Origin of the sequence: Pseudomonas sp. PA1(2017), assembly GCF_001945375.1 — a bacterium.
Classification (GTDB): Bacteria; Pseudomonadota; Gammaproteobacteria; order Pseudomonadales; family Pseudomonadaceae; genus Aquipseudomonas.
In genome coordinates, this window is the sequence record NZ_MSXU01000001.1 from 342,274 (window position 1) to 398,906 (window position 56,633).

General features: G+C 65.1%; 47 protein-coding genes, 1 other RNA gene and 2 pseudogenes (2 of these 50 only partly in view). 25 read left to right on the forward strand and 25 right to left on the reverse strand.

Annotated features, from left to right (window positions below; all coding sequences use genetic code 11):
* From BVH01_RS01550 to BVH01_RS01565, 4 genes are all read right to left on the reverse strand, one after another.
* On the reverse strand, window positions 1-275 hold the 5' portion of the coding sequence (locus BVH01_RS01550; protein WP_075928650.1) for a 5-formyltetrahydrofolate cyclo-ligase. The gene continues 322 nt to the left of window position 1, outside the view; the window shows 275 of its 597 coding nt (coding positions 1-275); its start codon is at window positions 273-275; its stop codon lies beyond the left edge, outside the window.
* 103 nt (window positions 276-378) lie between these two features.
* Window positions 379-558, reverse strand: a non-coding RNA gene (gene ssrS, locus BVH01_RS01555) — 6S RNA.
* Between the two features lie 33 nt (window positions 559-591).
* Window positions 592-903 carry a cell division protein ZapA gene (locus tag BVH01_RS01560; RefSeq protein WP_075928651.1) on the reverse strand — a complete coding sequence of 104 codons (312 nt, stop codon included), beginning with the start codon at window positions 901-903 and terminating at the stop codon, window positions 592-594.
* Window positions 900-1,109: a TIGR02449 family protein gene (locus tag BVH01_RS01565; protein WP_013789617.1), complete on the reverse strand. Its 210-nt coding sequence runs from the start codon at window positions 1,107-1,109 to the stop codon at window positions 900-902. The genes BVH01_RS01560 and BVH01_RS01565 overlap by 4 nt, the downstream gene beginning before the upstream one ends.
* A gap of 144 nt (window positions 1,110-1,253) precedes the next feature.
* Here BVH01_RS01565 and BVH01_RS01570 point away from each other — a divergent pair, with 144 nt between their 5' ends.
* The 9 genes from BVH01_RS01570 (at window position 1,254) to gcvH (ending at window position 10,668) form a co-directional block, all read left to right on the forward strand.
* Window positions 1,254-1,808: a YecA family protein gene (locus BVH01_RS01570; RefSeq protein ID WP_075928652.1), complete on the forward strand. Its 555-nt coding sequence runs from the start codon at window positions 1,254-1,256 to the stop codon at window positions 1,806-1,808.
* Window positions 1,809-1,842: 34 nt separating this feature from the next.
* On the forward strand, window positions 1,843-3,177 hold the full coding sequence (gene pepP, locus BVH01_RS01575; RefSeq protein ID WP_075928653.1) for a Xaa-Pro aminopeptidase: 1,335 nt from the start codon (window positions 1,843-1,845) through the stop codon (window positions 3,175-3,177).
* Between the two features lie 4 nt (window positions 3,178-3,181).
* Entirely contained in the window at window positions 3,182-4,372 is a 1,191-nt protein-coding gene (ubiH, locus tag BVH01_RS01580) for a 2-octaprenyl-6-methoxyphenyl hydroxylase (RefSeq protein WP_075928654.1), read from the forward strand.
* Window positions 4,369-4,851, forward strand: a complete 483-nt coding sequence (locus BVH01_RS01585; RefSeq protein ID WP_075928655.1) for a DUF4442 domain-containing protein — start codon at window positions 4,369-4,371, stop codon at window positions 4,849-4,851. Before ubiH ends, BVH01_RS01585 begins: the two co-directional genes overlap by 4 nt.
* 13 nt (window positions 4,852-4,864) lie before the next feature.
* Window positions 4,865-6,082, forward strand: coding sequence for a 2-octaprenyl-3-methyl-6-methoxy-1,4-benzoquinol hydroxylase (locus BVH01_RS01590; protein ID WP_075929112.1), 1,218 nt, complete (start codon window positions 4,865-4,867; stop codon window positions 6,080-6,082).
* Window positions 6,083-6,176: 94 nt separating this feature from the next.
* A complete protein-coding gene (locus BVH01_RS01595) occupies window positions 6,177-7,178 on the forward strand; it encodes an extracellular solute-binding protein (protein ID WP_075928656.1) in 1,002 nt (333 codons plus the stop codon).
* A 169-nt stretch (window positions 7,179-7,347) separates the two neighbouring features.
* Complete coding sequence (locus BVH01_RS01600; protein WP_371915581.1) at window positions 7,348-8,901, forward strand: ABC transporter permease; 1,554 nt, start codon at window positions 7,348-7,350, stop codon at window positions 8,899-8,901.
* Window positions 8,902-9,108: 207 nt separating this feature from the next.
* Window positions 9,109-10,203, forward strand: a complete 1,095-nt coding sequence (gene gcvT / locus BVH01_RS01605) for a glycine cleavage system aminomethyltransferase GcvT (RefSeq protein ID WP_075928658.1) — start codon at window positions 9,109-9,111, stop codon at window positions 10,201-10,203.
* An 81-nt stretch (window positions 10,204-10,284) separates the two neighbouring features.
* Complete coding sequence (gene gcvH / locus BVH01_RS01610) at window positions 10,285-10,668, forward strand: glycine cleavage system protein GcvH (RefSeq protein ID WP_075928659.1); 384 nt, start codon at window positions 10,285-10,287, stop codon at window positions 10,666-10,668.
* A gap of 216 nt (window positions 10,669-10,884) precedes the next feature.
* Here the strand turns inward: gcvH and BVH01_RS01615 are convergent, their stop codons facing one another.
* The 6 genes and pseudogenes from BVH01_RS01615 to BVH01_RS01635 form a co-directional block, all read right to left on the reverse strand.
* Complete coding sequence (locus BVH01_RS01615) at window positions 10,885-11,187, reverse strand: DUF2388 domain-containing protein (protein WP_075928660.1); 303 nt, start codon at window positions 11,185-11,187, stop codon at window positions 10,885-10,887.
* Window positions 11,188-11,273: 86 nt separating this feature from the next.
* Window positions 11,274-12,137 carry a methyl-accepting chemotaxis protein gene (locus tag BVH01_RS25105; RefSeq protein WP_371915319.1) on the reverse strand — a complete coding sequence of 288 codons (864 nt, stop codon included), beginning with the start codon at window positions 12,135-12,137 and terminating at the stop codon, window positions 11,274-11,276.
* Window positions 12,129-12,881 (reverse strand): annotated as a pseudogene (locus BVH01_RS25110) (HAMP domain-containing protein); the annotation flags it as partial. The gene BVH01_RS25105 and the pseudogene BVH01_RS25110, both read right to left, overlap by 9 nt.
* A 51-nt stretch (window positions 12,882-12,932) precedes the next feature.
* Window positions 12,933-14,717 (reverse strand): GspE/PulE family protein, encoded by a 1,785-nt coding sequence (locus tag BVH01_RS01625; protein ID WP_075928662.1) that lies wholly within the window; start codon window positions 14,715-14,717, stop codon window positions 12,933-12,935.
* A 100-nt stretch (window positions 14,718-14,817) separates the two neighbouring features.
* Window positions 14,818-15,549: a DUF502 domain-containing protein gene (locus BVH01_RS01630; RefSeq protein ID WP_075928663.1), complete on the reverse strand. Its 732-nt coding sequence runs from the start codon at window positions 15,547-15,549 to the stop codon at window positions 14,818-14,820.
* 55 nt (window positions 15,550-15,604) lie between these two features.
* A complete protein-coding gene (locus BVH01_RS01635) occupies window positions 15,605-16,975 on the reverse strand; it encodes an inorganic triphosphatase (protein ID WP_075928664.1) in 1,371 nt (456 codons plus the stop codon).
* 299 nt (window positions 16,976-17,274) lie between these two features.
* On the opposite strand from BVH01_RS01635, the gene BVH01_RS01640 reads away from it, so the two are divergent.
* From BVH01_RS01640 to BVH01_RS01660, 5 genes are all read left to right on the forward strand, one after another.
* Window positions 17,275-17,955, forward strand: a complete 681-nt coding sequence (locus BVH01_RS01640) for a TIGR00153 family protein (protein WP_075928665.1) — start codon at window positions 17,275-17,277, stop codon at window positions 17,953-17,955.
* Between the two features lie 38 nt (window positions 17,956-17,993).
* Complete coding sequence (locus BVH01_RS01645; RefSeq protein WP_075928666.1) at window positions 17,994-19,259, forward strand: inorganic phosphate transporter; 1,266 nt, start codon at window positions 17,994-17,996, stop codon at window positions 19,257-19,259.
* A gap of 226 nt (window positions 19,260-19,485) precedes the next feature.
* Window positions 19,486-20,634 (forward strand): acetylornithine deacetylase, encoded by a 1,149-nt coding sequence (gene argE, locus BVH01_RS01650; RefSeq protein WP_075928667.1) that lies wholly within the window; start codon window positions 19,486-19,488, stop codon window positions 20,632-20,634.
* A gap of 118 nt (window positions 20,635-20,752) precedes the next feature.
* A complete protein-coding gene (gene argA, locus BVH01_RS01655; RefSeq protein ID WP_075928668.1) occupies window positions 20,753-22,051 on the forward strand; it encodes an amino-acid N-acetyltransferase in 1,299 nt (432 codons plus the stop codon).
* A gap of 165 nt (window positions 22,052-22,216) precedes the next feature.
* Window positions 22,217-23,452 (forward strand): M20/M25/M40 family metallo-hydrolase, encoded by a 1,236-nt coding sequence (locus BVH01_RS01660; RefSeq protein ID WP_075928669.1) that lies wholly within the window; start codon window positions 22,217-22,219, stop codon window positions 23,450-23,452.
* Window positions 23,453-23,651: 199 nt separating this feature from the next.
* On the opposite strand, the gene trmA is transcribed toward BVH01_RS01660, so the two are convergent.
* Together trmA and BVH01_RS01670 are read right to left on the reverse strand one after the other, a co-directional pair.
* On the reverse strand, window positions 23,652-24,746 hold the full coding sequence (gene trmA / locus BVH01_RS01665; RefSeq protein ID WP_075928670.1) for a tRNA (uridine(54)-C5)-methyltransferase TrmA: 1,095 nt from the start codon (window positions 24,744-24,746) through the stop codon (window positions 23,652-23,654).
* Window positions 24,747-24,981: 235 nt separating this feature from the next.
* Window positions 24,982-26,271, reverse strand: a complete 1,290-nt coding sequence (locus BVH01_RS01670) for an NCS2 family permease (RefSeq protein WP_075928671.1) — start codon at window positions 26,269-26,271, stop codon at window positions 24,982-24,984.
* Between the two features lie 258 nt (window positions 26,272-26,529).
* Between BVH01_RS01670 and BVH01_RS01675 the strand changes: the two genes are divergently transcribed.
* Genes BVH01_RS01675 through BVH01_RS01685 form a run of 3 tightly spaced genes read left to right on the forward strand, consistent with a single transcriptional unit; the run spans window position 26,530 to window position 31,456 of the window.
* Window positions 26,530-28,221 carry a molecular chaperone HscC gene (locus BVH01_RS01675; RefSeq protein ID WP_075928672.1) on the forward strand — a complete coding sequence of 564 codons (1,692 nt, stop codon included), beginning with the start codon at window positions 26,530-26,532 and terminating at the stop codon, window positions 28,219-28,221.
* A gap of 5 nt (window positions 28,222-28,226) precedes the next feature.
* On the forward strand, window positions 28,227-29,750 hold the full coding sequence (locus BVH01_RS24780; protein WP_177344591.1) for a J domain-containing protein: 1,524 nt from the start codon (window positions 28,227-28,229) through the stop codon (window positions 29,748-29,750).
* Entirely contained in the window at window positions 29,747-31,456 is a 1,710-nt protein-coding gene (locus BVH01_RS01685) for a J domain-containing protein (RefSeq protein WP_139317758.1), read from the forward strand. The genes BVH01_RS24780 and BVH01_RS01685 overlap by 4 nt, the downstream gene beginning before the upstream one ends.
* A gap of 65 nt (window positions 31,457-31,521) precedes the next feature.
* Here the strand turns inward: BVH01_RS01685 and BVH01_RS01690 are convergent, their stop codons facing one another.
* The 6 genes from BVH01_RS01690 to BVH01_RS01715 form a co-directional block, all read right to left on the reverse strand.
* Window positions 31,522-32,763, reverse strand: coding sequence for an MFS transporter (locus BVH01_RS01690; RefSeq protein WP_075928675.1), 1,242 nt, complete (start codon window positions 32,761-32,763; stop codon window positions 31,522-31,524).
* A gap of 360 nt (window positions 32,764-33,123) precedes the next feature.
* Complete coding sequence (locus BVH01_RS01695; protein ID WP_073262661.1) at window positions 33,124-33,417, reverse strand: hypothetical protein; 294 nt, start codon at window positions 33,415-33,417, stop codon at window positions 33,124-33,126.
* 110 nt (window positions 33,418-33,527) lie between these two features.
* Window positions 33,528-35,657, reverse strand: a complete 2,130-nt coding sequence (locus BVH01_RS01700) for an ATP-binding protein (RefSeq protein ID WP_083659404.1) — start codon at window positions 35,655-35,657, stop codon at window positions 33,528-33,530.
* A gap of 68 nt (window positions 35,658-35,725) precedes the next feature.
* The gene (locus tag BVH01_RS01705; RefSeq protein ID WP_075928676.1) at window positions 35,726-38,116 is read right to left on the reverse strand and encodes a hybrid sensor histidine kinase/response regulator; all 2,391 of its coding nucleotides are present in this window, start codon (window positions 38,114-38,116) and stop codon (window positions 35,726-35,728) included.
* 61 nt (window positions 38,117-38,177) lie between these two features.
* The gene (locus BVH01_RS01710) at window positions 38,178-38,660 is read right to left on the reverse strand and encodes a response regulator (RefSeq protein ID WP_075928677.1); all 483 of its coding nucleotides are present in this window, start codon (window positions 38,658-38,660) and stop codon (window positions 38,178-38,180) included.
* 16 nt (window positions 38,661-38,676) lie between these two features.
* A complete protein-coding gene (locus tag BVH01_RS01715; protein ID WP_075929114.1) occupies window positions 38,677-40,935 on the reverse strand; it encodes an ATP-binding protein in 2,259 nt (752 codons plus the stop codon).
* A gap of 293 nt (window positions 40,936-41,228) precedes the next feature.
* Between BVH01_RS01715 and BVH01_RS01720 the strand changes: the two genes are divergently transcribed.
* A complete protein-coding gene (locus BVH01_RS01720) occupies window positions 41,229-42,164 on the forward strand; it encodes an SdiA-regulated domain-containing protein (RefSeq protein ID WP_075928678.1) in 936 nt (311 codons plus the stop codon).
* 253 nt (window positions 42,165-42,417) lie between these two features.
* Here BVH01_RS01720 and BVH01_RS01725 read toward each other — a convergent pair whose 3' ends face one another.
* The 5 genes from BVH01_RS01725 to BVH01_RS01745 all read right to left on the reverse strand — a co-directional run bounded on the left by BVH01_RS01725 (window position 42,418) and on the right by BVH01_RS01745 (window position 45,628).
* A complete protein-coding gene (locus BVH01_RS01725; protein ID WP_075928679.1) occupies window positions 42,418-42,981 on the reverse strand; it encodes a DUF4136 domain-containing protein in 564 nt (187 codons plus the stop codon).
* A 32-nt stretch (window positions 42,982-43,013) separates the two neighbouring features.
* Window positions 43,014-43,631 carry a DUF4136 domain-containing protein gene (locus tag BVH01_RS01730; protein WP_075928680.1) on the reverse strand — a complete coding sequence of 206 codons (618 nt, stop codon included), beginning with the start codon at window positions 43,629-43,631 and terminating at the stop codon, window positions 43,014-43,016.
* Between the two features lie 25 nt (window positions 43,632-43,656).
* A complete protein-coding gene (locus tag BVH01_RS01735; RefSeq protein ID WP_075928681.1) occupies window positions 43,657-44,406 on the reverse strand; it encodes a methyltransferase domain-containing protein in 750 nt (249 codons plus the stop codon).
* Window positions 44,406-44,708: a MazG-like family protein gene (locus BVH01_RS01740; protein WP_075928682.1), complete on the reverse strand. Its 303-nt coding sequence runs from the start codon at window positions 44,706-44,708 to the stop codon at window positions 44,406-44,408. The genes BVH01_RS01735 and BVH01_RS01740 overlap by 1 nt, the downstream gene beginning before the upstream one ends.
* 68 nt (window positions 44,709-44,776) lie before the next feature.
* Window positions 44,777-45,628 carry a MaoC family dehydratase gene (locus BVH01_RS01745; RefSeq protein ID WP_075928683.1) on the reverse strand — a complete coding sequence of 284 codons (852 nt, stop codon included), beginning with the start codon at window positions 45,626-45,628 and terminating at the stop codon, window positions 44,777-44,779.
* Between the two features lie 277 nt (window positions 45,629-45,905).
* Between BVH01_RS01745 and BVH01_RS01750 the strand changes: the two are divergent.
* Window positions 45,906-46,235: pseudogene (locus BVH01_RS01750) on the forward strand (helix-turn-helix transcriptional regulator); the annotation flags it as partial.
* Here BVH01_RS01750 and BVH01_RS01755 read toward each other — a convergent pair.
* Window positions 46,236-47,588: a 3-oxoacyl-ACP reductase gene (locus BVH01_RS01755; RefSeq protein WP_075928684.1), complete on the reverse strand. Its 1,353-nt coding sequence runs from the start codon at window positions 47,586-47,588 to the stop codon at window positions 46,236-46,238. It lies immediately after the preceding pseudogene.
* Between the two features lie 148 nt (window positions 47,589-47,736).
* On the opposite strand from BVH01_RS01755, the gene BVH01_RS01760 reads away from it, so the two are divergent.
* A complete protein-coding gene (locus BVH01_RS01760) occupies window positions 47,737-49,014 on the forward strand; it encodes an acetyl-CoA C-acetyltransferase (protein WP_075928685.1) in 1,278 nt (425 codons plus the stop codon).
* A 94-nt stretch (window positions 49,015-49,108) separates the two neighbouring features.
* Here the strand turns inward: BVH01_RS01760 and ada are convergent, their stop codons facing one another.
* Window positions 49,109-50,149 carry a bifunctional DNA-binding transcriptional regulator/O6-methylguanine-DNA methyltransferase Ada gene (gene ada, locus BVH01_RS01765; RefSeq protein ID WP_075928686.1) on the reverse strand — a complete coding sequence of 347 codons (1,041 nt, stop codon included), beginning with the start codon at window positions 50,147-50,149 and terminating at the stop codon, window positions 49,109-49,111.
* Window positions 50,150-50,321: 172 nt separating this feature from the next.
* On the opposite strand from ada, the gene BVH01_RS01770 reads away from it, so the two are divergent.
* From BVH01_RS01770 to BVH01_RS01795, 5 genes are all read left to right on the forward strand, one after another.
* A complete protein-coding gene (locus BVH01_RS01770; RefSeq protein ID WP_075928687.1) occupies window positions 50,322-51,209 on the forward strand; it encodes a PA4780 family RIO1-like protein kinase in 888 nt (295 codons plus the stop codon).
* 904 nt (window positions 51,210-52,113) lie between these two features.
* On the forward strand, window positions 52,114-54,672 hold the full coding sequence (nirB, locus tag BVH01_RS01780; RefSeq protein ID WP_075928689.1) for a nitrite reductase large subunit NirB: 2,559 nt from the start codon (window positions 52,114-52,116) through the stop codon (window positions 54,670-54,672).
* A complete protein-coding gene (nirD, locus tag BVH01_RS01785; protein WP_027908788.1) occupies window positions 54,672-55,052 on the forward strand; it encodes a nitrite reductase small subunit NirD in 381 nt (126 codons plus the stop codon). The genes nirB and nirD overlap by 1 nt, the downstream gene beginning before the upstream one ends.
* Window positions 55,053-55,110: 58 nt before the next feature.
* A complete protein-coding gene (locus BVH01_RS01790) occupies window positions 55,111-55,923 on the forward strand; it encodes a formate/nitrite transporter family protein (RefSeq protein ID WP_075928690.1) in 813 nt (270 codons plus the stop codon).
* A gap of 1 nt (window position 55,924) precedes the next feature.
* Window positions 55,925-56,633 carry the 5' portion of a bifunctional protein-serine/threonine kinase/phosphatase gene (locus BVH01_RS01795; RefSeq protein ID WP_075928691.1) on the forward strand. 1,043 nt of this gene lie beyond the right edge of the window, so 709 of the gene's 1,752 nt are visible here — the first part of the coding sequence; its start codon is at window positions 55,925-55,927; the stop codon falls past the right edge of the window.

Sequence of the window (56,633 nt, forward strand, 5' to 3'; positions counted from 1 at the left end):
AACACCATGCTGGTGCGTGGCCAGGATTTCAGCACCGGCAGGAACACCTGCTTACCGCGCGTATGGGCGGCTCTGATCAGCAGGTGCGGGTCGATTTCCCCGTCATTGGCCAGGTACAGGGCGACGCTGTGCGCGCGGCGAAAGATCGGATGCTGGGCCAACTGGCGATACAGCGCCGCCGCCGCCTTGCGTTGCGCAGCCCTGGGCAGCTCGCGCCGCGTCTTGCGCAGCGTGCGGCGCAGCTGGGCGCGGGTCAGGTTGCTGGCTTCGATCATGGGCCGATCCCCTTGTTGTTCCAACTACGCCGTGCATCCATGGGCGCTCGCCACCAACAAAAAGCCCGCTGCTGGCCTGGGCCAGCAGCGGGCTGCAAATTTGTGACTCCCCAGCATGCCGCTGTCGGTTTAGCCCTTGAACCCGAAAGTTCAAGGTGGAGGTTGCAGGAAACCTTAAGGCTTTCCGTCAAGCGGACATGCACACCGGCCTCAACTGACAACCCCCGGGGTTGTGCGTATCGGCTCAGGGACATCAACCAACTGGCGCACACTCCAGGGAGCTGCGGCCAGTATAACGCAAAAGGACGACCGTTGGTCAGGCGCCACGGCCATCGGTTTCGTCGAGTGCGTTGTCGACCCGGCCGAGCAGGTCGCGCACGTGGTCGCGGGTGACGGTGGCCTGCTTGTCGAGGTTCTGCTGCTTGTGCAGCAGATCATGAGTGATGTTCAGGGCTGCCATCACCGCGACGCGGTCGGCGCCGATGACTTTGCCGCCGCTGCGGATCTCCCGCATCTTGCCGTCCAGGTAGCGGGCGGCGCTTTGCAGGTTGCTACGCTCATCGGCGGGGCAGGCGATGCAATATTCTTTGTCCAGAATCTGAACGGTGACGGTATTAGATTGGGTCATGAGTCCTGCTCCAGGGCTTTGAGGCGCGAAATCATCGATTCGACCTTGTGCCGAGCCATTTCGTTCTTTTCGATCAGATGAGCGCGTTCTTCGCGCCATGCCTGCTCGCTTTCCAGCAAGAGACGGTTTTGTGCCTTGAGTCGCTCGACGCGCTGGATCAGCAGTTCCAGCTTTGCCGTCAGGGCGTGTAGATCGGCGTCTTCCATTGGCTCTCGCTTTGGCAGGGTGTGCGCAGTGTATAGATCCAGCGGCTCGCCGGTGCAAACCGGCCGATGGTTTTGGCGCGTGCGCCAGTGCTAGGATAGAAAGCCTCCATTCTAGTGATTGCGCCCCTTGGCGCCTAGTGATCGATGCCGACTTCCAGTTCTCCCTACGCTGCATTCGCTGCCCTGCTCGCCAGTGGTGGTTCCTCCGTTTCACCTGCCGAATTGCACGGCCTGCTGCTGGGTCGCAGTTGCGCTGGCGCGGGCTTCGAGGCTGGCCCCTGGCTGGTCGACGCCACTGAACAGCTCGGTGTCGAGCCGCCGGAAAACGTACGCCAGGCGTTGATTGGCCTGCAGGAAATGGTGCGCGGCGAGCTGACCGGTGACGACGTCACCGTGGTTCTGCTGCTGCCCTCCGACGAAGCCCCCCTGGCCGAGCGTGCTGCGGCGCTGGGCCAGTGGTGTCAGGGCTTTCTCGGTGGCTTCGGGCTGACAGTCGGCGACGCTGCGTTGAGCGCCGAGGCCATGGAAGTGCTGCAGGATTTGTCCGCCATCGCCCAGGTGCAGAATGCGCTGGACGAGTCCGAGGACGGCGAGAACGATTACATGGAAGTCATGGAGTACCTGCGCGTCGCGCCGCTGCTACTGTTCAGCGAGTGCGCCAAGCCGGCTGCCCAGGCGCCCAAGCCTTCGCTGCACTGATCGCGCCCTTCACCGACCGGAATCGAGCCTGCCCATGACCAGCATCTCCAAAGCGGAATACGCCCGCCGTCGCAAGGCGCTGATGGCGCAGATGGAACCGAACAGCATTGCCATCCTGCCGGCGGCGCCGGTGTTCATTCGCAACCGCGACGTCGAGCACATCTACCGCCAGGACAGCGATTTCCAGTACCTGTCCGGCTTTCCCGAGCCCGAGGCGGTGATCGCCCTGATTCCCGGCCGTGAGCATGGCGAGTACGTGCTGTTCTGCCGGGAGCGCGATCCCGACCGCGAGTTGTGGGACGGTTTGCGCGCCGGTCAGGAAGGGGCGATCAGCCGCTATGGCGCGGACGATGCCTTTCCCATCGGTGATATCGACGACATCCTGCCAGGCCTGATCGAGGGCCGTGAGCGCGTCTATTACGCGGTGGGCACCAACCCGGAGTTCGACCGGCACCTGATGGAGTGGGTCAACGTGATCCGCTCCAAGGCGCGCCAGGGCGCGTCGCCGCCCAAGGAATTCGTCGCCCTAAACCACTTCCTGCACGACCTGCGCCTGTACAAGTCGGCCGGCGAGGTGAAGGTGATGCGCGAAGCGGCGCAGATTTCCGCCCGCGCCCATATCAAGGCCATGCAGGCCAGCCGTGCCGGGCTCTACGAATATCACCTGGAAGCGGAGCTCGATTACGAATTCCGCAAGGGCGGTTCGAAGATGCCGGCCTACGGCTCCATCGTCGCGGCGGGCAAGAATGCCTGCATCCTGCACTACCGCGAGAACGACGCGCTGCTCAAGGACGGCGATCTGGTGCTGATCGACGCCGGCTGCGAGATCGACTGCTACGCCAGCGATATCACCCGCACCTTTCCGGTCAGCGGTACGTTCACGCCCGAGCAGAAGGCCATCTACGAGATCGTGCTGGCCGCCAATATGGAAGCCTTCAGGTTCATCGCTCCCGGCCGCCATTGGAACGAGGCCCACGAGGCCACGGTGCGGGTCATCACCAAAGGCTTGGTCGATCTCGGTTTGCTGGACGGCGACGTCGACGAGTTGATCGCGGCCGAGGCCTACAAGCCGTTCTACATGCACCGCGCCGGCCACTGGCTGGGCATGGACGTGCACGATGTCGGCGAATACAAGGTCGGCGGCGAATGGCGCGTGCTCGAAGTCGGCATGGCGATGACCGTCGAGCCGGGCATCTACATCGCCGTGGACAACCAGAACGTCGCCAAGAAATGGCGCGGCATCGGTGTGCGCATCGAGGATGACGTGGTGGTGACCAAGAGCGGTTGCGAGATCCTCACCAACGACGTGCCCAAGGCCGTCGACGAGATCGAAGCACTGATGGCCGCCGCCCGTGCGCAGGTAGCCTGAGGCCATGTTGCGAGTCGACGTGGCGATCATCGGTGGCGGCCTGGTTGGCGCCAGCCTGGCGCTGGCGCTGCAGGGCGAGGCGCGCAAGCGCGGCTGGCGTATCGCGCTGATCGAACCGTTCGCCCCAGGCGACGGCTACCAGCCCAGTTACGATGCCCGCTCCACGGCGCTGTCCTACGGCTCGCGACTGATCTACGAAGGCCTCGGCCTGTGGCCGGCGGTTGCCGAACAGGGCACCGCCATCGAGCGCATTCACGTCTCCGACCGCGGGCGTTTCGCGGCAGCCCGGCTCAGCGCCGATCAGGAAAACGTGCCGGCCCTGGGCTACGTGGTGGAAAACGCCTGGCTCGGCCACTGCCTGTGGCAGGCACTGGACGCCGAAGTGATCCAATGGCGCTGCCCGGCCCAGGTCGAGCGCATGGAGCCCACCGCCGAAGGCTATCGCCTGACCCTGGACGACGAAACCCTGATCGACTGCTCGCTGGCCATCCTCGCCGATGGCGGGCGTTCGTCGTTGCGTGAGCAATTGGGGATCGCCGTCAATCAGCGACCGTACGATCAGACTGCCTTGATCGCCAACATCACGCCATCACAGGCCCATGGCGGCGAGGCCTTCGAGCGTTTCACCGAATCCGGCCCGCTGGCGCTGTTGCCGCTTTCCGATAATCGCTGTGCGCTGGTGTGGACGCACCCGAGCCGCGAGGTCGAACGGCTGCTCAAGCTAGATGAGCGCGCCTTTCTCGCCGAGCTGCAGCAGGCCTTCGGTTACCGCCTCGGTGCCCTGCGCCAGGTTGGCGCACGGGTGCCGTACCCGCTGGTGCTGATCGAAGCCGCCGAGCAGGTGCGCGCCAACCTGGTGGTGCTCGGCAATGCGGCCCACAGCCTGCACCCGATCGCCGGGCAAGGTTTCAACCTGTCGCTGCGTGACGTGCGTGCGCTGGCCGATACGCTGCTGGCGAGCGCGGCACCGCTGGGTGATCTGACCACCCTGCAACGCTACGCCGCCACCCAGGCCGGTGACCAGGCGCGCACAGTGGCGTTTTCCGATCAGGTCACCCGGCTGTTCAGCACCGACCAGCCGCTGCTCGCCGCCGGCCGCAATCTGGGCCTGCTCGGGCTGGAGTTGCTGCCGCCGGCCAAGCGCTGGTTCGCGCGTCAGGCCATGGGCATGGGTACTCGCGGTAACCCGCAATGAATGCCCGCCGGCTGGCGCGCAAGGCCCGTGTGCTGCGCTGGATCATGAACGCCTACCCGCCTTACCTGGGCGCCGGTGTGTGGATCCGCCGTATCGCTCCGGATTTCCGTCAGGTCGAGGTTAAAATGCGTTTGGGCTGGTACAACCGCAATTACGTGGGTACCCAGTTCGGCGGCAGCCTGTATTCGATGACCGATCCCTTCTACATGCTGATGCTGATGGAGAACCTGGGCCGCGATTACGTGGTCTGGGACAAGGCCGCCAGCATCGATTTCATTGCGCCGGGCCGCGGGCCGGTGTTCGCCTCGTTCGCCATCGACCAGGCCTTCATCGACGAGGTGCGCGAGCGCACCGCCGATGGCGACAAGTACCTGCCCGAATTGCCGGTCGAGGTGCGCGATGGCAGCGGCACCCTGGTGGCGCGGGTCAACAAGACGCTTTACGTGCGGCTCAAGCCGCGCGTGCGACAGGCAGCCTGAGGATATGAACGAGATGCGTGCAGACCTGATCATCGTGGGCGCCGGCATGGTCGGCAGCGCCCTGGCACTGGCCTTGCGCGGGCATGGCCTGGAATGCCTGGTGCTCGATGGCGGCCCGATGCGGGTCGAACCGTTCGACGCCAGCGCAGGCTACGAGCCGCGGGTCAGCGCCTTGTCGATGGCCAGCCAGCGCATTCTCGAACGTCTCGGCGCCTGGCCTGGCGTGCTGGCGCGGCGCAGTTGCCCCTATCGCGACATGCATGTCTGGGACGGCAGCGGCACCGGCCATATCCATTTCAGCGCCGGCAGCGTGCATGCCATGACCCTTGGCCATATCGTCGAGAACCGCGTGGTCCAGGACGCCCTGCTCGAGCGCCTGCATGACAGCGACGTGGGGCTGTTGGCCGGTGCGCGCCTGGAGCGCCTGCGCCACTCTGGTGATGACTGGCTGCTGACCCTGGCCGACGGACGCGAGCTGCGTACGCCGCTGATTATCGCGGCGGATGGCGCTAATTCCGCAGTGCGCCGCCTGGCCGGCTGCGAAACCCGCGAATGGGATTACCTGCACCACGCCATCGTCACCAGCGTGCGTTGTGCCGAGGCTCATCAGGCCACGGCCTGGCAGCGCTTCACCGACGAAGGTCCGCTGGCCTTCCTGCCGCTGGGCGAGCGCGACGGCGAGCACTGGTGCTCGATCGTCTGGTCGACTACGCCGGATCAGGCCACCGGGCTGATGGCACTGGACGACGACGCGTTTTCTACAGAGCTGGGGCAGGCGTTCGAGTACCGCCTCGGCCAGGTGCTGCAGGTGGATCGCCGCCTGTGCATTCCGCTGCGCCAGCGGCACGCCAAGCGTTACGTCGAACCGGGGCTGGCACTGATCGGCGACGCCGCCCACACCATCCACCCGCTGGCTGGGCAGGGCGTCAACCTCGGCTTCCTCGACGCCGCGGTGCTCGCCGAAGTGCTGGCGCAGGCCGCGGCACGCGGCGAACGGCTGGCCGATGAGCGCGTGCTGAGTCGTTACGAGCGCCGGCGCATGCCGCACAACCTGGCGATGATGGCGGCGATGGAAGGCTTCCAGCGCCTGTTCCAGAGCGACTCCCTGGCGCTGCGCCTGGCGCGCAACGCCGGCCTGGATCTGGTCGACGGCCTGGAGGACGCCAAGGCGCTGTTCGTGCGCCAGGCCCTTGGCCTGAGCGGCGACCTGCCGGAGCTGGCGAAGGCCTGATGGCGCTGTAATATCTGGCAACGAGCTCCCGGTGTGCGGTGCAGATGCGAGTCACTATCATCCTCGCTCTCTCATCTTCCACAAGGTCTCTGTCATGTCGGTACGTCGTGCGCTTCTCGCCGTTTTCACCCTCAGTACGCTGGCCAGCGCGGTGCAGGCCGCCGATGAAGTCGTGGTCTATTCCTCGCGTATCGACGAGCTGATCAAGCCGGTGTTCGACGCCTATACCGCCAAGAGCGGCGTCGCGGTGAAGTTCATCACCGACAAGGAAGCGCCGCTGATGGAGCGCATCAAGGCAGAGGGCGAGAACACCCCGGCAGATCTGCTGATCACCGTCGACGCCGGCAACCTCTGGCAGGCCGAGCAGATGGGCATTCTGCAGCCGATGAAGTCCAGCGTCGTCGACGCCAACATTCCTGCTCAGTACCGCGCCGCCAGCGGTGCCTGGACCGGCCTGTCGCTGCGCGCGCGTACCATCGTCTACTCGCCGGAACGGGTGAAGGACGGCGAGCTGACCACCTACGAAGCGCTGGCCGACAAGAACTGGGAGGGCCGCCTGTGCCTGCGCACCAGCAAGAAGGTCTACAACCAGTCGCTCACCGCCACCCTGATCGAGACTCACGGTGAAGCCAAGACCGAGGAGATCATCAAAGGCTGGGTCAACAACCTGGCGACCGACGTGTTCCCGGACGACAACTCGGTCATCAACGCCGTGGCCGCCGGCCAGTGCGACGTGGGCATCGTCAACACCTACTATTTCGGCCGCCTGCACGAGCAGAAGCCCGACCTGAAAGCCAAGCTGTTCTGGCCGAACCAGAAAGACCGCGGCGTGCACGTCAACCTGTCCGGTGTCGGCCTGACCAAGCATGCGCCGAACCCCGAGGCGGCGCAGAAGCTGGTCGAGTGGATGACCAGTGCCGAAGCGCAGAACATCTTCGCCGACGCCAACAAGGAGTTCCCGGCCAACCCGAAGGTGAAGCCTTCAGCGGAAGTCGCCTCCTGGGGTGAGTTCAAGGCAGACAGCATCGCCGTGGAAGTGGCCGGCAAGCGTCAGGCCGAGGCCATTCGCCTGATGGATCGCGCTGGCTGGAACTGATCACTGACCGCGGCGCCCGAGCGAGCCGCTAGCGGCCAGTCAGGCGCTTGCAAGCGACGCCCCGGCATTGTCCGGGGCGTCGTGCTTTACGCGTTTTGGAGTTTGCGTGGCCTATTCGACCCAGCGTCGCTGGTACCCCATCGCCTTTGCCGTCGCCCTGTTGGTGCTTATGCCGCTGCTGGTGTTGCTGGCAAGCTGGCACGAGGTGGATCGGCAGATCTGGTCGCACCTGTGGCAGACCCAGCTGCCGCGGCTGATCGGCAACACGGTGACGCTGGTGCTCGGCGTCGGGCTAGGCGTGACGCTGCTCGGCGTGAGCCTGGCCTGGCTGACCAGCCTCTGCGAGTTTCCCGGCCGGCGCTGGCTGGACTGGGCGCTGATGTTGCCGTTCGCCATTCCTGCCTACGTGTTGGCCTTCGTGTTCGTCGGCCTGCTGGACTTCTCCGGCCCGGTGCAAACGGCGCTGCGTGAATGGCTGGGCAGCGGCATACGGTTTCCCCGGGTACGCTCGACGGCCGGCGTGATCATCGTGCTGGTGCTGGTTTTCTACCCCTATGTCTACCTGCTGGCGCGTAACGCCTTCCTGGCTCAGGGCAAGGGCCTGATGGAGGCGTCGCGTACCCTGGGCCATTCGCCCTGGCTGGCGTTCTGGCGGGTGGCGCTGCCGGTGGCGCGGCCAGCTATCGGCGCCGGGCTGGCCTTGGCATTGATGGAGACCCTGGCCGATTTCGGCGCCGTTTCGGTATTCAACTTCGATACCTTCACCACCGCTATTTACAAGACCTGGTATGGCTTTTACAGCCTGGGCAGCGCGGCGCAACTGGCCTGCCTGCTGCTGTTCGCGGTGATGCTGGTGCTCCATGGCGAGCGCCGCACCCGTAGTGCCGTAAGGCCTGCGGTCGAGCGGCCGCGAAGCGGCGCGCTGTATCGGCTGACCGGCCTGCGCGCGCTGGCGGCCAGTGGCTGGTGCCTGCTGGTATTCGCCTGCGCTTTCGTGATCCCGATGCTGCAGCTCCTGGTGTGGTTCTGGCAGCGGGGGCGTTTCGATCTCGATGAGCGTTATCTGGCGCTGATCCTCCACACCTTGTACCTGGGTGCAATGGCGGCGTTGATCACCGTTTCGGCCGCACTGTTGCTGGCCTTCGCACGGCGCCAGGCACCGACCCGCCTGATGGGGGCCACCGTTGGCCTGGCCAACCTCGGCTACGCACTGCCGGGTTCGATGCTGGCGGTGGCGATCATGCTGGCCTTCAGCAGCCTGGACAACGGCGTGGTCATTCCCCTGTCGATATGGCTTGGTGGCGCCGGCAAGGCGCTGTTGCTGGGCAGCCTGGGCGCGTTGCTGCTCGCCTACCTGATCCGCTTTCTGGCGGTGGCCTTCGGGCCGTTGGAAACCAGCCTGGCGCGCATTCGCCCGTCACTGGCCCAGGCGTCGCGCAGCCTGGGTGTCGGCGGCTTGCCGTTGTTCATGCGTATTTATCTGCCGTTGCTGATGCCTGGTGTGCTGTCGGCGGCCCTGCTGGTGTTCGTCGATGTGCTCAAGGAAATGCCGGCCACGCTGCTGATGCGCCCGTTCGGCTGGGACACCCTGGCCGTGCGCATCTTCGAGATGACCAGCGAAGGTGAATGGGCGCGCGCCGCATTGCCCGCGCTGACCCTGGTGCTGGTCGGGCTGCTGCCGGTGATCCTGCTGATTCGCCGCTCGGCACAGCGAATCGGATAGACGGTTGCCAGGCGAGCGCAAGGCCGCGCGTCGACGTTTATCGGGCCATTTGTAACACCGTCTGCCAATGTCCAAGATGACCCGCCCCGACCATGCGGCTACAATGCGCGCCATTCGCTGCGGCCCGCCATGCAGCCATGTCCAAATTCATCTGGAATGGCCCACTTCACGCGCGCCCCAGCTTCGCAACGCCCGGAAGGAGATCCCATGGGACAGCGCACACCTCTTTACGACCTGCACCTGGCGCTCGGCGCCAAGATGGTCGACTTCGGCGGCTGGGACATGCCGCTGCACTACGGCTCCCAGGTCGAGGAGCATCACCAGGTACGCCGCGATTGCGGGGTCTTCGACGTTTCCCACATGACCGTGGTCGACGTACAGGGCAGCGATGCCCAGCGCTACCTGCAACGCCTGCTGGCCAACGATGTGAGTCGTCTGCAAACCGCGGGCAAGGCCTTGTACAGCGCCATGCTCAACGAACAGGGCGGGGTGATCGACGACCTGATCGTCTACCGGCTCGATATGGCAGAGGCGCCGGCCTATCGCCTGGTGGTCAATGCGGCCACGCGCGACAAGGATCTGGCCTGGATGCGTGCGCAGAGCAGCGACTTTGCCGTCGAATTGCGCGAGCGCAGCGACTTCGCCATGTTCGCTGTGCAGGGGCCCAAGGCCCGTGCCCGCACAGCCGAGCTGGTCAGTCAGGCCCGCGCCAGCCTGATCCACGAGCTCAAGCCGTTCCAGGGCCTGCCCGATGGCGACTGGTTCATCGCCCGCACCGGCTACACCGGCGAGGACGGCCTGGAGATCATGTTGCCGGCCGGCGAAGCCGTGGCGTTCTTCAACGACCTGGTCGGCGCTGGTATTTCTCCCATCGGCCTGGGCGCACGCGATACGCTGCGCCTGGAGGCTGGCCTGAATCTATACGGCCAGGACATGGACGAGCAGTCCTCGCCGCTGGCTTGCAACCTGGCCTGGACGGTGGCCTGGGAGCCCGCCGAGCGCGTGTTCATCGGCCGTGAAGCACTGCAGCGTCAGCATGCTGAGGGCACGCATTCACGCCTGGTCGGCGTGGTGCTGGAGGAGCGCGGCGTGCTGCGCGCCCATCAGGTGGTACGCGTCGACGGCGTTGGCGAAGGCGAGATCACCAGCGGCAGCTTCTCGCCGACCCTGGGCAAGTCCATCGCCCTGGCCCGGGTGCCGGCGAAAACCGGTGACCGCGCCGAGGTGGAGATTCGCGGCAAGTGGTACCCGCTGCGCGTGGTGCAGCCCAGCTTCGTACGCCATGGCAAAGTGCTGATCTGAAAGACTCTTACACGGCCCCTACGCACCTGCTAAATTCCCCGGACGGCGCGGTCGCCGTCCTGTCAGATGAGGAACGACAACATGAGCTCTATCCCCGCCGATCTGCGTTACGCCACCAGCCACGAATGGGCCCGCCTGGAAGCCGATGGCAGCGTGACCGTGGGCATCTCCGATCATGCTCAGCAAGCGCTGGGTGATGTGGTGTTCATCGAGCTGCCGGAAATCGGCAAGGTGCTCGACGCGGGCCAGGAAGCGGGTGTGGTCGAGTCGGTGAAGGCCGCTTCCGACATCTACGCGCCGGTTGGCGGTGAAGTGATCGCCATCAACGAGGCCCTGGCCGACAGCCCGGAAAGCGTCAACAACGACCCATACGGCAGCTGGTTCTTCAAGCTCCAGCCCAGCGATGCGTCGCAGCTGCAAAAGCTGCTGGACAGCGCAGGCTACGAGGCGAGCATCGACGGCTGAGCCGTAATGATGCATGAAAAAGCCGGCCCCTGGCAGGCCGTGTGAAAACTACTGCGCTCGGTCATGCGGCGTTAAAAACCGGCTAAAAATGCTCATTTACAGCTCGTAAAATGCGCTTTCTCGCCGTTTTTTGCCTTGCCTGACCTTCGCTCGCTACATTTTCACACGGCCTGCAGGGCCGGCTTTTTCGTCACTGCGGGGCAGTGAAGCGCTCGATCACTGCTCGGCAGTGAGAATCGCGGTGGCCAGCTCCATGTCGCTGGCTTGCAGATCCGGGTTGTCGGTGCGGATCTTCTGCAGCGCCGCTTCCAGGTACGGGCCGCGGATTTCGCCGTTGCTGGCGATGTAGCTGCTGGCATCGTCCTGGGCTGGGACGATCATCTTGTTGTCCTTGAACGTCAGGTAGGTCGACGCGGTGGTCGCACCCGACGACAGCACGTCACGCAGGTTGACGGCATGGGCTTGGGTGGCGGCGGCCAGAAACAGGCCGGCGATCAACAGCGAACTAGAACGGCGCATGGCAATGACTCCTTGTGGGTTTCCTCTGCTTGAGAGTCGGGCCACGCGCTACTGGTTCCACCGTCTTACAGAGCTGTCGCCGGGCACTAGAGCTCGAAGCGCCGGACCGAGGCCTGCATGGCCTGGGCGGAGTTGTCCATCTGCACCAGCATGTGCGCCAGGTCCTGCATGGCCCTGTTGTTGCGCTGGGCCACCTCGCTGATCATTTCCACCCGCTCAGCGACTTCGTTGCTGGCCTTGGATTGCTCGGTGATGGTGTGGGCGATCTCGTCGACCATCTGCGCCGAGCGCTGCACACCCTGGCGAATCTCGGTGATCGAGGCATTGGCCTGCTGGGCCATGCCGACGCCGTCGCTCACCCGGCTGACCCCGGCATCCATGCTTTTCACCGCCTGGGCGGTGGATTCGCGAATGCGCTGAATCATGCCGGTGATTTCCTGGGTGGATTGCGCGGTACGCGCCGCCAGCCCGCGGACCTCGTCGGCCACGACGGCGAAGCCGCGGCCGGCCTCCCCAGCGCGCGCGGCCTCGATGGCGGCGTTGAGCGCCAGCAGGTTGGTCTGCTCGGCGATACCGCGAATCACCTGAATGATCGAGTCGATTTCCTCGGATGACTGGCCCAGCACGGTGACCGTCTGCGAGGACCGATTGACCGCATCGGCGATGTGGTTCATGCCATCGACCACGCCGACGATCACCTGCCCGCCAGTGGTGGTCAGCTGTTCGGACTGCTCGGAAATGTCACGGGCGCTGCGCGTGTGTTCGGCGATCTGAGCGATGTTGCCGATCATCTGCTCCATGGCCGCCGCCATGCTGGTGGCGCCTTCGGCCTGCTCGCTGGCGCCACGCGCCACCTCGCCGGAGGTCTGGCTCAGGTGCTGGGAGGCGCGACGCAGCTCCTCGCTTTCGGTACGGATGGTCTCGATCATCTGCCGCAGGCTGGCCTGCATGTCGGCGAGGCTCTGTTGCAACTGGCCGGCTTCGTCACGGCTGTCGACACTGATTGGCGAGCGCAGGTTGCCCTGAGCCATGCTGCGCGCGGCGTTGATGATCTTCGCCAGGGGCCGCAGCACCGAGTTCAGCAGTTGCCGGGTGATCGCCAGGATCAGCACGCAGGCCAGGCCCAGGCTGCCCCATTGCCACCAGGACGCCTGCTGCACCGTGGCCTCGGTTTGCGCGCGGGTCTGGGCGACGGCGGCCTCGATCTGCTCGCTGATCGCTTCGTTGCGCACTTCCAGTTCGCCGAAGCTGCGCGAGAAGTCGGCCATCAGCGCGCGCGCCGCCACCGGGTCGGCAAGGGCCTGTTCGACGATACGGGTCGCTGCCTGGATATAGGCCTCCAGCACCGGGCCAACGCCATCGATGGCCTGACGAATGTCCGTGGCCAGCGGCAATGCCGCGTTCTGCGCCATGGCCTGGCGGAAGCGCTCGCTGTGCTCCTTGAGATCGTCGCGTACCTGAGCGGCGGCGGTGGCGTCACCAGGGGCGGTGAGAAAGGCGCCGAGTACGTCGGCGCGCAGAGCGTCGTGCATCATGTCGCCATCCATGTGGTGGCGCAGGGCGTTGGCGTTGATCTCATTGGCGGCCAGGGCGTCGCCCAGCTGCGCCTGGCCCCAGAGGCCGATGCCTCCGACCAGAAGCGTGGCAACGATACTGACGGCCCCACAGGCGAGCATCTTCTGGCGGATATTCATGGCGCCGCTCCTGGCATTTGCGAGCTGCTCCCGAGCCCGCGTTCGCGCAGATTAGCGCTGCTCGCTTTGCGGTGTCACGCGCAATACTTCTTCGATCGTGGTCTGCCCGGCAGCGATTTTTTGCGCACCAGAAAGGCGCAGGCTGCGCATGCCATCCTTGAAGGCCTGGCGGCGTAGCGGCGTGAGGTCGGTATCGGCGCTGATCAGCGGTTTCAGGCTGTCGTTCAGCAACATGATCTCGTACACCCCGGCGCGGCCCCGGTAGCCGGTTTCCCGGCATTCGGCACAGCCCACGGCGCGGTGCGCGCCGCTCGGCAGCGGGGCGTTCCAGGGGCGGGTGAGCTCTTGCCAGTCCGCTTCGTCGAACTCCACCGGTGCCTTGCAGTGCGGGCACAGGGTGCGCACCAGGCGCTGGGCCATGACGCCCAGCAAGGTCGCCTTGAGCAGGTAATGCGGCACGCCCAGTTCGAGCAGGCGGGTGATGGCGCTCGGGGCGTCGTTGGTGTGCAGGGTGGAAAGCACCAGGTGACCGGTCAGCGCCGCCTGGATGGCCATTTCGGCGGTTTCCAGGTCGCGGATTTCGCCGACCATGATGATGTCCGGGTCCTGGCGCATCAGGGCGCGCACGCCACTGGCGAAGGTCAGGTCGATGTTGTGCTGCACCTGCATCTGGTTGAAGGCGCCCTCGATCATCTCGATGGGGTCTTCGATGGTGCACACGTTCACTTCCTCGGTGGCCAACTGCTTGAGGGTGGTGTACAGCGTGGTGGTCTTGCCCGAGCCGGTGGGGCCGGTGACCAGAATGATGCCGTTGGGTTGGCGGGTCATGCTTTCCCAGCGCTTGAGATCGTCAGGGCTGAAGCCCAGCTGATCGAAGCCGCGCAACAGCACATCGGGGTCGAAGATACGCATCACCATCTTCTCGCCAAAGGCGGTGGGCAGGGTCGAAAGGCGCAGCTCCACCTCGTTGCCGGCTGGCGTCTTGGTCTTCACCCGACCGTCCTGGGGTTTGCGCTTTTCGGCGACGTTCATGCGGCCCAGGGTCTTCAGGCGGCTGACGATGGCCATGGTGACCTGGGCAGGGAACTGGTAAACGGTGTGCAGCACGCCATCGATGCGAAAACGTACGCTGCCCTGTTCACGGCGCGGCTCGATGTGGATGTCACTGGCGCGCTGCTGGAAGGCGTACTGGAACAGCCAGTCGACGATGTTCACAACGTGGGCGTCGTTGGCGTCCGGTTCCTGGTCCTGGGCGCCGAGGTTGAGCAGTTGCTCGAAGTTGCCGACGTTGCTGATCTTGGCATCGGTGTTGGTGGCGCCGCTGACCGAGCGGGCCAGGCGGTAGAACTCAACGGTGAAGCGCTGGATGTCCGCCGGGTTGGCCACCACGCGCTTGATCGGGCGTTTGAGCACGTGGGTGAGGTTGGCTTCCCAGCCGTGCATGAACGGCTGGGCGCTGGCGATGGTCACCGCCTCGGCGCTGACCGCCACGGCGAGGATCTTGTGGCGCTGGGCGAAGGCGTAGGACATCAGCGGGGTGACCGCCGCGGCGTCGATCTTCAGCGGGTCGATGCGCAGGTAGGGCTGGCCGGCCAGCTGTGCCAGCCACTGGGTCAGGCTTTCCAGATCCAGAATGCGGCCAGGTCGTGCCAGATCCTCCAGCTGCTGGGCGGCCAGGAACTCCAGCGGGTGCAGGTCGTTGTTGGTGCCGCTGCGGCGGATCGCCAAACACTGCTCGGCGCTTTCCTGGGCGATGCGGCCCTGGCCGACCAGCTCACGCAGCAGCTCGTTGAGGTCCAACTGGCGGTCGGCGGCGGCAGGCGAGAGGCTGGACATGCGGGCTCCTGGTTACGGCTGTCGGGTTGGCATCCTGTAGAGGTCGTCAGCATGCCTGATTGCGCCGTCGCCGACTAAGCGCCGGTTCATGGTTCGCGGATCAGGGCTGCGCCTTGGGCGGCCCTTCGCCTGTGGGTGGCAGCGGTTCCGGTGCTGCCGGCAACTCCGCTTCGCGGCCATCTTCCAGGCTCTGCGGCGGCAGGGCGGGTGGCGGTGTCAGTCCCATGGACACATAGATACTGGTCAGCGCATCGACGCCCATGTTGGCCGGCTTCACCCATTCCGCCGGCACGTAGAGCAGGCCGCCACCGACCGGGATCGGTGCGGTAGGCACCAGGATCGCGAGGTGCGGGCGGCCTTCCAGTTCCACGGTTTCCGAGGTCGGCTGCAAGGCCAGCACCGCCACGCCATCGCCGCCGCCAAAGAAGCACCATACCGGGCGCATGCTGGTGATGTCGGTGTTCTTCTTGTCGAGCAGGCCGACGAAACGGTCGGCCAAATTGTAGAAGTTGCCGATCAGCGGCGTGCGCCGCAGGGTCACGTCGATCAGCCAGCCGAGTGGGCGGCGCAGGCCCAGCTTCACCGCCAGGCCCAGGGGGTAGAGGCTGATCAGCAACAACAGAGTGCCGAGCACATAGGCCAGGTACGGATTGCTGGCGAACGGCGTGCCGAGCGCGGCGAACAGCCGGCCGATGGCCGTGGATGGGCCGATCAGGTTGTTGAGCAGGCTGACCAGCCACGCCAGTACCACCATGGTCAGGGCCAGCGGCAGCAGTGCCAGCAAGCCGGTCAGCCAGGTGGCGGCGATGGATTTCAGGCTGAGTTTGAACATCGATGGGCGTCCTGTCGTCGAGCGGGGCAGGTGGGCGAGCCACCTGCCGGGGTCATCAGCCGTGCTTGAGCAGCGCTTTCCAGGGCTTGAGGCTCATGATGATCTGCGCCTGGGTCATGCGCGCCTCCAGTTCCTCTTGACTGATCGGGTGCTTGGCCAGTTCAGCCAGTTTGTTGAGTTCGCCGAACAGGCGGTCGGTCTCGGCGATGTCGAGCGTGCCGCGGGCCAGGTGCAGCCAGAGCAGCAGGCGCTCGATGCGCGGCAGCTGTTCGGCGAGATCCTCGGGCTGCTGCTGGTAGCGTTTGAGTTGCAGGTCGCGGCCTTCTTCGGTGAAGAAGGTCGGCAGCCAGCTTTGCAGCGCGGCCGCACCCTGGCGGTCGCCGCGCTTGTTGCGGGCGCTGGTCCAGGCGCGGGTCAGCAGCCAGCGCGAGGTATTTAGCGAGAACAACCCCCAGCGGGTCTGCTGCAGTTCGGCGGCGAACTGGGCAGGCGCCTCCTGGCGCGCGGCTTCATCCTGCTGGCCGGCCTGCACCCGTGGGCGCCAGTCTTCGAGCAGAACGTCGAGCACCTGGCGCAGTTCGCTGGTACTGGCCCGCGGTGCGGCCTGGCCGAGGCTGCCGAACAGGGCGCGCAGCTCCACCAGGCAGTTCAGCCAGTCGACCAGCAGGCGCCAGTGGCCGTTGTGGCGGTATTGTTCGGCCAGGCGCTGGCTGCTGCCGAGCAGGAACCAGCCGATGGCGGCCACGGCGTCATCCAGGCTCTGTTCGGCCTCGAGTTGTGGCGTGGGCAGTTGCAGGCTGTAGCTGGCTTCGTCGAACAGCCGGTAACCGCGCTCGGCCTTGCTGATGTCGCAGGGCATCAGCGGTAGGTCGGCGGCCAACTCGGCGGCCAGCTCCAGCAGCGCCTCGGGTTCGCCCTGGCGCAGCTCCAGTTCCAGCTCGCAGATTTCTTCCTGCTGCTTGCCGGCGATCACCTTGCCCAGGTCCAGCGCCGCCTCGATGACCACCCGTGCCTTGCCGCGGCCCCAGGCGATCTCGGTGCGCTGGCGCACGAAGTCGGTGGTGAAGATCGGCTTGAGCTGCTTCTTGTCGAGCTCGGCCAGAGCAGCCGGCCAGCAGCTGTCATCGAGCTTCTTGAGGTCCAGTTTGGCCTTGCTCAGGTACCAGTCCCACTCGTTGCGCTCGGACAGCCCGGCCACGCTCTGGCCACGGCTCTTGAGGGTCTGGATGATCTGCTCGCCATCCTTGCGCAGGCGCAGGGCAACGCGGGCGGCGGCGAGGTCGCGGGCGTCGGTGTCGAAATACTGGTTGAACAGCTCGCTCGTCTCCCAGCCGGCCTTGCTACGCTTCTTCAGCAGGGGATGGGTTTGCAGGGCGGCCAGGGTTTCGCGGCTGGCGCGCAGTTTGATTTCGGTTTCTTTATTCATTGCGAGGGCTCGGTGAAGCGGCGACGGCGGCGGGGGTTGCACGGTGCGAGGCGTTGCTTCGCACGTTAGGCCGTACAGGGTAGAGGAAAAGCGCGGCGGATGCAGGTCGGCGAGTGTCGCGAACGCTTGCGTGTAAGATGATTGAAATATTCATGTCGCTATTTTCCTCGAAGTTAATCGTATTTTCGTGGGAAATGAGTGACGAAATACAACTTTATGACCAATAGATGACACGCGCTGGCTTGGCCCGGATGTCATCCGTATACTTGCCGCCTCTTTGACAGACAGGGGTCACCCCCATGCCAAGCAATCCGTTCATCAGCAGCCTGTTCGGCCGCTCACCGATCGGGCCGATGCAGCAGCATATCGCCAAGGCTCACGAATGCGCCGCCAATCTGGTGCCATTCTTCGAGGCGGTGATGGCCGAAGACTGGGCGCGTGTCGAGCAGGTTCAACAGGCCATGGTGCGCCTGGAGAACGAGGCCGACAAGCTCAAGAAGAACGTGCGTATGCACCTGCCCAAGAGCCTGTTCCTGCCGGTGCCACGTTCCGATCTGCTTGAACTGCTGAGCACCCAGGACAAGGTCGCCAACCGGGCCAAGGATATCGCCGGGTTGATGCTGGGCCGTTCCATGACCATCCCTACCGACCTACAGCCGCTGATGCTGGCTTACGTGCAGCGGTGCGTGGACGCCAGTGCCCAGGCACTCAAGGCGATGAAGGAGCTGGATTCGCTGCTCGAGGCCGGTTTCGCCGGTCGTGAGGCCACCCTGGTCGAGCGTATGGTCGAAGAGCTCGAGGAAATCGAGCGCGAAACCGACCGCCAGCAGATCGAGGTGCGCCGCACCTTGTTCAAACTGGAAAAGGATCTTCCCGCAGTCGATGTGATGTTCCTCTATCGGATCATCGACTGGGTCGGAGACATTGCCGATCGCGCCGAGCGCGTGGGCAACCGACTGGAACAACTGCTGGCGCGCTGAGCCGCCAGCATCCTTTCTGGGTTTACAGGTAATTCTCTATGTCTCTTGTCGCGGACTACGGTTTCGTACTCCTCGTGATGGCCTGCTGCTTTGGTTTGTTCATGGCGTGGGGCGTTGGTGCCAACGATGTTTCCAATGCCATGGGCACTTCGGTCGGTGCCAAGGCGCTGACCATCAAGCAGGCGATCCTGATCGCCATGGTCTTCGAATTCTGCGGTGCCTATCTGGCCGGTGGCCAGGTTACCGAAACCATCAAGAACGGCATCGTCGATGCCTCGGTGATTCCCGCCGACATGTTCGTGCTGGGCATGATGGCCTCGTTGCTGTCGGCCGGTACCTGGCTGCTGATCGCCTCGATCCGCGGCTGGCCGGTGTCGACCACGCACTCGATCGTCGGTGCGATCATCGGCTTCGCGTCGGTCAGCGTGTCGGTCGATGCGGTGAACTGGGGCGGCCTGGTGCCGATCGTCTCGAGCTGGGTGGTGACCCCGTTCATTTCCGGTCTGCTGGCCTTCGGTCTGTTCATGAGCGTGCAATGGCTGATCTTCGACACCGAGGACCCATTTCGTAACGCCAAGCGCTGGGTGCCGGTTTACATGTTCCTGACCGGCTTCATGCTGGCGCTGATGACCTTCACCAAGGGCCTCAAGCACGTCGGCCTGAACTTCACCACTGGCCAGAGCATCATGCTGTCGGCCGGTGTCGGCCTGCTGGTCGCTGGCCTGGGCATCCTGCTGCTGCGCCGCATCAAGCTGGACGAGGAAGCCGACAAGGACTTCCACTTCGCCAGTGTCGAGAAAGTCTTCGCCGTACTGATGATCTTCACTGCCTGTTCCATGGCCTTCGCCCACGGCGCCAGTGACGTCTCCAACGCCGTTGGCCCGCTGGCCGCGGTGGTCGGGGTGATCGAAGCCGGTGGCGACATGACCATCGGCGGGCAGTCCTCGGTGCCCGGCTGGGTGCTGCTGATGGGCGCCGTGGGTATCGTCATCGGCCTGGCCACCTACGGCTGGAAAGTGATCGCCACCATTGGCAAGAAAATCACCGAGCTGACCCCGAGTCGCGGTTTCGCCGCCGAGCTGGCCACTGCAGCCACCGTGGTCGCCGCTTCTGGCATCGGCCTGCCGATCTCCACCACCCATACGCTGGTCGGTGCGGTACTGGGCATCGGCATGGCGCGGGGCATCGGCGCGCTCAACCTGGCGGTGGTCGGGCGGATCTTCACCTCCTGGGTGGTGACCCTGCCAATTGGCGCAGCGCTGGCGATCATTTATCTCGAAATCTTCATGCTGATCTTTCTGTGACCGTCTGACGGTCTGCTGCGCGGCCGTCGATGAGCAGAGGCCTTTGGTAGGAGGGGCCGGGGCGGCGATCCGCTTTAGCCCCGAGCTTTTTGTAACCCGATGAAAAGCTCGTGGCTAAAGCCGCTCCTACCCGATTGTCGGCCCTGAAAAACAGCGATTCTCTATTGGCGGTTCTCGCGGGCAACGCTTCACTCTATGATGAGGCGACCGACCCGAGAGAGCCGCCATGTCATTTCTCCCCCTCAAGGATCGCTTCGCGGCGCTGATCGCCGTGCCATCGGTCAGTTGCACCCAGCCCGCCCTGGATCAATCCAACCAGCCGGTCATCGACCTCCTGGCCAACTGGCTGGGCGAGCTGGGTTTCGCCTGTGAAAAACAGCAGGTCGAGCCGGGCAAGTTCAACCTGATCGCCACCTACGGCAGCGGCCCTGGCGGCCTGGTGCTGGCTGGACACAGCGACACCGTGCCGTTCGACGAGGCCCTGTGGCAGAGCGACCCGCTCAAACTCACCGACACCGGTGATCGCTGGGTCGGCCTCGGTGTGTGCGACATGAAGGGGTTCTTCGCGCTGATCATCGAGGCGGTGCAGACGCTGCTCGACCAGCCGTTCAAGCAACCGCTGATCATCCTCGCCACCTGCGACGAGGAAAGCTCGATGTCCGGCGCCCGGGCGCTGGCCGAGGCCGGGCGGCCGTTGGGGCGCGCCGCGGTGATCGGCGAGCCCACCGGGCTGAAGCCGATTCGCCTGCACAAGGGCGTGATGATGGAGCGTATCGACATCCTCGGGCAAAGCGGCCACTCCTCCAATCCGGCCCTGGGCCGCAGCGCTCTGGATGCCATGCACGAGGTGATGGGCGAGCTGATGCAACTGCGCCGTCAGTGGCAGCAGGAGTACCGCAACCCGCAGTTCAGCGTGCCGCAGCCGACCCTCAATTTCGGTTGCATCCATGGCGGCGATAACCCCAACCGCATCTGTGGCCAATGTTCCCTGGAGTTCGACCTGCGCCCGTTGCCGGGCATGCAGCCCGAAGCGCTGCGTGCAGCGATTCGCCAGAAGCTGCAGCCGCTGGCCGAGCGCCACGAAGTGAGCATCGACTTCGCGCCGCTGTTTCCCGCCGTGCCGCCCTACGAACAGCCCGCCGACGCCGAACTGGTGCGCCTGGCCGAACGGCTGACCGGGCATACCGCCCAGGCGGTGGCCTTCGGCACCGAAGCGCCGTATTTGCAGCAGCTGGGCTGCGAAACCCTGGTGCTCGGCCCTGGTGACATCGACTGCGCTCACCAGCCGGGCGAGTACCTGGACACCGACCGCCTGATCCCCACGGTGCAGCTGCTGCGTCAACTGATTCAGCATTACTGCCTGAGCCCGCGCTGACATGAGGAGCATTTCGCTGATGCCATTGCGACGACGATAACGCACCGCCTCTGCCTGCGAGGCCAGCTGCCTTGCACCCATCGTTGCTTCTTTCGTTCTCCCAAGGGTTTCGCTGCACATGTACGACTACGTCAACTGGCTTCGCCACGCATCGCCTTACATCAACGCCCACCGGGATTGCACCTTCGTGGTCATGCTGCCGGGCGAGGGCGTGGCCCATCCGAATTTCGGCAATATCGTCCACGACCTGGTGCTCCTGCACAGCCTCGGCGTGCGCCTGGTGCTGGTACACGGCTCGCGCCCGCAGATCGAGGCGCGCCTGGAAAGTCGCGGGCAAACGCCGGTCTACCACCGCGGCCTGCGGGTGACCGACGGCGCCACCCTGGAGTGCGTGATCGACGCCGTCGGCCAGCTGCGCATCGCCATCGAGGCGCGGCTGTCGATGGATATCGCCGCCTCGCCGATGCAGGGCTCGCGGCTGCGGGTCAGTAGCGGTAATTACGTCACCGCACGGCCGATCGGCGTGCTCGATGGCGTCGACTACCACCACACCGGCGAAGTACGGCGCATCGACCGCAAGGGCATCAACCGCCAGCTCGACGAGCGCAATATCGTGCTGCTCTCGCCGCTCGGTTATTCGCCCACTGGCGAGATCTTCAACCTGGCCTGCGAAGACGTGGCCATGCGCGCGGCCACCGACCTTGCTGCCGACAAGCTGATCCTGTTCAGCAGCCAGCAGGGCCTGCTCGACGAGGACGGCAAGCTGATTCGCGAGCTGCGCCCGCAGCAGGTGCCGGCCCACGTGCAGCGCCTGGGCAACGATTACCAGGGCGAGCTGCTGGATGCCGCTGCCCAGGCGTGTCGCGGTGGCGTCAAGCGCAGCCATATCGTCAGCTATACCGGCGACGGTTCGCTGCTCACCGAACTGTTCACCCGCGACGGTGGCGGCACCCTGGTCGACCCCGAACAGTTCGAGTCGCTGCGCGAAGCCGATATCAACGATGTCGGCGGGCTGATCGACTTGATTACGCCGTTGGAGGAGCAAGGCATCCTGGTGCGCCGTTCGCGGGAAGTGCTGGAGCGCGAGATCGGCCAGTTCAGCATCGTCGAGCGCGACGGCATGATCATCGCCTGTGCGGCGCTCTACCCGATCGCCGATTCGACTTCTGGCGAACTGGCGTGCCTGGCGGTCAATCCGGAATATCGCCATGGCGGCCGTGGTGACGAGCTGCTCGAGCGCATCGAAGAACGCGCCCGCGCCAAGGGCATCAATACCCTGTTCGTGCTCACCACGCGCACCGCCCACTGGTTCCGCGAGCGCGGCTTCGAGCCCAGCAGCGTCGACCGTCTGCCGGCGGCGCGTGCCTCGCTGTACAACTTCCAGCGCAATTCGAAGATCTTCGAGAAGAGCATCTGATCCTCAGCCAGCCTCGAGCGCGGCGCCACCCGGGATGAACCCCATCCAGGGTGGCGCCGAGTGCGGCAATCCAGCGGCGCAGTGACGTTGATCGATGCCATCGGGTGGCGCGGCGGCCCATCTTGGTCAAGGCTGCAAGGACACTCTCTCGATAAAGGACTGCGCATGCCCATCCGACGCTCACCTATCACCGCCGCACTCGCGCTCTCGTTCCTGTCGTTTTCCGTCCTCGCTGCCGACCTGGCGCCCGAGGCGCTACTCAAGAAAGCCCAGGCCGAACAGAAGCCTTACCTGGCCACCGTCGAACAGCTGGTCAACGTCGACACCGGCACCGGTCAGGAACCGGGCCTTAAAACCGTCAGCGCCCTGCTGGTCGAACGACTCGAGGCGCTCGGCGCCGAGGTCAAGACCAGCCCGGCCAGCCCGTCTGCGGGCGACAACATCGTCGGTACGTTCAAGGGCACCGGCAGTAAATCCTTCCTGCTGATGGTTCACTACGACACCGTGTTCCTGCCGGGCACCGCCGCCAAACGGCCGTTCAAGGTCGAGGGCGAGCGCGCCTATGGCCCTGGCGTGGCGGATGCCAAGGGTGGCGTGGCGATGATCCTGCACTCGCTGAAGCTCCTGCAGGACGACAAGTTCGATGGCTTCGGTACGCTCACCGTACTGTTCAACCCGGACGAGGAAACCGGCTCCGCCGGCTCGAAAACCATCATCGCCGAACTGGCCCGCCAGCATGACTACGTGTTCTCGTACGAGCCGCCAGACAAGGACGCCGTGACCGTCGCCACCAACGGCATCAACGGCGTGATGCTCGAGGTCAAGGGCAAGTCCTCCCATGCGGGCTCGGCGCCAGAGGCCGGGCGCAACGCCGCCATGGAACTGGCGCACCAGATGTTGCAGCTCAAGGACCTGGGCGATCCGGCCAAGGGCACCACGGTCAACTGGACGATGGTCAAGGCCGGTGAAAAGCGCAACATCATTCCCTCAAGCGCCTCGGCCGAGGCCGACATGCGCTACTCGGACCTGAGCGAGAGTGACCGCGTGCTGGCCGATGCGCAGCGCCTGGTGCAGAAAAAGCTGATCGACGACACCGAGGTCACGGTGCGTCTCGAGAAGGGGCGCCCGCCGCTGGCCAGGAATGCCGCGTCCGAGCGACTGGCCAAGCAGGCCCAGGGGCTTTATGCCAGGATCGATCGCACCATTGAGCCGATCGCCATGCGCTTCGGCACCGATGCCGGCTACGCCTACGCCCCGGGCAGCGACAAGCCGGCGGTGCTGGAGACCATGGGCGTGGTGGGCGCCGGCCTGCATGCCGATGACGAGTACATCGAGCTGTCGAGCATCGCGCCGCGGCTCTACCTCACGGTGGCGTTGATTCGCCAGCTATCGGCGCAGTAGCGTGGCGGCAGCGCGAGCCTGGCTCGCGCTGCATCTTGAGCCGTAGGGTCGGTACGAAAAGTTTCCGAGCGAAGTCAGGCGAGGCAAAAATCGGTGAGGCACGGACTGGGCTCGCATTCGAGTTTACGAGCTGTAAATGAGCAGGCCGACGCGATTTTTAACGAAGCATCACCGAGCGCAGGTACTTTTCCTGCAGAGCCTAGCGGCGCACCAGCAGCACGCCCGACTCCATGTGATGGGTATAGGGGAACTGGTCGAACAGCGCGCAGCGCTCGATACGGTGGGTGTCGTGCAGCTGGGCGATGTTCTGCGCCAGGGTTTCCGGGTTGCAGGAAATGTACAGGATGCGCTCGAAGCGACGGGTCAGCTCGCACGTGTCCGGGTCCATGCCGGCGCGCGGCGGGTCGACGAATACGCTGCCAAAGTCGTAGCTCTTCAGGTCGACATCGGCCAGGCGACGGAACGGGCGCACATCATTGAGCGCTTCGGTCAGTTCCTCGGCGGACAGGCGCACCAGGGTGACGTTGTCGATCTGGTTGTCGGCCAGGTTGGCCAGGGCGGCGTTGACCGAGGTCTTGCTGATCTCGGTGGCCAGCACCTTGCGCACGCGAGTGGCCAGCGGCAGGGTGAAGTTGCCGTTACCGCAATACAGCTCCAGTAGGTCGTCGTCGCGCTGGCCCAGTACGTCGTAGGCCCAACCGAGCATCTTCTGGCACACCTCGCCATTGGGCTGGGTGAAGGCGCCCTCCGGCTGGCGATAGCGGAAGCGGCGACCGGCGACCTGCAGCTCCTCTTCCACGTAAGGGCGGCCGACCACGATGCGCTTGCCCTTCGAGCGGCCGACCAGGCTCACCTGCAACTCCTCGGCGAGCAGCGTGGCGGCGGCTTCCCAGGCGTCATCGAGCGGACGGTGGTAGCACAGGGTAATCAGCGCATCGCCGGTCAGGGTAGTCAGGAACTCGACCTGGAACAGCTTGAAGCCCAGCGCCGGGCTGGCCTGCCAGGCGGCCTTGAGACGCGGCATCAGTTCGTTGATGCGCAGGCTGGCGATAGGGAAGTCTTCGAAAAAGATCGGGCTGTGTTTGTCGCCGGCCTCGAACATCGCGTAGTGACGGTTTTCGCTGCCGGCCTCGCGCCACAGGCGGAATTCGGTACGCAGGCGGTAGTACTCGCGCGGCGACTCGAACACCTCGGGCTCAGGCGCGGCGAACGGCGCGAGCAGTTCGACCAGGCGGGCCTTCTTCTCGGCGAGTTGGGCGTCGTAGGCGGCGGGGTCGAATGCGGGACGGCTCATCGGTCACTCGTGCGGCAGGAAAACGGGGCGCTATTGTAGCGATTCCGCTGCCGGCGTGCCGGTGTCGTCGATCATTGGTGGGGCGGGGAGCGACCAAGAGGGGGCTGGTGCAGATTGATCGTCAACACGACGTAGCCTGTGGTTGAGCGAAGCGATACCCAGGATTACCCATGGGCACACGCTGATCGAGGCCTACCCGGGTATCGCTTCGCTCAACCCGGGCTACCAAGAGCGTTTAGAACAACGCCAGCTTGATCACACAGAAAATGGCCAGCGCGACCAGCATGCCATTGAGTTCGCGGAACCGCCCGGCCAGGGTCTTGGCGGCGACCCAGGTAATGAAGCCGAAGGCGATGCCGGTGGCGATGGAGTAGGTCAGCGGCATGGCCAGGGCGGTGACCACCACTGGCGCGGCGACGGTGATGTCGCTCCACTCGATCTCGGCCATGCCCGAGGCCATCAGCACGGCCACGAACAGCAGCGCCGGGGCGGTGGCGAAGGCTGGAACGCTGCCGGCCAGCGGCGCGAAGAACAGCGCGAACAGGAACAATACGGCGACCACGATGGCGGTCAGGCCAGTGCGCCCGCCGGCGCTGACGCCTGCCGCCGACTCGATGTAGCTGGTGGTGGTGCTGGTGCCCAGCAGCGAGCCGCCCAATGCCGCGGTGCTGTCGGCGATCAGCGCACGGCCCATCTTCGGCAGGTGGCCGTCCTTGCGCATCAGGCCGGCTTTCTTGGCCACGGCGATCAGGGTGCCGGAGTTGTCGAACAGGTCGACGAACAGAAACGCGAAGATCACGCTGATCAGGCCCACATCCAGTGCGCCGGCGATATCCAGCTGCATGAAGGTCGGTGCCAGGGAAGGCGGCATCGACACCACGCCGCCGAACTCGCTAATCCCGAGCAGAATGCTCAGGCCGGTGACCACCAGGATGCTGATCAGCACGGCGCCGGTGATGCGCAGCGCCTCCATGCCGATGATCAGGAAGAAGCCAAGGATCGCCAGCAACGCGGCGGGCGAGCCCAGATCGCCGAGGCCGACCATGGTCGCCGGGTTGGCGGCGACGATGCCGGCGTTCTGCAGGGCGATCAGCGCCAGGAACAGGCCGATGCCGGCGGCGATCGCCGAGCGCAGCTCCAGCGGAATGCTGTTGATGATCCATTCGCGGATCTTGAAGATCGACAGCAGGAAGAACAGGCACGCCGACAGGAACACCGCACCCAGCGCGACTTGCCAGGTGTGGCCCATGCCCATCACCACGGTGTAGGTGAAGAAAGCGTTGAGGCCCATGCCCGGCGCCAGAGCGATCGGGTAATTGGCGATCAGGCCCATCACTGCGGAACCGAAGGCGGCCGCCAGGCAGGTGGCGACGAATACCGCGCCCTTGTCCATGCCGGTTTCGCCGAGGATGCTCGGGTTCACGAACAGGATGTAGGCCATGGTCAGGAAGGTGGTGACCCCCGCGAGTATTTCGGTGCGCACATTGGTGTTGTGTGCGTTGAGTTGGAACAGTCTTTCCAGCATGCGGAGCTCCGATGGCAGCGAACGCGCGTTTGAAGTATGCAGAGCGCAAGCAAAGCACTTCACGTGCCATATCGCGTTGCCGATCCACGAAAGCGCGGCATCATAGCAGCCCGCCCCAGGCCTCGGCAGCCGTCTCTGTCGGCAAGTTGGCAAAGCGCGGGAAACCTCCTTTACCCAGGCTTGTCAGAGCGCTCTAATATCGCCCGCCCGGCGCATCACGCGCCGCTGGCCGGCACGCACAGGGAGGCTGCAACGCACATGATCATCGGCATCGACCTCGGCACTACCAACAGTCTGGTATCGGTATGGGACGGCGAGGCGGCGCGGCTGGTGCCCAATGCCCTGGGCCGCCTGCTGACGCCCAGCGTGGTCGGCCTCGACGACCATGACCAACTGGTGGTCGGCGACATTGCCCGCGAGCGCCTGCAGACCCACCCGCACCTTACCGCCGCCCTGTTCAAACGGCACATGGGCAGCGCCCAGAGCACCCGCCTGGGGTCGCGTTCATTTCGCCCGGAAGAACTGTCCGCGCTGGTGCTGCGCAGCCTCAAGGAAGACGTCGAGCGCGCCTACGGGCAGCCTGTCAGTGAGGCGGTGATCAGCGTGCCGGCGTATTTCAGCGACGCCCAGCGCAAGGCCACGCGCATCGCTGGCGAACTGGCGGGGCTGAAAGTCGAAAAGCTGATCAACGAACCCACCGCTGCAGCCCTGGCCTACGGCCTGCACCAGAAGGGCGAGGCGACCTTTCTGGTCTTCGACCTGGGCGGCGGCACCTTCGACGTGTCGGTGCTGGAGCTGTTCGACGGCATCATGGAAGTGCGCGCCAGTGCCGGCGACAACTTCCTCGGTGGCGAGGACTTCGATGATGTTCTGGTCGCCCACTTCCTCGCTGCCATGGGTGGCCAGGGCTTGCCCGATCACCAGCAGCCAGCGATTCATCAGCGCCTGCGCCGCGAGGCTCAGCGCGTGCGTCACGCCCTTGGGCAACAGCCCGAAGCGGTGTTTCAGCTGCGCGTAGAGGGTCGCGAATGGACGCTGCCGCTGAGCCAGGACAAGCTGCTGAGCATCAGCGAACCGCTGCTCGAACGCCTGCGCGCGCCCATCGAACGGGCCCTGCGCGATGCGCGCATCAAGGTTGCCGACCTCGACGAAGTGCTGCTGGTCGGCGGTACCACGCGCATGCCGCTGGTGCGCAAGCTGGTGGCCAGCCTGTTCGGGCGCTTCCCGGCCATGCACCTGAACCCCGACGAAGTGATCGCCCAGGGCGCCGCCATCCAGGCCGCGCTCAAGGCCCGCGATGCCACGCTCGAAGAAGTGGTGCTCACCGACGTCTGCCCCTACAGCCTGGGCGTGGAGATTTCCAAACAGGTGGGCACGCAGCAGCAGAGCGGCCATTACCTGCCGATCATCGAGCGCAACTGCGTAGTGCCGGTCAGCCGGGTGCAGAGCGTGTATACCCTGCATGACGGGCAGAAGCAGGTCAGCGTGCGCATCTTCCAGGGCGAAAGCCGGCTGGTGGCCAACAACATCTTTCTCGGTGAGCTGGACGTGGCCGTGCCGGCGCGGCCCGCTGGCGAAGTCTCGCTGGACATCCGCTTCACCTACGACATCAACGGCCTGCTCGAAGCCCAGGTGGACACGCCGCTGACCGGCGAAAGCCATCGTCTGGTGATCGAGAACAACCCCGGTGTGCTCAGCCCCGAGGAAATCGCCGAGCGCTTCGCCGCCCTGCAGGCGCTCAAGGTCCACCCGCGCGATCAGCAGGTCAACAGCGCCCTGATGGCGCGCATGGAGCGCTTGTATCAGGAGTGCCTGGGTGACCTGCGTGAGCACGTCGGGCAGCTGGCCGCGCATTTCGCCAGCATTCTGGAGCGCCAGGACGAGCGGGAAATTCGCGAGGCCCGTGGTGAAGTGGCCGCGCGCCTGGATGCTATCGAACAAGGGTATTGATCAGTATGAATGCCTGGACGCTGCTTGGCCTGGACGCCGACGCCGATACCCGCAGCATCAAGCGCCGCTATGCGCAGTTGCTCAAACAGCATCGCCCTGACGAGGACGCCGACGCCTTCCAGCGCCTGCGCGAAGCCTACGAGCAAGCCTTGGCCCATGCCGCCGCCCAGGATCGGTCGCGGGAGGACGGCACCGACCAATGGCAGGCGCTCGCGTCGGTAGTGCAGGACGAACCTGCTGTGGTGGCCGCCACCGAAGAGCCACCGCATGCGCGCATCGAACAATTACTGCAAGCCAGCGCATCACTGGATGCCGCCCTGCAGCAGGCCCGTGAGCAGGGGCTGGAAACCGATCTGCAGCGTCATCTGCTGGCCCGCTGCGCCACGCTTGACGAAGAGGGGCTGAACATCCTGCGCTGGGGCATGCAGCGCTTGCAGTGGCTCTCACCCTGGCAAGCCGACTACCTGCCGCGCAGCCACTCGGACGCCCTGGCCGAGCGCCTGTTGGCGCTGGAGCTGGAAACCCTGCAGCATCGCTTGCAGGCCGGTGAGGAGCGCGCTGTCGTGGACGCCGCCACCGCGCTGCTGGCCAGCGACTGGCTGCAGTCGTTCGACCGCCGCCAGCAGTTGCAGGACGGCGTGCTCTGGATGCTCGAGGTCACCGATCACTGGTCGGGTGGGTTGTTCGAACGCCTGTGCCGGCTGTTCGGCTGGAACGAGGACACCGGTGAGCTGCCGTGCTCCGTCGAGCGCTGGAACTGGCTGTGCTGGCGCTGCGAGCGTCACGCCGTGGGCCAGCGCCTGTTGCAGCAGCTGAAACTGGACTGGCCGTTACGCACCGAGGAGCGCGCCGCCTGGCTGCTGCTCAAGTCCATGGGCGAGCGTGAGGCGCGGCAGCTGGTCGACCGCTTCGACGCTGAAGACTGGCAGGCCTGCGACGCGCTGGAGCACCTGCTCACCGAGCGCTACCCCGAGTTGCCGGAGCAGCTCGGCCTGCAGATCGACGAGGACTGGCGGCGCTGGCAACCGCGCCAGTGGACGGTGCCTGCCACCGTCTACGCCTGGTTGCTGCTGTTCACCGCCATGTTCGCCACCTCGCTGCAGGATGCGCAAATGTCGGTGTACCTGGAGCGTTCGGGCGGTTATCTCGGCCTGGGACTCAAGGACCTGCTGATCAGTGTCGGGGTGGTCGCCTGGATGGTGATGCTCGCGCGCGGCTGGAGCCGGCTGGCCCGTTACCTGACGCGCCTCGACGTGCCCTTGAGCCGGCTGCTGTTGCCCGCCGCCTGGCGTGACCGTGGCGCCGGCATGCTGGTGCTGCGCCACGGCCTGCCGGCTGCGTTCTTCGCGATGATCGTCGCTGCGTTCGCGCCGAATCTGGCTTCCGGCTGGGTCGCCTTCGGCATTGCCTGGGCGCTCGAGGTGCTGTTCCTCGGCCTGGTGGGTGGCCGTCGCTCGCCCTGGCCGCGCTGGTCGATGTGGCGCACCGGCGCCTTCAAGGTCGACTACAGCAAGAAGGCCGAGTGGTGAACCCCTGGGAACTGCTCGGCCTGGACACCGAGGCCGATACCCGCACCATCAAGCGCCGCTACGCGCAGCTGCTCAAGCAAACGCGGCCTGACGAAGACCCCGAGGCCTTCCAGCGGCTGCGCGAGGCCTATGAGTGGGCGTTGGATTGGGCGCAGCGTTTTCAGAATGTAGAAGCACCTGCTGCTTTAGATGAGCCTTTTACGCCAGCGCCGATCGACGATGCACAGCACCTGACCGCACGGTTGACGGAAACCCAGCAACGTCAGCTCGACGAGCAGGCGTGGGTCGTCAGTCTGTTGGACAGCTGCGCTTCGCTTGATGACGCGCTGCTCCAGGCTCGGGAGGCCGGGCAGGCCAGAGCATTCGAATTGGAATTGCTGCGCCGCGCTCAGCTGCCCGGCGACCAGGCTGATGAAATCCTGCGCTGGGCCATGACGCAGCTGAGCTGGTTAACGCCGTGGCAGGCCGATTATCTGCCGATGCCGACGATGAACGCCCTGGCCGAGCGCCTGCTGAGTGCCGAATTGTGGCAATGGCATTCGCAATTGGAGGCTGGGCAGGAACAGGCGGTTCTCGAGTCAGTCAGGCAGTTGAAGAAGCAGCCCTGGGTGCAGCCATTCGATCGCAGCAGTTATCTGCAGCAAGGCGTGCTGGCCTTGCTTGAAAGTAACCTTGGCTGGTCACCGAACTTCTTCGATGAAATTTGCCGTCTGTTCGACTGGGACGAGGCATGTGGTCAGTTGCCCTGTGACGACGAACGTTGGGATGAGCTTTGTTTGCGCCTCGGCGCCATGGCGCTGCGCGCCGAGTTGCGGCAGTCGCTGAACGAAGAGCAGCCGGCCTCGCCAGCGTCGCGTGCTGTCTGGTTTTTACTCAAACCGATGCGTGAAGGCGAGCGCCGCAAGTTGGTGGACGGCTTCGATGATGTCGACTGGCAAGCCTGCGAAGAGCTGGCTTGGCGCGTCGAGCATCATGACGACCTGCTGAACGACTTTGGTTTGGCTTATCTGCCTCGGTGGCGGGACTGGCGCCCGGGCAATGGCTGGGTGCAGCTGTATCCGGTCTTCTGGTTGTATCTGTGCCTGGTGATGTTCGTACTGAGCAGCCCATCCGAAAGCACGAAGGACCTTGCCGTTACGGTGGTTGCGGTGGCGGCCCTCGGCACGGCGTTATTGCTCGTGTTCCGCTTGTTTATCAAACTCTGGAACAGACTGGCCAGGTGGTGCGTAGTTTTCGATATGGGCATCAGTCTGCGCTTGATACCGCCGCGTTGGGTGCGCGGTGGCAGCGGCCTGCTGTTTTTGAGGCATATTGTGCCCAGCGTGGCCTTCGCGGCCCTGACCGCTCACTGGGCGGGCAGCCCCATCGCGTCCACAGTGCTGGCGCTGACGACGTTCATCCTGAGCGTGCAGTTCGTCGATGTTGCCTCGCGGGGTGGTGCCCCGGCTGCGTGGCTGATTCGCGGCTGGCGGTTATTGGCATCGCTAGACAAGCTGATTCTGGGCTGGGGGATCTGTGCTGCCATCATGATACCGTTGTTCATGATGTCATCGTTGACCCTCGGTCCCAGGCCTGAAGAACAACAGCCACCGCCCAAACCGCCAGTTGAAAGTTACACAGAGTGCCAACGACCCACCGATAGGAATCGTGCGGAGTGTGCCCGCGCTATGAAAAGGGCTCTTGAAGCTCAGCGCCTCTTGGATTAGATGCACTTGTAACGATATGGACGCACAGAAGAAACCTAGACGTGTGAGAGCCGTTCTAGGTTTCGCTAGGACGCTTTCTCATCCCCCACCAACGGATCCCGAATCCGGTCGCGGCTCGACAGCGCCGGGAACAGCTTGATCCACAGCAGGCTGATGCCGATGGCGCCGAAGCCGCCGATCAGTACGGCCGGTACGGTGCCGAACCAGGCGGCGCTGACGCCGGCGCGGAAGTCGCCAAGCTGGTTGGAGGCGCCGATGAACAGGCTGTTCACCGCGCCGACCCGGCCGCGCATGTCATCGGGCGTCTGCAGTTGCACGAAGGCGCCGCGGATCACCATGCTGACCATGTCGGCGGCGCCGAGCAGCACCAGGGTTGCCAGGCTGAACCACAGCGAGGTGGATAGCCCGAAGCCGATGGTCGCCACACCGAAGATCGCCACCGAGCCGAGAATCACCGGGCCGACGCGCCGCTCGATGGGATGGCGCGCCAGGTAGATCGACATCAGCAATGCGCCCACCGCCGGCGCCGAGCGCAGCAGGCCCAGGCCCCAGGGGCCGGTGAGCAGGATGTCCTTGGCGAACACCGGCAGCAGCGCGGTGGCACCGCCGAGCAGTACGGCGAACATGTCCATGGAGATGGCACCGAACACTTCCGGGCGGCTGCGGATGAAGCGGAAGCCGGCCAGCAGCGATTCCACCGAGATCTTCTGCTTCAGCGGCTTCTGCTGAGACGGCAGGCTGAGCATCATGCCCACGGCGATCAGGTACAGCACCAGCGCCGGGCCATACACCCAGGCCGGCGCCACGGCGTAGAGCACGCCGCCCAGAGCGGGGGAGACGATGGTCGCGGTCTGCATCGCCGAGCTGGAGGCCGCCACGGCGGCGGGGAACAGGCCCGGCGGCACGATGTTGGGGAGCAGGGCCTGGGTGGTGGGCATCTCGAAAGCCCGCGCGGTGCCCATCATGAAGGCGATGACGAAGATCATCTCGCGGGTCAGGCTGCTCGTGCTGCTGCCGATCAACAGGGTGATGGCGACCATGGCCTGGCCGCACTGGCACAGCGCGGCGACCTTGCGGCGGTCGAAGCGGTCGGCGACGTGACCGGTCAGCAGGATGAAAAGGATCTTGGGCAGAAATTCGACGAGGCCGACCAGGCCCAGGTCGAGCACGTTGCCGGTGAGGCTGTACATCTGCCAGCCAATGGCCACGGTGAGCATCTGGAAACCGCTGGCAGTGAACACACGTGCCAGCCAGAAGCGGATGAAAGGCGTGTGATGACGCAGTAGCAACTGACCATGGACGGACATTGGAGTACTTAGGCGGCTAACGACGGCCGCTCAGCCTAGCACGTCCGCTGTAACATTTGGATGCAAGATGTCTGATGACTTCAGATCAGCAGCGCTGCACGTGCCGTGGTGCTTAGAAGCTGTTCATGCTCCTTCAGCCCAGGTTCGTCGACTTTGGTGGTTAAGTGGCGGGAGCCGTCGTTATCCGATCCATTGTGGGAGCCGCGACCTCGCGGCGAATCGCTCAGGCACCGCCGAAATAGGCAGTCAGGCTGCAATCGTTTCGCCCCGAGGTCGGGGCTCCCACAGGTTGGTTTGAGTGTCTGCTCCTGCCTTGCAGCAGCCTCTTTGATGTCGCCTAAAAAGATCGTGAGCAGGTTCTTAGTGGATCAGCCCGCTAAGCAGCCACAGGCCCAGCAATAGCCAGATCAGGCCACCGATCACCGAGCCGCGCATGAACGAGCGCACCGCGCTGTAGAGCAGAATCAGCCCCAGCAGCAACACAGCGATGCTGAGCAGCGATGGGGTAACCCCCAGAGCGCCGGACAGACCGTCGATAAAGCTGGCGACCGCGCCGCCGAGCATGCCGAACACGCCGCTCAGGGCGTCGACGATAAAGCGGATGAACGAGCCAAACGCCTCGCCCAGGGATTCGAAAAAGCCTTCTACGCGCATGTAGGGATTCCTGAAAAACGGAAAGGGCGACAAGCGCCAGGGTGCTGACTATTGAGCCGCGGCCTCGATGCGGAGTTCCCGGCTTCTGCGCCGCAGGCGCTTGCGGTCGGTCAATCGCCGAGCATGGTCTTGAGCTTGCCGGCCAGCGCCTCGAAGGAGAACGGCTTGGCGATCATGTCCATATCATTGCCCAGGTAGCCGTCGCGTATTTCGGCGCCCTCGGCATAGCCAGTGGCGAACAGCACTTTGAGGCCCGGCTGGCGCTGCCGGGCGGCGTCGGCGAGCTGGCGGCCGTTCATGCCGGGTAGGCCGACATCGGTGAGCAGCAGGTCGAGCGGCGCGTACTGTTCCAGCAGACCCAGGGCGCTTTGCGCGTCGCTGGCCTGGATCAGGCTGTAGCCGAGTTCTTCGAGCACCTCGACCATCAGCATGCGCACCACCTTGTCGTCTTCCACCACCAGGATGCGCTCGCCGGTACCGCGCGGCGCTTCGGGCGTGGTGCTGTGGGGCAGCTCGGCTGGCGCCACGGGCAGGCGTGGCAGGTAGAGGTTCAGGGTGGTGCCGCGGCCGACCTGGCTTTCCAGATGCAGGTAGCCGCCGGTCTGCTTGACGAAGCCGTAGACCATTGAAAGCCCCAGGCCGGTGCCCTGGCCGATGGGTTTGGTGGTGAAGAACGGCTCGAAGGCGTGGCGGATGATTTCCACGGGCATGCCGCAACCGCTATCGCTGACCGACAGCAACAGGTAGTCGCCGGCTGGTACCTGGTGGTTCTGCGCCTCAAGTTCGCCGAGCTGGGTGTTGCGGGTTTCGATGTGCAGCGTGCCGCCGTTAGGCATGGCGTCGCGCGCGTTGATGGCCAGGTTGATCAGCGCGTTTTCCAACTGGTGGCCATCGCTGCGGGTTGGCCACAGGTCTTCGGCCAACCGGGTTTCCAGGCTGATCTGCTCGCCCAGGGTACGCACCAGCAACTCCTCTAGGGCGCGCACCAGCTCGTTAACCAGGACCGGGCGCATGTCCAGCGACTGGCGGCGGGCAAACGCCAGCAGGCGGTGAGTCAGCGAGGCGCCGCGCTTGGCCGAGGCGATGGCGGCGTCGACGAAGCGCGCCAACTGCGGGTGTTCGTCGCCCGGCAGCTTGCGCTGGATCAGCTCCAGGCTGCCGAGAATGCCGGCCAACAGGTTGTTGAAGTCATGGGCGATGCCGCCGGTTAGCTGGCCGATGGCTTCCATTTTCTGCGCCTGGCGCAGCTGCTCCTCGGCCTGCACCCGCTGCAGTACGGCTTCGCTGACCCGCTCTTCGAGGGTCTGGGTCAGCTGGCGCAGTGCCAGTTCGGTGCGTTTGCGCTCGTCGATGTCCATCAATACACCGGGAAAGCGCAGCGGCGTGCCATCGGGCGCCATCTCGCAGCGGCCGTTAGCCTCGATCCAGCGGTAGCTGCCATCGGCCTGCAGCACCCGGTACTCGGCGCGGTAGCTGCCGCCGGTCGCGATGGTGTGTTCGATCATCGCGCGTACCCGCGGCCGATCCTGCGGGTGGATGGCCAGGGTGACGCGATCCAGCGCCATGCCGCTGGCAGCTTGCTGCGGGTCGGCAGCGAAGGCGCGGGCGAAGCGCTCGTCGCCGGTCACTCGATCATTGGGGATGTCCCACACCCAGGTGCCGAGCACGGCACCGGCGTTGAGCGCCAGCTCGATGCGTTCGTTGGCGCTGCGCAGCTCCGCTTCGGCCTTGCTGCGTTGCTCGATAGCGACGATCTGATTGGTGGTCTCGACCACGATGCACATCATGCCGTGGGAATGCCCGGTGTTGTCGAGCAGCGGGTTGTAATAGAGGTTCATCCAGGCATCTTCCTGTTGGCCGGGGCGGCGCAACGGCAGGTAGAGGTTCTCCTGGCACATCGAGCGGCCATTCAGGCCCATGCTGATCACGTGGCGGTTCCACTCGGCGATCTCCGGCCAGGCGTCCTCGGCCGGCAGGCCGAAGATGCCCGGATGACGCTGGCCGGCGAACGCTGCGTAGGCGTCGTTGTAGATCAGCACGCCACGGGCGCCGCACAGCAGCACGATGGGCGTCGGCGAGGAGAGGATCAGCCGCGTGGTGCTGATCAGTACTTCCGGCCACCCTTCGATGGAGCCCAGGGGCGTGGCTGCCCAGTCAAAGCGGCGGATGAGCTCGACCGTGTCGCCGGATTGGCCGGCGAACAGGCAGGGTTGCGGTGGCGTGTTCTGCGTCACGGACATCGATCGGGTGCCTATCCTGCGGTCTGGCCGCGACTGCAGCCCGCTGGCGGGCTGCAGAGTGAGTGGGGTCAGGTGGGTTTGCCGCTGGCGAAGGCGTGCTGCAGTTTTTCCGCCAGTTCGTCGCTGCGATAGGGCTTCTGCACGATGAAGGCTTCGTCGGCATCCAGCCCGCCCAGCTCCGCGTAACCGGTGACGAACACCACCGGCAGTTCCGGGTAGCGGCGGCGCACTGCCTGGGCCAGTTCGGCGCCATTCATGCCGGGCATGGCGAAATCGGCGAGCAGCAGGTCGATGTCGTCATCGAGCTTGGCCAGGGCATCGGGGCCGCTATGGGCCTCGCGCACCTGATAGCCGAGTGCGTCCAGCGTCAGGGCGGTGACCTCGCGTACCCGCGGGTCATCGTCGACCAGCAGGATGGTGCGCTGGTCGCCGGGCTCGGCGATCGGCAGCGGCTGGCTGGGCATCTGTACCTCGGCCTGCACCACGTTGCGCAGGCCTGGCAGATAGACCTTGACCGTGGTGCCGACGCCCATCTTGGTGAGAATGCGCGCGCCGCCACCGGACTGCTTGGCGAACCCGAATACCTGAGCCAGGCCGAGGCCCGAGCCTTTGCCGATTTCCTTGGTGGTGAAGAACGGCTCGAAGGCCTTGGCCAGCACCGCCTCGCTCATGCCACTACCGGAGTCCCGTACCGCAAGCACGACATAATCGCCGGGCTCCGGGTCCTCGGGGCGTCGCGGGATTTCGCTGATCACCTCGTTGCTGGTGCTCAGGTGCAAGGTACCACCCACGCCCATGGCGTCGCGGGCATTGATCGCCAGGTTGAGGATGATCAGTTCGATCTGCGTCGGGTCGACCCGGGCATGCCACAGATCCGGCTCGGTGGCGGTCTCGATCAGCACGCTGCCGCCCAGGGTGCTTTTCAGCAGTTCGAGCATGCCCTGCACGGTTTCACCAAGGTTGACCGCCTCCGGCACCAGGCGCTGGCGCCGCGAGAAGGCCAGCAGCTGGCCGGTCAGCTTGGCACCACGCTCGCCGGCATCGGTGATGTTCTGCAGGCGGCCGCGGGCCTTGTCCAGGTTGCCCTTTTCCAGGTCGCGGATCAGGAAGCTGGTACTGGTCAGCACCACGGTCAGCAGGTTGTTGAAGTCGTGGGCGACGCCGGCGGTGAGCTGACCGACTGCTTCCAGGCGCTGCATCTGCTGCAGGGTCGCTTCGACGCGTTCGCGCTCGGCGATCTGCTCGCGCAACTGCTGGTTGGTGGCGGCCAGTTCTTCGACAACTGCGCGCTCGTGGGTGATGTCACGCACCGTGGCGTAGAGCAGGTCGTCGTCGCGCACCACGATCCAAGACAGCCAGTGGTAGTCGCCACTGGCGTGGCGCATGCGGTTGACGAAGCGTACCGAGACGTTGCCCGAGGTCACGCGCTCGATGTGCGAGCGGGTGTCCTGCTGATCGTCGCTGTGCACCAGTTCCCAGAGCGGGCCCTGGGTGAGCTGCTGGCGAGTCCAGCCAAGGGTCTGCTCCCAGGCCGGGTTGAGGGCGCTGGGGCGCATGTCGAAACGCAGCACGGCGAGCAGGTCGCGGGACAGCTCCCAGTTGCGATCGCGCTCGCGGGTGCGTTTCTCGACGCGCTCGCCGAGCACGTCGTTGAGGCGCAGCAAGGCTTCGTTGGCCTGTTTCTGTTCGGTGATGTCGTGCAGTACACCGAGGAAACGGGTGCACTGCCCATCGTCGAAGAACGCCTGGCCACGAGCGGAAATCCAGCGTTTGCTGCCATTGCTCAGGGGCAGGCGGAATTCGGCCTGGAACTCGTTGCCACTGTCGGTGGCCAGTGCCTCGTTGACCCGCTGACGCAGCTGCGCGCGATCATCGGGGTGGCAGCGGCCGAGAAACAGGGCCATGTCGACGTCGGCGCCCGTCTCCAGTTCGTACAGCGCGCGGCAGCGTTCGTCCCAGATCAGCGTATCGGTGGCCGGCACGTAATCCCACATGCCCATGCGCGCCGCACCGATGGCCAGCCGCGCACGGGCTTCGACGGCCTGCAGGGTGTCTTCCACGCGGCGCCGTTCTTCTCGCTCGTTGACCTCGGCCATGGCGCGGTCGATGGCCTTGGGCAGGAACGGTAGGTTCTGCTTGAGCACATAGTCGACGGCGCCCAGGCGCATCATCTCCACCGCATGCTCTTCGCCGAACATGCCGGACAAGAAGATGAACGGCGTCTGCGGGGCCAGGCGGCGGGCCACCTCCAGCGCCTGGGCGCCGGAGGAGCCGGGCAACAGGTAATCGGAGAGGATCAGGTCGAAGCGCTCTTTCTCCAGCGCGCGTTCGGCGGCCTCGTGGTCATAGACCAGGGTACTGTCGACCGCCAGACCATTGCGTTCCAGTGCGAGCAGGGCCAGTTCCGCGTCATGCGGGCTGTCTTCGATGAACAGGAGTTTGATAGGCACAAGCGGCATGGAAAGGTCGTCGATTACGGTCTGTGGTTAGGCCAGGGAATCACGCATGGGGTGCGGGCGATCAGTTTTCATCGGCTTGCTCGTCATCCTTGGCACGTCGCTGCAGGCGCAAGGAACCGGGAGGCGGCTCGTTGAGCACTGCCCAGAACACGCCCAGATCGGAAATGGCCGAGACGAAAGCCTTGAATTCGACTGGTTTGACCACGTAGGCGTTCACGTTCAATTCGTAGGCGCGCTGCAGATCCGGGCCTTCGCGCGACGAGGTCAGCATGACGATCGGAATACTGCGCAATTCGGGCGAGTCGCGCACCACCTTGAGTACTTCCAGGCCGTCGACCTTGGGTAACTTGAGGTCGAGCATCATGATCGCCGGGTTACCGGGCAGGCGATCTGCATGGGCGCCACGGCGAAACAGATAATCCAGCGCTTCGGCACCGTCGCGCATGACGATCACGTCGTTGGCCAGCTGACTACGCTCCAGAGCGATCAGGGTCAGTTCCAGATCGTGGGGATTATCTTCGACCAGCAGTATCGGTTTTAGCATTCATGTCCTCGACCCGTTACGCTAGAACGGGGTGGTGGCGTTTAGGTAGCGCGAAATAAAAAGTGGCGCCTTGATCGATCTTGCCCTCGGCCCAGACTCGCCCATCGTGACGCTCGATTATACGTCGTACGCTGGCCAAGCCGATGCCGGTACCTTCGAATTCCTCCATGCGGTGCAGACGCTGGAATACGCCGAACAGTTTGTCGACGTATTCCATATTGAAGCCCACACCATTGTCGCGCACAAAGACGACCACTTCGTCGTCATGTTCCTGGGCGCCGACCACGATGATTGCCGGATCACGCTCGCGGCTGTATTTGATGGCATTGGCCAGCAGATTGCGCAGGGCAAGGTGCAGGAAAGCAGCGTCAGCGACCACCCGCGGCAGCGGCTGGATGTGCCATTCCAGGTTTCGACTCTGGTAATCGGGTTTCATTTCCTCGCGGATCGATTCGACCAGCGCCTGCAGGTTGACGTCCGTGAAGCGCAGCGCTGAGCGGCCCATCTGCGAGAAGCTCAGCAAGTTGTCCACCAGGGTGCCGGCAAAGCGCGCCGATTCGGCGATGTGCTCGAGAAAACGCACTCCGCGCTCGGACAGCTTGGCGCCTTCGAAGTCACTGAGCAGTTCGGCATAGCCGGCGATATGCCGCAGCGGCGCGCGCAGGTCGTGGGACACGCTGTAGGAGAAAGCCTCGAGTTCCTTGTTGGTTTTCTTCAGATCACTAGCTAGCTGGGCCATTTCCTCGGCCTTGCGCAGCACGATGCCGAGCACCGCGTTGCGCAGCTCCAGGGCACTTTCCGGCTCCTGGGGATGCCAGGGCGTGGAGAAACCGCTGACTTCCTCCTGCCAGCGCGCGAAGCTGTTGCGCGGACTGAGAGCACCGCTGGCGCTGACCGCCTTCTCGGGCTTGCCGGCCCATTGCACGACGCGCTTCTGCTCCGGCTTGAACCAGATCAGGTAGTGCGAGTGCAGCTCGGAGATAGCCACGGCCAGTAGGCCGCCGACGTAATTGGCCAGCTCGGGCAATTGCGGGATGTCACGACCAACGTTGTCGGTCTGGAAAAGATCCTCGCCCGGCCGGGCGCCCAGCCACTGCACCAGGGCATTGACCTGGTCGCGCGGCGGCGTCTGGCCGATCAGGTCGCAGTGCGAGGAGGATATGATCGCGGCGCCGCTGGCCTGGGTGAAGTCGAGGAAGGTATCGGGCAGCGCCAGCAGCCCTTCGCTGACGCTGTCGCGGTCGGCCATCGCTGAAAGCATCTGCACGATGTGGCGGCGCAACTGCAACAGGTGCTGGGTGCGCGCGTGGGCGATCTTCGCCTCGATCTGCAGCGACAGCATGCGGCCCAGCAGCTCGCAGGCGGTGCGTGTCTGGAAGCCGACCGAGCGGGCACTGGCGTGGTGGCAGGAAATCAGCCCCCACAGTTGGCCCTCGACCACGATGGAGATCGACATCGAGGCGATGGTCTGCATGTTGCGCATGTACTGCAGGTGCACCGGCGACACGCTGCGAAGCGTCGCGTAGCTGAGGTCCAGCGGTTTGCCGGTCAGCGGGTTGCAGGCCGGGCGCAGCGGCGAGGGCTGGTAATTGGCGTCCTCGATCACGCGGATACGGTTGGCCACGTACAACTGGCGGGCCTGGGTCGGGATGTCCGAAGCCGGGAAGCTGAGGCCCAGGTAGCTGGGGTAGCCCTCGTCGAGGTTCTCGGCGAGCACCAGGCCATTGCCTTCGGGGTCGAAGCTGTAGATTTTCACGCGGCCGAAACCGGTAACGCGCTTGACCTCGGCCACCGATAACGCGCACAGCTCGTCGATGTCCTCGGCGCCCTGCAGGTGGCCGATGAAGGTGCGCACCATCGGATACAGGGTGTTGTAGGCGGTGACCACGTTGCTGGTGGTCTCGAATTCGGCGATCAGCACCTGATCGAAGCGGTGGGCGACCATCGCCGTCATCTCGCCACGGCGGCTGCCTTTGCGAAAGCGCACGTCACCGATATGAAAGGGCGTGGTGTCGTCGTCTGATAATTGCGCCAGGCGCTCGGCTAGCACGGCGCCATCCTCGAGCAACTCGTCCAGATGACAGCCCAGCAGCTGGTCCGGCTCGAGACCCAGCCAGTCGGCAACGTTCTCGCTCACTTGCAGCACCGTCAGCGCCTGCTCGTCGAACACCATCAGGAATCCCTGAGGCTGAATGCTGCCGGGGATATGGATGGGTTCCTTGGCGCAGTTCGCGATGGCGGTACTCAAAGAGGTGCTGGTTTCACTGGCCGCCAAGATGATCTCCTTCAGTTCCAAGCCGATCGCAAGGATGGTGTCGTAGGCTGCGGGCAGCCGAGGCTGGCCGCCATCGCCTCTGCGATGCGCACTGTCTTGCGGCAGTCTGCACGGTCTTTCGGGCTGGGTAAACCATCATCGGCAGGAGCTGCCGGGCGGCAATGGCGTGCAGGTCGCGACCGGGCCGTGAGGAACTTCCCTGGCAGGTGGCTCTCTCAATGCGGTCGCGCATGCCGCGTAATTGCAACATTGCTCAGGCACGCTGCCCCGCACCTTCCACGTCGAGATTCCCCATGCTATCTGTCGCCAAGCGGGCTTTTTCCCGCCTGCCTGTTCTGCGCCCATGGATGTGGTTGCTGTTCGTCGTTCTGTTCGCCGCTGCCTATCAGGTGCGCGCGCTGCATCTGGATGATCGCCTCTATTACTGGCTGACCACGCCGGCGGTGTCGCAATGGGCGCCGGGCAGCCTGCTGGGCCGCGACTACAAGGTGCAGGTGGACGCCAAGGTAGTCGGCGGCGTGAAGAACAACCTGTCCGGCCTCAGCTACGACGAGCAGCGGGACCAGCTGTGGGCAGTGCTCAACAACCCCGAAGAACTGCTGGCCATGAGCAAGGACGGCGAGGTGTTGGCGCGCTATCCGCTGAGCGGCTTCAGTGATGTCGAGGGCGTCACCTACCTGGGCGATGGTCTGCTTTTGCTGGCCGAGGAGCGCGAGCACGGTCTGGTGGTGGTGCCGGTGCCGGAGCGTGCCGGCGCCTTGTTCCGCGAGGACTATCGGGCCCTGACCCTGGGCATTCAGCGCGACGGCAACCAGGGGTTCGAGGGGGTCGGCTACGATCGGGCGCGTGATCGGCTATTCGTCGCCAAGGAACACTCGCCGATGAAGCTTTACGAAATTCGCGGCCTGAAAAGCAGTGTGAAAGGGGATTTCGGTCTGGAGATCATCGATCACGAGGATTGGATCCGCGATTCTGTGTTCGCCACCGACCTGTCGTCGGTGCATTTCGATGAGCGTACCGGCCACCTGGCGCTGCTCAGTGACGAGTCGAAGCGGATCATGGAGCTCGATGGCGACAGCGGCAAGCTGATCGGTTTTCGCACCCTGAACAGCGACTTCGCCGGCCTTGGTAAAGCCGTTCCCCAGGGCGAGGGCATGACCTTCGACGACGACGGCAACCTGTACATCGTCAGCGAACCGAACCTGTTCTATCGTTTTGGCCGCGGTTAGAGCGGCGGGATAACCAGAGACTGTACGCGTGTAGGCCCCTGCGCCTTGCGATTGTGGCCTTGGCGCGGAATCGGCGCTGCTCTTGCCATTCGCCCCGGGTCGGGGCTCCCACACTGAATCGAGGCAGCGCCAGTGATCATGTGGGAGCGTCGACCTCGGCGCGAAGCGGTTGTGGCCTTGGCGCGGTATTGGCGTTGGCATTGCCACCCGCCCCGGTCGGAGTTTCTACCTTGGATCTAGGTATCGCCAATGCTTACCGCGGCGGATACTGGCTGAGCACCCGGCCAACGGTTTCGCGTATTTCCGCTTCCCGCTCGGTCGGATTGCCGGCGGCATTGCGCACGATCCGCTCGTCGCTGGCGCGCCACACCAGCTTGCCATCCTTGCCATCGAACAGGTCGACCTGCACGGTCGCCACCTTGTAGTCGATGGTGCGGGTTTCGTTGTAGGCCGGCCCCCCCCAATACGGGCCCCAGTAACCGCCGAAACCACCGCCGAAGCCGGTGCTGACCTGCTGCTGGCGATCATCGACGACCAGCCACACCTGAACCTTCAGATCGCCCTTGGCGCCCGCTGCCGCTGGGCGCAGGCCGCGCTGGTCGAGCTGATCGGCGACGGCGCTGCGCAGGCGCTGCTCGGTGAGGTCGCTGCGGATGCGCGGGTCGTCGGGCTTGTACTGCACCGCGGGCTCTTGCCAGCTCCAGCTACGATACGCGGCGAAATCGCGATTGGCGTCGAAGTCGCGGTTGATCTGCTGGCTCTGGCAGGCGCCGAGCAACAGCAGCACGGGAATCAGTAGCAGAGACAGACGGCGCATCGGTTTTCTCCTGAATCCATCGATGGGGTGGTTCATGCTGGCGGGTATTCGCCAAGAGCGTCACTGACGGCCTTGCGCAAGGCGTCGGCGCGCTCGGCCTGGCTGCCGCTGCTGCGCATTTCGGCCTGGCCGCTCCACACTTGCTCGCCGCTGCGGCCGTCGAAGAAATCGATGCGCACCACCACGACTTCCTCTTCATAGGTGCGGGTCAGCGGTACGCGGGCCCCCACGCCGACGCCATTGCCGTAGTAGCCACGGTTGCCGAAACTGCCATAACCGCCTCCGTAGTAGGGATCGTAGCTGTCGGCCACCTGGCGTACGCGGCGCTCCAGGCGGGTGTCGGTGCGTATCTTGAGGTCGGCGGCGGCACTGCCTTGGGCAGGGCGCAGGCCGCGTTGATCCAAGGCGTTGTTGAGGGCGTCCTGCACCAGGTCGGCGCTGGCCCAGGCGCTGCCAGCCGGGCGCTGTTGCCACGCCCAGCTGCGATAGGCTGCGTAGTCGCGCGGTGCGGCGGGGTAGGCACTGCGATCGAAATGATTGGCTGCGCCCGGTGGCGCGGGGGGCAGGGGCACCGATTCGGTGGTGTACGGATTGTGGCTCTGGCAGGCGGCCAGGGCAGTGGTGAACAGCAGCAGCGCAAAGCGTTTCATGGCGTCTCTCCTGGCAGAGCAGGGTTCAGCGTGGCCGGCAGATCCAGTGCAGGTAGCGTCCAAGACCGGCGAAGGCCGGGTGGCGACGGTGCGCCAGCTCCATTTCCAGCAGGTCGGCGAGCTGCGCCTTGGCCTGGAAATCCCGCGGCATGTAGTCGTGGAAAACCCGTACGCCGCTCCTGTGTTCGACCTGCCAATGGGTGGCAAGTTGCGATTCGAGTTCCCGCGGGTCTAGGGGGCGCTGGGGCGTCAGGCTTTGCTTTTCACCGGCGAATTCGTCCTTGCGCAGTTTGCGCAGGTGGCCCTTGAGCAGGTTGCGGTAGATCAGCGCGTCCTTGTTGTAGAACGCCAGGGACAACCAGCCATCGGCGGCGGTCAGGCCGTGCAGGGCCGGGAGGATGGCGGCCGGCTCGGCCAGCCATTCGAGCACCGCGTGGCAGATGACCAGGTCGAAGGGCGCCTCGAAACGGCCCGGCAGATCCTGCCAGGGGGCGTGTATGAACGTGGCGGCCACGCCAGCCTGGGCGAAGCGCTCACGGGCGCCAGCGAGCATGGGTTCGGCGGGCTCGGCCAGGGTGACATGATGACCGCGTTCGGCCAGCCACAGCGCCATATGGCCCAGGCCGGCACCGACATCGAGCACCCGCAGTGGGCGCTCGGGCAAGGCTTCGGCGAGGTCGGCCTGCAACACGGCGAGGCGGATCGCGCCCTTGGCGCCGCCGTAGATCTTCTCGGCGAAGCGGGTCGCCAGTTCATCGAAGTGCCGGTCGCTCATCAGGCGAACCGCCGTTCGCTATCGGCCAGCTTGGCGCGCACCACCTGCTCCATGTCCAGGCCCAGCTCGCTGCACAGGAGCAGCAGGTAGAGCACCACGTCACCGATTTCCTGGCCGGCATGCTCGAGCTTGTCTGCCTGCAGGGTGCGCGACTGGTCTTCGCTGAGCCACTGGAAGACTTCCACCAGTTCGGCCATTTCCACGCTGGCGGCCATGGCCAGGTTCTTTGGGGCATGGAACTGGCGCCAGTCGTTGCGATCACGAATGGCGTGCAGGCGGGCGGTGAGTTCGGCGATGTTCATGCGGCGTCTCGGAGGCAGAGGCCGCCTATTCTTTCATGGGCGCCGAGCGCCGTCCAAAGGCTCGCGAGCTAGATGACCTGCCAGTAGCCGGCCAAATGCGGCACATCGTCCTTGCCCTGCAGATCGAACTGGCCTTCCGCCGCCGGCAGGCTGGCACGCATGCGCAGGGTGCTCGGGAGCAAAACCGGCTTCTGGAAGCGCACTTCGACGCTGTAGCCCGAGGCTGGCAGATGGGCGTGCAACGCGGCCAGGGCGCGGGCTTTATTCCATAGGCCGTGAGCGATGGCGTGGGGGAAGCCGAACGGCTTGGCGCTCAGGGTCGATAGATGAATAGGGTTGTAGTCCCCCGAGACTCGCGCATAGCGGCGGCCGATATTCGACGGCGCCTGCCAGCTATCCAGCGCGTCCATCGGCAGGCTGGGCGGTTCGCTGCGGCCAATGGTCGGCCCGTCGAGCTTGATGCCGCGACACAGGATGCGGCTGTCACCTTCCCAGAGCAGGCCCAATTGATCCTCTAGGCGGGTGATCACGCTGAACACCGCGCCCTTGTCGTGGGGCGCCAGGTTGCTGGCTTCCACGCTCAGGGTAAAGGGGCCCAGGCCGGCCAGCTGGCGCACCACGCGGATGCGGTTTTCCAGGTGCACCAGGCCAAGCGCAGGAAAGGGGAAGTCAGGCTCGGTGAGCAGCTTCATCTGCAGGGTGAAGGCCAGTACGTGCGGATAGGTGGCGGGCAGGCGAGCATCGTCGGTGAAGCCACACAGCTGGCGATAGCGGGCCAGGTGCCCGGCGTCCACGCTCACCGGGCAACGCAGCCCGCGGTGGGGCAGGATCTTGCCGGTGACTCCGCGCCGAGTCGCGGCGCGCAGGAGCATGCCGGGCAATGCCGGCGGGGTGTGCAAATCGAGCCATTCGGTTGCCATCGTGCGCTCCGCTGCAAGGTGGTTTGTGCGTACTCTCGTCGAGATTTAGGACATTAGCCAGCGCCTATTGGTGCCAAGTGCGCAAACGATTGCCGGTTACCCGAGCATTAGTGGCGAAAGCTGCCTACGCTGGTGGGTAAATTGGCCCAGCCACTACCCATGCAAGGAATGCAGCATGCCCAACCTGGACAAGCACAGGGCCATCACGCTCCCGCCAGCCCTGATGCCGAGTTTCCTGTGCCTGCGCACCTCGCTTCCCGCGGGCGCCGGTCAAGCGCGCCCCGAGCTGGTCGGCGAGGTCAGCCGGCTGATCGACGAGTTGCTGAGCGAAGGCGCGACCCTCGAGCAGGTCGCCGCCCGTCTGGGTATGCCGGTGCGGCGGTTACGGGAACGGCTGGCCCAGGCCGATGTGCGTTTCAATGAACTGCTCAACGATTCTCGCTGCAACCTGGCCAAACGCTTGCTGATGGACACCGATGAGCGCATCGAACGGATCGCCGAGCGCACCGGCTTTTCCGAGCCCAGCACCTTCTGTCGCGCGTTCAAGCGCTGGGTCGGCGCGACGCCGGTGGAGTTCCGGCGTCGCGGTCGTGCGGCAATCTCGTGATCAGGCGCCCAGCAAGCTCTGCCCGCACACTCTCAGCACCTGCCCGCTGACCGCGCCCGAGCCGGGTTGCGCGAACCAGGCCACCGCTTCGGCGACATCCTGGGGCAGGCCACCCTGGTTCATCGAGTTCATGCGCCGGCCTGCTTCGCGAATCGTGAAGGGAATGGCGGCGGTCATGCTCGTCTCGATAAAGCCTGGCGCTACCGCATTGATGCTGATGCCGCGCTCGGCCAGGATCGGCGCCCAGCTCTGGGCCAAGCCGATCAGCCCGGCCTTGCTGGTTGCGTAGTTGGTTTGCCCGACATTGCCGGCGATGCCGCTGAGCGAGGCGATCAGCACCACGCGGCCGTCGTCGCGCAGGGTGCCGGCTTCCAGCAGTGCTGCGGTGAGCTGCTGCGGGGCACGCAGGTTGACGTCGATCACCGACTCCCACAGGCCTTCGCTCATCTTCGCCAGGGTCTTGTCGCGGGTGATGCCGGCGTTGTGCACGACGATATCGACGCCATCGGGCAACGCTTCTACCAGCTTGGCCGGTGCGTCTTCGGCGCAGATGTCCAGCGCCAGGCTGCGGCCACCCAGGCGCGCGGCGAGGGCATCGAGGGCGTCCTTGGCGGGCGGCACGTCCAGCAGCAGCACCGTGGCGCCGTCGCGGGCCAGGGTTTCGGCAATGGCGGCGCCGATGCCGCGGCTGGCGCCGGTGACCAGGGCGGTCTTGCCGGCCAGCGGGCGCGTCCAGTCGGCGACCTGCTGCGCGCAGGGCTGCAGGCGCAGCACCTGGGCCGAGATGTAGGCGCTCTTGGGCGACAGCAGAAAGCGCAGCGCGCCTTCGAGTTGGTCTTCCGCGCCGGGGTCGACATGCAGCAGTTGCACGGTGCCGCCGCGGCGGATCTCCTTGGCCAGTGAGCGGGTGAAGCCTTCCAGTGCGCGTTGCACGCTCGAGGCCTGCGGATCGGTCAGCGTCTCAGGCGCGCGACCGAGCACCACCACGTGAGGGCAGCGATCGAGATTCTTCAGTGCGGGCTGGAAGAACTGGCGCAGGGCGTCGAGATCCTCGAAGCGCTGCAGGCTGCTGGCATCGAACACCAGCCCCTTGAGTTTGGGGCCGTGTTCGGCGGTCCAGCGGGGCAGGGACTGCTCGTCACGGGGCGCGAACAGTTCGTCGGTCAGGCGCTTGGCGAAGCCCGCCACCGCGGCACTCAGGTCGCCCTCGCCACCGATCAGCAGCGCACCTTCCAATGGCCGATTGCGACCCGCCACCCAGCGCTCCAGTGGCAGTGGCGCCGGCAGCCCGAACGCACCGACCAGGCGGCGGCCGGCCGGCGTATTGGCGAAGTTGAGGTAGCGATCGGACATGGAACAGACTCCAGGGCTGAAACTCAAAGTGGTTGACCACTGTACGCGATCACTCGTTTCATGCATCGACAGCAGCCCAATGACCGGCGACCGTGTCGGTAAAACGGCACCCTAAAATGCCGCAAAATATTACTGCAAGGAGCCGCACATGAGCCTGCCGCGCCGGGTCGCCATCGTTGGTGGCAACCGTATCCCCTTCGCCCGCTCCAACAGCGTCTACGCCACCGCCAGCAACCAGGCCATGCTCACCAGCGCCCTGGAAGGCCTGGTCGAGCGTTACAACCTGCATGGCGAGCGCCTCGGCGAGGTGGTGGCCGGTGCCGTGCTCAAGCACTCGCGGGATTTCAACCTGACCCGTGAGTGCGTACTCGGCTCGCGCCTGGCGCCGGAAACCCCCGCCTACGATCTGCAGCAGGCCTGCGGCACCGGCCTGGAGGCCGCCTTGCTGGTGGCCAACAAGATCGCCCTCGGGCAGATCGAGTGCGGTATCGCTGGCGGCGTGGATACCACTTCGGATGCGCCGATTGGCGTCAACGAAGGTTTGCGCAAGATCCTGTTACAAGCCAATCGTGCCAAGAGTACCGGCGACAAGCTCAAGACCCTGCTGCAGATCCGCCCTCGGCATCTGGCGCCGTCGCTGCCGCGCAATGGTGAGCCGCGCACGGGGCTCTCCATGGGTCAGCATTGCGAGCTGATGGCGCAGCACTGGGCCATCCCCCGTGACGAGCAGGACCAGTTGGCCGTGGAAAGCCATCGCAAGCTGGCTGCCGCCTACGCCGAAGGCTGGCAGGACGATCTGATGACGCCGTTCCTGGGCCTGACCCGCGACCAGAACCTGCGTCCCGATATCGACCTGGCCAAACTGGCGACCCTCAAACCGGTATTCGAGAAAGGCCAGCGCGGCACCCTGACCGCTGCCAATTCCACGCCCCTGACCGATGGGGCTTCCCTGGTGCTGCTCGCCAGCGAGGAGTGGGCCAAGGCCCGCGACCTGCCGATTCTTGCCTACTGGCGCGACGGCGAGGCGGCTGCAGTGGATTTCGTCAAAGGCCACGAAGGGCTGCTGATGGCGCCGGTATACGCCGTACCCCGGTTGCTGGCGCGCAACGGCCTGACCCTGCAGGACTTCGACTATTACGAAATCCACGAGGCCTTCGCCGCCCAGGTGCTGTGCACGCTGAAGGCCTGGGAAGACGCCGACTACTGCCGCGAGCGCCTTGGTCTGGAGCAGCCGTTGGGCAGCATCGACCGCGCCAAACTCAACGTCAAAGGCAGCTCCCTGGCGGCAGGCCACCCGTTCGCCGCCACCGGCGGGCGTATCGTCGGCAACTTGGCCAAGCTGCTGTCGGTTGCGGGTGAGGGGCGTGGCCTGATTTCCATCTGCGCTGCGGGCGGGCAGGGCGTGACGGCGATTCTGGAGCGCTGAATCAGTCCGATCGTAGCCTGGGTCTAGCGTAGCGACACCCGAAAGCCGCTGTCCTGGGTATCGCTGCGCTCAACGCCAGGCTACGGATGCTCGGTCATTCTTCGCGGCTGAGCGTTTCGGCTTCGGCCTGCAGTAGCGCCGCTTTGCGTGCCACGCCCCAGCGATAGCCGCCCAGGCTGCCGTCGGCGGCGGTCACCCGGTGGCAGGGCACCAACAGGCCCAGCGGATTACTGGCACAGGCACGGGCGATGGCCCGTGGGTGGCTGGCGAGTTCGGCCGCCAGTTGCCCGTAGGTGCGCGTCTGGCCGACGGGAATGGCGCGCAGAGCCTGCCAGACGCGCTGTTGGAAGGCCGTGCCGCGCAGATCCAGCGGCAGCTTGGCGGCGCGTTCTGGCTCGTGCAGTTGGTGCAGTACCTCGTTTAGCCAGCCTTCCAATTGCCCGTCATCGGCCTGCAGGCTGGCCGCCGGGAAGCGCTGGCGCAGCTCGGTTTCCAGCGTATCCGTCGCATCGCCGAACAGCAGGGCGCACAGCCCGTCGGCGCTGCCGGCCAATAGCAGGTAGCCGAGCGGGCAGGGCACCACGGCCACGCGCAGCGCCTCGCCCTTCGAGCCCTGGCGCCGCCTTGCCAGAGCTACGCCGTCGGTTTGCTCATAAAGACTGCGGGTATTGCTGTAGCCGGTGGCCAGCGCCGCGTCGAGTACCGATCTGGCGCCCGGTAGGTTGGCGGCCAGGCGTTCGCGTTGGCGGGCGCTGGCCCAGGCCTTGGGCGTCAAGCCGGTGCGCGCCTTGAAGGCACGGGCCAGATGCGAGGGTGACAGGCCGATTCGTGCCGCCAGCGCGTCGAGGGTCGGTGCTTTATCGGCTTCGTCGAGCAGGTGGCAGGCTGCGGTCACCAACGCGTCGAGCTGTTCGGCGGTGCTTGCGCCCTGAGGCGTGCAACGCTTGCAGGGCCGGTATCCCGCCGCTTCGGCCTGCGCCGGGCCATCATGGAAACTGACGTTCTCGCGGCGTGGTCGACGCGCCGGGCAGCTGGGACGGCAATAGATCCCGGTCGAGCGCACGGCGAAGACGAATTGACCATCCTGCGCGGCATCGCGCTCGCACACGGCCTGCCAGCGGCGTTCTTCGCACATGTCGATCTCCTGTAACGGTATCTGGATTGTCGGTATCCGCCGGCGCGGACGCCAGTGCCAATCACGCTTTTAAACCTCAATGGTCGGCGCATTTTCCCCATGGGCTGGGCGCTGCCCAAGGATTGCCGTATAAAAGGGCCGCATAGCCCACCGAGGACCCCGATAAAAGCTGATGAAGACGCCAAAACGCATTGAGCCCCTGGTCGAGGACGGCCTGGTGGACGAGGTGATTCGCCCTTTGATGAGCGGCAAGGAAGCAGCGGTCTACGTGGTGCGTTGCGGTTCCGAGTTGCGCTGCGCCAAGGTCTACAAGGAGGCCAACAAGCGCGGGTTCCGCCAGGCCGCCGAGTATCAGGAGGGCCGCAAGGTACGCAACAGCCGCGATGCCCGGGCCATGGCCAAGGGCTCCAAGTACGGGCGCAAGAACCAGGAAGACAACTGGCAGAACGCCGAAGTCGCCGCGCTGTTTCGCCTGGCCAGTGCCGGCGTGCGGGTGCCCAAACCCTACGACTTCCTCGACGGCGTGCTGTTGATGGAGCTGGTCACCGATGGCGAGGGCGACGTGGCACCACGCCTCAATGACGTCGACCTGCACCCCGAGGACGCCCGCGAATTCCACGCCTTCATGATCGAGGAAATCGTCAAGATGCTGTGTGCCGGCCTGGTGCACGGCGATCTGTCGGAGTTCAACGTGCTGCTCGGCCCGGACGGTCCGGTGATCATCGACCTGCCCCAGGCGGTGGACGCAGCGGGCAACAACCATGCCTTCAAGATGCTCGAACGCGACGTCGGCAACATGGCGGCCTACTTCGGCCAGTTCGCCCCAGAACTCAAGTACAGCAAGTACGCCAAGGAAATGTGGGCGCTCTATGAAGAAGGCAAGCTAACGCCACAAAGCGTGCTCACCGGCGAGTTCAAGGACCCGGAAGACGAAGCCGATGTCGACGCGGTGATGCGCGAGATCAAGGCCGCCTTGGCCGATGAAGCCCGCCGCCAGGCTGCGCTCAATGCCGAGGACGAGCCCAAGGATCGCGAGCCGCCACCGCCGTGGGAGCGTTGACAGGCGACATGCTGGTACCTGGCGCCTAGCCGGCATCCTGCGGCTTTGGCTTTTAGGTGGCGGAAGCGGCCGATCGTTCACGTGGGATGGACTAGTGATTATCTGTGGGAGCGGGCCATGCCCGCGAAAAATCACGAGCATGGACTGGGCGTGCCCGCCCGCTCCCACAATGAGTCCGCCAGCATTACCGTGTTGTTCGCGCGCTCAGTTCCGCTCTGACGAGCGGGTCACTTTTGGCATTGCCCCAAAAGTAACCAAAAGGTCTAGCCCCGACATCCGGCCCCAGCTGCGCTGGGGTTCCCTCATTACATCGTCGTTCCGGGGGCCGGCCTGGAAGGGCCATCCATGGCCCATCAGGCCTCTCGCCGCATCCATGCGGCTCGTACCCCTATACAACGATTCCATTCGGCCTCCTGAAGGGGCGATTGATGTCGTCTGCTACGGCCGTGCAGGAGAAACATCAAAAAGCAAAAGCGACGAGTGGCCACTTCTGCCTTGAAGTGACCATAGGCCTGGTGAGACACCTCCAGCGCTGACCCGCCTTGCTCCCGAGGTCATGGAGAATGGCGGAGCGCAGTGAGGGGCGCTCTGCTTGCCCTGAAATGGTGAGCTTGGGCGTCGGTCGCCTCATATTGGTTCGCCTCGCCCTCCAGCCTCTCCCCTCGTCAAAGGGCTGAAAGCCCCGGCCCTATAGTCCTTGCGGACATTCGCGAAATCCTGGCACACAACCTGCTATCAAGCCTGTGCACCCATCACCATGGGGCCGGTGAGCAGGCCGTGGCCTGACGCTCACCCCCACATAATCGAATCCAAGGCAAAGACGCCTGAAGCTGACAACAGCTCCAGGCGTCTTTTTTTTTGCGTTGCAGAAAACCGTGTTAGCGCAGCAGACAGAGGGCAGGCTATGAATTCCATCGTCACATCGATCAAGCGCGAGACCCTGATCGTCATCGGCAACGGCATGGTCGGCCACCACTGTATCGAGCAGTTGATCGCCAGCGGCGCGCTGCACCGTTATCAGGTGCACGTCTACGGCGAAGAGCCGCTGCGCGCCTATGACCGTGTGCACCTGTCCGAATACTTTTCCGGCAAGGACGCCGAAGCCCTGGCCCTCGGCGAGGCCGATCTCTATGCCCGCAACGGCGTGCGCCTGCACCTCGGTGAGCCGGTGTTGGAGATCGACCGTGAGGCACGCGAGGTCGTCACCAGCCAGGGGCGTCGTGGCTACGACCGTCTGGTGCTGGCCACCGGGTCCTATCCGTTCGTGCCGCCGATCCCCGGCGCCGAAGGCAACTCGCGTCTGGTCTACCGCACCCTGATTGATCTCGACGGCATCCGCGCCGCCGCTATGGGCGCCCGCCGTGGTGTGGTGGTCGGTGGCGGCTTGCTCGGCCTGGAGGCGGCCAATGCGCTCAAGTCCCTCGGCCTGGAAGCCCACGTGGTGGAGTTCGCGCCGCGGCTGATGCCTGTACAGCTGGATGTTGACGGTGGCGACGCACTGCGGGCGCGTATCGAGGCGCTGGGCGTGGGCGTGCACCTGTCGCGGGCCACCCAGGAAATCGTCATCGGTGAGGAATACGCCTACCGCATGAATTTCAATGACGGTGAGTATCTGGAAACCGACCTGATCGTGTTCTCCGCCGGCATTCGCCCCCAGGACGCCCTGGGCCGTGCCGCCGGCCTGGACACCGCCCCCCGCGGCGGCGTGGTGGTCGACAACGACTGTCGCACCAGCGACCCGGCCATCCATGCCATCGGCGAATGCGCGTCCTGGAACGGCACGGTATTCGGCCTGGTGGCGCCCGGCTACAGCATGGCCCGCGCCGTGGCCGCGCAACTGGCCGGTGAGCCCCATGAACCGTTCACCGGCGCCGACATGTCGACCAAGCTCAAGCTGCTCGGCGTCGATGTCGGCTCCATCGGCGATGCCCACGGGGCCACGCCGGGCGCCAAGAGCTATCGCTACATCGACGAAGCCAACGCCAGCTACCGCCGTCTGGTGGTCTCGGCGGATGGTCAGCACGTCATCGGCGCCGTGCTGGTCGGCGACAACAGCTATTACGACACCCTGCTGCAGTACGCCCAGAACGGCATCAAGCTGCCGGCCGATCCGTCGAGCCTGATCCTGCCGTTGTCCGACGGTGCGCCGACCCTGGGCGCCGATGCGCTGCCGGATACCGCGACCATCTGCTCCTGCCACAACGTCAGCAAGGGCGCGGTGTGCTGCCAGGTCGACGCCGGCATCACCGACCTCGGCGAGCTCAAGGCCATCACCAAGGCCGGCAGTGGCTGCGGCGGCTGCAGCGCGCTGCTCAAGCAGGTCTTCGAGCACGAGCTGAGCGCCCGCGGCGTGGCGGTCGACAAGAGCCTGTGCGAGCACTTCGCCCACACCCGCCAGGAGCTGTATGCCATCGTCCGGGTGGAAGGCGTGCTCAGTTTCGATGAGCTGTTGGCCAAGCATGGCCGCGGCCACACCGGCTGCGACATCTGCAAGCCGGCGGTGGGTTCGATCCTCGCCTCGTGCTGGAACCAGCCGATCACCGATCCGGCGCTGATTCCGCTGCAGGACACCAACGACACCTTCATGGCCAACATGCAGAAGAACGGCACCTATTCGGTGGTGCCGCGCATTCCCGGCGGCGAGATCACCCCGGACGGCCTGCTGGCCATCGGCGCCGTGGCGAAGAAATACGACCTCTACACCAAGATCACCGGCGGCCAGCGCATCGACCTGTTCGGCGCGCAGCTGCACGAGCTGCCGGACATCTGGGGCGAATTGATCGCCGCCGGCTTCGAGACCGGCCACGCCTACGGCAAGTCGCTGCGCACCGTGAAGTCCTGCGTGGGCAGCACCTGGTGCCGCTATGGCGTGCAGGACAGCGTCGGCATGGCGCTGCGCCTGGAGGACCGCTACAAGGGCCTGCGCGCGCCGCACAAGATCAAGTTCGCGGTCAGCGGCTGCACCCGCGAGTGCGCCGAAGCGCAGAGCAAGGACATCGGCGTGATCGCCACCGACAAGGGCTGGAACCTCTACGTGTGCGGCAACGGCGGCATGCGGCCGCGGCATGCCGAGCTGTTCGCCACCGACCTGGACGACGAGGCGCTGATCCGCACCATCGACCGCGTGCTGATGTTCTACATCCGCACTGCCGACAAGCTGCAGCGCACCTCGGTATGGCGCGAGTCGCTGGAGGGCGGCCTGAATTACCTCAAGGCGGTGATCCTCGACGACAGCCTGGGCCTTGGCACCGAACTGGAGGCGCAGATGCAACTGGTGGTCGACCGCTACGAATGCGAGTGGGCGGGCGCCCTCAAGGACCCGGAGAAGCTCAAGCGCTTCCGCACCTTCGTCAACGACCGGCGCGCCGACCCGGACATCCATTTCGTCAAAGAGCGCGGTCAGCGCCGCCCCATTACCGCCAGTGAGTTACATCTGATTCCCGTTACCGAGGAGGTGCTCTGATGAGCCAGCCCAACGCCGTGCGTGCCCAATCGCTTCCCGCCACCGAATGGCAACCGCTGTGCCGCAGCGCCGACCTGGTCGCCAACTCCGGCGTGGTGGCCTGGCTCGACGGTGCGCAGATCGCCCTGTTCCATCTGCCTCACAGCGAAGTCGGCGAGCAGCTGTTCGCAGTGGAGAACCGCGACCCGAAATCCGGCGCCAACGTGATCGGCCGCGGCTTGATCGGCCAGATCAAGGGCGATCTGGTGATCGCCTCGCCGCTCTACAAGCAGCACTTTCGCCTGCGCGACGGCACTTGCCTGGAGTACCCGGAGCAGCGCCTGCGCGTATGGCCGGTGCGCCTCAATGGCGACACCGTGGAAATCGGCCTGGCGGCCTGAGCGTGTTTGGCGGCGGGCTACCCGTCGTCGTGTCTGGTTCATTTGAGAGAGCGTCAGTATGTCCTACCTGGTTCCTGCCGAATTCGTCACCAAGATGGTGGATGCCGGTGAGTCGAAAATCTTCATGTCGACCCGCGATACCCTGATCCGCGCCTTCATGGCCGGTGCCATCCTGTCCCTGGCGGCGGTATTCGCCATCGCCGTGAGCGTCGGCACCGGCTCGCCGTTACTCGGCGCCGTGCTGTTCCCGGTCGGCTTCGTGATGCTTTACCTGATGGGCTTCGACCTGCTCACCGGGGTGTTCATGCTCACCCCGCTGGCGCTGCTCGACCGTCGCCCGGGCGTCACCGTGGGCGGCATCCTGCGCAACTGGGGCCTGGTGTTTCTCGGCAACTTCGCCGGTGCCCTGACCGTGGCCTTCATGATGGCCTTCGTGTTCACCTACGGCTTTTCCAAGGATCCTGGGCTGATCGGCGAAAAGATCTCGCACATCGGCGAAGACCGCACCCTGGGCTATGCCGAATATGGCGCGGCGGGCTGGGCGACCATCTTCCTGCGTGGCGTGCTGTGCAACTGGATGGTGTCGATGGGCGTGGTCGGCGCGATGATCTCCACCACCGTCAGCGGCAAGACCATCGCCATGTGGATGCCCATCATGCTGTTCTTCTTCATGGGCTTCGAGCACTCGGTGGTGAACATGTTCCTGTTCCCCTCCGGCATCATCCTGGGCGGCGATTTCTCGGTGATGGACTACATGATCTGGAACGAGATCCCCACCGCGCTGGGCAACCTGGTCGGCGGCCTGGCCTTTACCGGCCTGACGCTCTACACCACCCACGTGAAGACCGGTGCCAAGCGCACCTACAACTGAGATGGCCGCTGCCGAGCACCTGTGGAAGGGCAGGAACAATCAGCTGCAGATCAGCGTCGGCCAGTATTCGGACAAGGGCCGCAAGCCGCGCAACCAGGATTTCCATGGCCTGTGCGTGCCCCTCGAGCCGCAACTGAGCAGCAAGGGCATCGCCATCGCCCTGGCCGACGGCATCAGCAGCAGCGACGTCAGCCATATCGCCAGTGAAACGGCGGTGGCGGCGTTTCTCTCCGACTACTTCAGCACCAGCGACGCCTGGTCGGTGAAGACCTCGGTGACCCGCGTGCTCAGCGCCACCAATGCCTGGTTGCACGCCCAGACGCGGCGCGGCCAGCACCGTTACGATATGGACCGCGGTTACGTGTGCACCTTCAGCGCCGTGGTGCTCAAGTCCACCACGGCGCACCTGTTCCACGTCGGCGATACGCGCATTTATCGCCTGCGTGGCGTCGAGCTGGAACCGCTGACCCGCGATCATCGCCTGTGGGTCGGCGAGGGCAAGAGTTACCTGAGCCGCGCCCTGGGCATCGGGCCGCAACTGGAAATCGACTACCAGGCGTTGGCCGTGGAGGCCGGTGACCTGTTTCTGCTGGCCACCGACGGCGTCTATGAATTCGCCGAGGCGCCTGCCATGCAGCGCTGCATCGGCGAGCACGCCGGCGACCTGCAACAGGCCGCCCAGGCCATCGTCGAGCAGGCCCTGGCCAATG

What these genes read in the sequence shown, in the direction of transcription:
- BVH01_RS01790 (WP_075928690.1), top strand. Translation starts at nt 55,111, where the DNA reads ATGTCCTACCTGGTTCCTGCCGAATTCGTCACCAAGATGGTGGATGCC.
- trmA (WP_075928670.1), bottom strand. Translation starts at nt 24,746, where the DNA reads ATGAGCCGTCCCGCATTCGACCCCGCCGCCTACGACGCCCAACTCGCC.
- BVH01_RS01675 (WP_075928672.1), top strand. Translation starts at nt 26,530, where the DNA reads ATGATCATCGGCATCGACCTCGGCACTACCAACAGTCTGGTATCGGTA.
- BVH01_RS01710 (WP_075928677.1), bottom strand. Translation starts at nt 38,660, where the DNA reads ATGCTAAAACCGATACTGCTGGTCGAAGATAATCCCCACGATCTGGAA.
- BVH01_RS01730 (WP_075928680.1), bottom strand. Translation starts at nt 43,631, where the DNA reads ATGAAACGCTTTGCGCTGCTGCTGTTCACCACTGCCCTGGCCGCCTGC.
- BVH01_RS24780 (WP_177344591.1), top strand. Translation starts at nt 28,227, where the DNA reads ATGAATGCCTGGACGCTGCTTGGCCTGGACGCCGACGCCGATACCCGC.
- BVH01_RS01745 (WP_075928683.1), bottom strand. Translation starts at nt 45,628, where the DNA reads ATGGCAACCGAATGGCTCGATTTGCACACCCCGCCGGCATTGCCCGGC.
- BVH01_RS01695 (WP_073262661.1), bottom strand. Translation starts at nt 33,417, where the DNA reads ATGCGCGTAGAAGGCTTTTTCGAATCCCTGGGCGAGGCGTTTGGCTCG.
- BVH01_RS01760 (WP_075928685.1), top strand. Translation starts at nt 47,737, where the DNA reads ATGAGCCTGCCGCGCCGGGTCGCCATCGTTGGTGGCAACCGTATCCCC.
- BVH01_RS01615 (WP_075928660.1), bottom strand. Translation starts at nt 11,187, where the DNA reads ATGCGCCGTTCTAGTTCGCTGTTGATCGCCGGCCTGTTTCTGGCCGCC.
- BVH01_RS01635 (WP_075928664.1), bottom strand. Translation starts at nt 16,975, where the DNA reads ATGAATAAAGAAACCGAAATCAAACTGCGCGCCAGCCGCGAAACCCTG.
- BVH01_RS01565 (WP_013789617.1), bottom strand. Translation starts at nt 1,109, where the DNA reads ATGGAAGACGCCGATCTACACGCCCTGACGGCAAAGCTGGAACTGCTG.
- BVH01_RS01600 (WP_371915581.1), top strand. Translation starts at nt 7,348, where the DNA reads ATGCCGCTGCTGGTGTTGCTGGCAAGCTGGCACGAGGTGGATCGGCAG.
- pepP (WP_075928653.1), top strand. Translation starts at nt 1,843, where the DNA reads ATGACCAGCATCTCCAAAGCGGAATACGCCCGCCGTCGCAAGGCGCTG.
- BVH01_RS01660 (WP_075928669.1), top strand. Translation starts at nt 22,217, where the DNA reads ATGCCCATCCGACGCTCACCTATCACCGCCGCACTCGCGCTCTCGTTC.
- argE (WP_075928667.1), top strand. Translation starts at nt 19,486, where the DNA reads ATGTCATTTCTCCCCCTCAAGGATCGCTTCGCGGCGCTGATCGCCGTG.
- BVH01_RS01705 (WP_075928676.1), bottom strand. Translation starts at nt 38,116, where the DNA reads ATGCCGCTTGTGCCTATCAAACTCCTGTTCATCGAAGACAGCCCGCAT.
- BVH01_RS01690 (WP_075928675.1), bottom strand. Translation starts at nt 32,763, where the DNA reads ATGTCCGTCCATGGTCAGTTGCTACTGCGTCATCACACGCCTTTCATC.
- BVH01_RS01585 (WP_075928655.1), top strand. Translation starts at nt 4,369, where the DNA reads ATGAATGCCCGCCGGCTGGCGCGCAAGGCCCGTGTGCTGCGCTGGATC.
- BVH01_RS01640 (WP_075928665.1), top strand. Translation starts at nt 17,275, where the DNA reads ATGCCAAGCAATCCGTTCATCAGCAGCCTGTTCGGCCGCTCACCGATC.
- BVH01_RS01740 (WP_075928682.1), bottom strand. Translation starts at nt 44,708, where the DNA reads ATGAACATCGCCGAACTCACCGCCCGCCTGCACGCCATTCGTGATCGC.
- BVH01_RS01560 (WP_075928651.1), bottom strand. Translation starts at nt 903, where the DNA reads ATGACCCAATCTAATACCGTCACCGTTCAGATTCTGGACAAAGAATAT.
- BVH01_RS01700 (WP_083659404.1), bottom strand. Translation starts at nt 35,657, where the DNA reads ATGTCCGTGACGCAGAACACGCCACCGCAACCCTGCCTGTTCGCCGGC.
- BVH01_RS01590 (WP_075929112.1), top strand. Translation starts at nt 4,865, where the DNA reads ATGCGTGCAGACCTGATCATCGTGGGCGCCGGCATGGTCGGCAGCGCC.
- BVH01_RS01630 (WP_075928663.1), bottom strand. Translation starts at nt 15,549, where the DNA reads ATGTTCAAACTCAGCCTGAAATCCATCGCCGCCACCTGGCTGACCGGC.
- BVH01_RS01735 (WP_075928681.1), bottom strand. Translation starts at nt 44,406, where the DNA reads ATGAGCGACCGGCACTTCGATGAACTGGCGACCCGCTTCGCCGAGAAG.
- argA (WP_075928668.1), top strand. Translation starts at nt 20,753, where the DNA reads ATGTACGACTACGTCAACTGGCTTCGCCACGCATCGCCTTACATCAAC.
- nirB (WP_075928689.1), top strand. Translation starts at nt 52,114, where the DNA reads ATGAATTCCATCGTCACATCGATCAAGCGCGAGACCCTGATCGTCATC.
- gcvH (WP_075928659.1), top strand. Translation starts at nt 10,285, where the DNA reads ATGAGCTCTATCCCCGCCGATCTGCGTTACGCCACCAGCCACGAATGG.
- BVH01_RS01770 (WP_075928687.1), top strand. Translation starts at nt 50,322, where the DNA reads ATGAAGACGCCAAAACGCATTGAGCCCCTGGTCGAGGACGGCCTGGTG.
- ubiH (WP_075928654.1), top strand. Translation starts at nt 3,182, where the DNA reads ATGTTGCGAGTCGACGTGGCGATCATCGGTGGCGGCCTGGTTGGCGCC.
- BVH01_RS01670 (WP_075928671.1), bottom strand. Translation starts at nt 26,271, where the DNA reads ATGCTGGAAAGACTGTTCCAACTCAACGCACACAACACCAATGTGCGC.
- BVH01_RS01595 (WP_075928656.1), top strand. Translation starts at nt 6,177, where the DNA reads ATGTCGGTACGTCGTGCGCTTCTCGCCGTTTTCACCCTCAGTACGCTG.
- nirD (WP_027908788.1), top strand. Translation starts at nt 54,672, where the DNA reads ATGAGCCAGCCCAACGCCGTGCGTGCCCAATCGCTTCCCGCCACCGAA.
- BVH01_RS01725 (WP_075928679.1), bottom strand. Translation starts at nt 42,981, where the DNA reads ATGCGCCGTCTGTCTCTGCTACTGATTCCCGTGCTGCTGTTGCTCGGC.
- BVH01_RS01570 (WP_075928652.1), top strand. Translation starts at nt 1,254, where the DNA reads ATGCCGACTTCCAGTTCTCCCTACGCTGCATTCGCTGCCCTGCTCGCC.
- BVH01_RS01755 (WP_075928684.1), bottom strand. Translation starts at nt 47,588, where the DNA reads ATGTCCGATCGCTACCTCAACTTCGCCAATACGCCGGCCGGCCGCCGC.
- BVH01_RS01720 (WP_075928678.1), top strand. Translation starts at nt 41,229, where the DNA reads ATGCTATCTGTCGCCAAGCGGGCTTTTTCCCGCCTGCCTGTTCTGCGC.
- gcvT (WP_075928658.1), top strand. Translation starts at nt 9,109, where the DNA reads ATGGGACAGCGCACACCTCTTTACGACCTGCACCTGGCGCTCGGCGCC.
- BVH01_RS25105 (WP_371915319.1), bottom strand. Translation starts at nt 12,137, where the DNA reads ATGCAGGCCAGCCTGCGGCAGATGATCGAGACCATCCGTACCGAAAGC.
- BVH01_RS01645 (WP_075928666.1), top strand. Translation starts at nt 17,994, where the DNA reads ATGTCTCTTGTCGCGGACTACGGTTTCGTACTCCTCGTGATGGCCTGC.
- BVH01_RS01625 (WP_075928662.1), bottom strand. Translation starts at nt 14,717, where the DNA reads ATGTCCAGCCTCTCGCCTGCCGCCGCCGACCGCCAGTTGGACCTCAAC.
- ada (WP_075928686.1), bottom strand. Translation starts at nt 50,149, where the DNA reads ATGTGCGAAGAACGCCGCTGGCAGGCCGTGTGCGAGCGCGATGCCGCG.